This window comes from Pseudomonas sp. Pseusp15 (genome assembly GCF_059492165.1).
Window position 1 is genome coordinate 682110 of sequence record NZ_CP168523.1, and the last position, 57671, is coordinate 739780.

The 57671-nt window shown below is 59.8% G+C and carries 51 protein-coding genes (2 of these 51 cut by a window edge); 50 read left to right on the forward strand and 1 reads right to left on the reverse strand.

The features are described from left to right. The 46 genes from flgK to flhB all read left to right on the forward strand — a co-directional run. Nucleotides 1-1648, forward strand: the 3' portion of a protein-coding gene (flgK, locus tag ACEN8R_RS03240; protein WP_495624574.1) for a flagellar hook-associated protein FlgK. 413 nt of this gene lie to the left of the window's left edge; the window shows 1648 of its 2061 coding nt (coding positions 414-2061); its start codon lies beyond the left edge, outside the window; it ends in the stop codon at nucleotides 1646-1648. Between the two features lie 13 nt (nucleotides 1649-1661). Next, nucleotides 1662-3230 (forward strand): flagellar hook-associated protein 3, encoded by a 1569-nt coding sequence (locus tag ACEN8R_RS03245; protein ID WP_018929951.1) that lies wholly within the window; start codon nucleotides 1662-1664, stop codon nucleotides 3228-3230. A gap of 125 nt (nucleotides 3231-3355) precedes the next feature. Further along, entirely contained in the window at nucleotides 3356-6928 is a 3573-nt protein-coding gene (locus tag ACEN8R_RS03250) for a glycosyltransferase (RefSeq protein WP_258612538.1), read from the forward strand. A gap of 215 nt (nucleotides 6929-7143) precedes the next feature. Then, on the forward strand, nucleotides 7144-10824 hold the full coding sequence (locus ACEN8R_RS03255) for a beta strand repeat-containing protein (protein WP_495624575.1): 3681 nt from the start codon (nucleotides 7144-7146) through the stop codon (nucleotides 10822-10824). Nucleotides 10825-11103: 279 nt separating this feature from the next. Beyond that, nucleotides 11104-11877, forward strand: coding sequence for a glucose-1-phosphate cytidylyltransferase (rfbF, locus tag ACEN8R_RS03260; protein ID WP_019648083.1), 774 nt, complete (start codon nucleotides 11104-11106; stop codon nucleotides 11875-11877). Continuing rightward, nucleotides 11859-12941: a CDP-glucose 4,6-dehydratase gene (gene rfbG / locus ACEN8R_RS03265; protein ID WP_495624576.1), complete on the forward strand. Its 1083-nt coding sequence runs from the start codon at nucleotides 11859-11861 to the stop codon at nucleotides 12939-12941. Before rfbF ends, rfbG begins: the two co-directional genes overlap by 19 nt. Next, nucleotides 12938-13498 carry a dTDP-4-dehydrorhamnose 3,5-epimerase family protein gene (locus ACEN8R_RS03270; protein WP_018925020.1) on the forward strand — a complete coding sequence of 187 codons (561 nt, stop codon included), beginning with the start codon at nucleotides 12938-12940 and terminating at the stop codon, nucleotides 13496-13498. The genes rfbG and ACEN8R_RS03270 overlap by 4 nt, the downstream gene beginning before the upstream one ends. Beyond that, nucleotides 13495-14721, forward strand: a complete 1227-nt coding sequence (locus ACEN8R_RS03275; RefSeq protein WP_018925021.1) for a class I SAM-dependent methyltransferase — start codon at nucleotides 13495-13497, stop codon at nucleotides 14719-14721. The genes ACEN8R_RS03270 and ACEN8R_RS03275 overlap by 4 nt, the downstream gene beginning before the upstream one ends. Then, nucleotides 14718-15839, forward strand: a complete 1122-nt coding sequence (locus tag ACEN8R_RS03280) for a DegT/DnrJ/EryC1/StrS family aminotransferase (protein ID WP_018925022.1) — start codon at nucleotides 14718-14720, stop codon at nucleotides 15837-15839. The genes ACEN8R_RS03275 and ACEN8R_RS03280 overlap by 4 nt, the downstream gene beginning before the upstream one ends. Continuing rightward, nucleotides 15836-16501, forward strand: coding sequence for an acetyltransferase (locus tag ACEN8R_RS03285; RefSeq protein WP_018925023.1), 666 nt, complete (start codon nucleotides 15836-15838; stop codon nucleotides 16499-16501). The genes ACEN8R_RS03280 and ACEN8R_RS03285 overlap by 4 nt, the downstream gene beginning before the upstream one ends. Nucleotides 16502-16531: 30 nt before the next feature. Beyond that, on the forward strand, nucleotides 16532-17260 hold the full coding sequence (locus ACEN8R_RS03290; protein ID WP_018925024.1) for a cephalosporin hydroxylase family protein: 729 nt from the start codon (nucleotides 16532-16534) through the stop codon (nucleotides 17258-17260). Between the two features lie 54 nt (nucleotides 17261-17314). Further along, nucleotides 17315-20248, forward strand: coding sequence for a TIGR00180 family glycosyltransferase (locus ACEN8R_RS03295; protein ID WP_111454404.1), 2934 nt, complete (start codon nucleotides 17315-17317; stop codon nucleotides 20246-20248). 30 nt (nucleotides 20249-20278) lie between these two features. Continuing rightward, nucleotides 20279-21280: a UDP-N-acetylglucosamine 4,6-dehydratase (inverting) gene (pseB, locus tag ACEN8R_RS03300; RefSeq protein WP_019579558.1), complete on the forward strand. Its 1002-nt coding sequence runs from the start codon at nucleotides 20279-20281 to the stop codon at nucleotides 21278-21280. Then, entirely contained in the window at nucleotides 21277-22440 is a 1164-nt protein-coding gene (gene pseC, locus ACEN8R_RS03305; RefSeq protein WP_111454403.1) for a UDP-4-amino-4,6-dideoxy-N-acetyl-beta-L-altrosamine transaminase, read from the forward strand. Before pseB ends, pseC begins: the two co-directional genes overlap by 4 nt. 6 nt (nucleotides 22441-22446) lie before the next feature. Further along, nucleotides 22447-23142, forward strand: a complete 696-nt coding sequence (gene pseF / locus ACEN8R_RS03310) for a pseudaminic acid cytidylyltransferase (RefSeq protein ID WP_495624577.1) — start codon at nucleotides 22447-22449, stop codon at nucleotides 23140-23142. After that, nucleotides 23139-24641, forward strand: a complete 1503-nt coding sequence (gene pseG, locus ACEN8R_RS03315) for a UDP-2,4-diacetamido-2,4,6-trideoxy-beta-L-altropyranose hydrolase (protein ID WP_495624578.1) — start codon at nucleotides 23139-23141, stop codon at nucleotides 24639-24641. Before pseF ends, pseG begins: the two co-directional genes overlap by 4 nt. Continuing rightward, nucleotides 24638-25690 (forward strand): pseudaminic acid synthase, encoded by a 1053-nt coding sequence (gene pseI / locus ACEN8R_RS03320; RefSeq protein ID WP_018925030.1) that lies wholly within the window; start codon nucleotides 24638-24640, stop codon nucleotides 25688-25690. The genes pseG and pseI overlap by 4 nt, the downstream gene beginning before the upstream one ends. Nucleotides 25691-25919: 229 nt before the next feature. Beyond that, nucleotides 25920-26846, forward strand: a complete 927-nt coding sequence (locus ACEN8R_RS03325; protein WP_018925031.1) for a ketoacyl-ACP synthase III — start codon at nucleotides 25920-25922, stop codon at nucleotides 26844-26846. Nucleotides 26847-26928: 82 nt separating this feature from the next. Further along, nucleotides 26929-28221: a motility associated factor glycosyltransferase family protein gene (locus tag ACEN8R_RS03330; RefSeq protein WP_018925032.1), complete on the forward strand. Its 1293-nt coding sequence runs from the start codon at nucleotides 26929-26931 to the stop codon at nucleotides 28219-28221. After that, nucleotides 28218-28484 (forward strand): hypothetical protein, encoded by a 267-nt coding sequence (locus ACEN8R_RS03335; RefSeq protein WP_018925033.1) that lies wholly within the window; start codon nucleotides 28218-28220, stop codon nucleotides 28482-28484. The genes ACEN8R_RS03330 and ACEN8R_RS03335 overlap by 4 nt, the downstream gene beginning before the upstream one ends. A gap of 248 nt (nucleotides 28485-28732) precedes the next feature. Then, a complete protein-coding gene (locus ACEN8R_RS03340; protein WP_018925034.1) occupies nucleotides 28733-29578 on the forward strand; it encodes a flagellin domain-containing protein in 846 nt (281 codons plus the stop codon). Nucleotides 29579-29649: 71 nt separating this feature from the next. Continuing rightward, nucleotides 29650-30015 (forward strand): flagellar protein FlaG, encoded by a 366-nt coding sequence (locus ACEN8R_RS03345; RefSeq protein WP_026286326.1) that lies wholly within the window; start codon nucleotides 29650-29652, stop codon nucleotides 30013-30015. 82 nt (nucleotides 30016-30097) lie between these two features. Then, on the forward strand, nucleotides 30098-31534 hold the full coding sequence (gene fliD / locus ACEN8R_RS03350; RefSeq protein ID WP_018925036.1) for a flagellar filament capping protein FliD: 1437 nt from the start codon (nucleotides 30098-30100) through the stop codon (nucleotides 31532-31534). A 126-nt stretch (nucleotides 31535-31660) separates the two neighbouring features. Beyond that, nucleotides 31661-32056 carry a flagellar export chaperone FliS gene (gene fliS, locus ACEN8R_RS03355; RefSeq protein ID WP_018925037.1) on the forward strand — a complete coding sequence of 132 codons (396 nt, stop codon included), beginning with the start codon at nucleotides 31661-31663 and terminating at the stop codon, nucleotides 32054-32056. Between the two features lie 10 nt (nucleotides 32057-32066). Beyond that, a complete protein-coding gene (fliT, locus tag ACEN8R_RS03360) occupies nucleotides 32067-32363 on the forward strand; it encodes a flagellar protein FliT (protein WP_018925038.1) in 297 nt (98 codons plus the stop codon). Between the two features lie 172 nt (nucleotides 32364-32535). Beyond that, nucleotides 32536-34011, forward strand: coding sequence for a sigma-54 dependent transcriptional regulator (locus ACEN8R_RS03365; protein WP_026286327.1), 1476 nt, complete (start codon nucleotides 32536-32538; stop codon nucleotides 34009-34011). Nucleotides 34012-34138: 127 nt separating this feature from the next. Further along, complete coding sequence (locus tag ACEN8R_RS03370; protein WP_167331170.1) at nucleotides 34139-35344, forward strand: sensor histidine kinase; 1206 nt, start codon at nucleotides 34139-34141, stop codon at nucleotides 35342-35344. A gap of 5 nt (nucleotides 35345-35349) precedes the next feature. Continuing rightward, nucleotides 35350-36735, forward strand: a complete 1386-nt coding sequence (fleR, locus tag ACEN8R_RS03375) for a sigma-54-dependent response regulator transcription factor FleR (protein WP_026286328.1) — start codon at nucleotides 35350-35352, stop codon at nucleotides 36733-36735. A 129-nt stretch (nucleotides 36736-36864) separates the two neighbouring features. Then, nucleotides 36865-37194: a flagellar hook-basal body complex protein FliE gene (gene fliE / locus ACEN8R_RS03380; RefSeq protein ID WP_018925042.1), complete on the forward strand. Its 330-nt coding sequence runs from the start codon at nucleotides 36865-36867 to the stop codon at nucleotides 37192-37194. A gap of 15 nt (nucleotides 37195-37209) precedes the next feature. Next, entirely contained in the window at nucleotides 37210-38997 is a 1788-nt protein-coding gene (gene fliF / locus ACEN8R_RS03385) for a flagellar basal-body MS-ring/collar protein FliF (protein ID WP_018925043.1), read from the forward strand. Further along, a complete protein-coding gene (gene fliG / locus ACEN8R_RS03390; RefSeq protein ID WP_003184041.1) occupies nucleotides 38990-40009 on the forward strand; it encodes a flagellar motor switch protein FliG in 1020 nt (339 codons plus the stop codon). The genes fliF and fliG overlap by 8 nt, the downstream gene beginning before the upstream one ends. Nucleotides 40010-40016: 7 nt before the next feature. Further along, on the forward strand, nucleotides 40017-40826 hold the full coding sequence (gene fliH, locus ACEN8R_RS03395; RefSeq protein WP_018925044.1) for a flagellar assembly protein FliH: 810 nt from the start codon (nucleotides 40017-40019) through the stop codon (nucleotides 40824-40826). Then, nucleotides 40816-42174, forward strand: a complete 1359-nt coding sequence (gene fliI / locus ACEN8R_RS03400) for a flagellar protein export ATPase FliI (protein ID WP_018925045.1) — start codon at nucleotides 40816-40818, stop codon at nucleotides 42172-42174. The genes fliH and fliI overlap by 11 nt, the downstream gene beginning before the upstream one ends. A gap of 6 nt (nucleotides 42175-42180) precedes the next feature. After that, complete coding sequence (gene fliJ / locus ACEN8R_RS03405) at nucleotides 42181-42630, forward strand: flagellar export protein FliJ (protein ID WP_018925046.1); 450 nt, start codon at nucleotides 42181-42183, stop codon at nucleotides 42628-42630. A gap of 165 nt (nucleotides 42631-42795) precedes the next feature. Next, a complete protein-coding gene (locus ACEN8R_RS03410; RefSeq protein ID WP_018925047.1) occupies nucleotides 42796-43101 on the forward strand; it encodes an STAS domain-containing protein in 306 nt (101 codons plus the stop codon). Between the two features lie 5 nt (nucleotides 43102-43106). Then, a complete protein-coding gene (locus ACEN8R_RS03415) occupies nucleotides 43107-44810 on the forward strand; it encodes an ATP-binding SpoIIE family protein phosphatase (protein WP_018925048.1) in 1704 nt (567 codons plus the stop codon). A gap of 32 nt (nucleotides 44811-44842) precedes the next feature. Then, complete coding sequence (locus tag ACEN8R_RS03420) at nucleotides 44843-45190, forward strand: Hpt domain-containing protein (RefSeq protein WP_018925049.1); 348 nt, start codon at nucleotides 44843-44845, stop codon at nucleotides 45188-45190. Nucleotides 45191-45295: 105 nt separating this feature from the next. Next, the gene (locus tag ACEN8R_RS03425; protein ID WP_018925050.1) at nucleotides 45296-46669 is read left to right on the forward strand and encodes a flagellar hook-length control protein FliK; all 1374 of its coding nucleotides are present in this window, start codon (nucleotides 45296-45298) and stop codon (nucleotides 46667-46669) included. 215 nt (nucleotides 46670-46884) lie between these two features. Beyond that, on the forward strand, nucleotides 46885-47385 hold the full coding sequence (gene fliL / locus ACEN8R_RS03430; protein ID WP_018925052.1) for a flagellar basal body-associated protein FliL: 501 nt from the start codon (nucleotides 46885-46887) through the stop codon (nucleotides 47383-47385). Nucleotides 47386-47394: 9 nt separating this feature from the next. Continuing rightward, nucleotides 47395-48363, forward strand: a complete 969-nt coding sequence (gene fliM / locus ACEN8R_RS03435) for a flagellar motor switch protein FliM (RefSeq protein ID WP_007938639.1) — start codon at nucleotides 47395-47397, stop codon at nucleotides 48361-48363. Between the two features lie 58 nt (nucleotides 48364-48421). After that, on the forward strand, nucleotides 48422-48880 hold the full coding sequence (gene fliN / locus ACEN8R_RS03440) for a flagellar motor switch protein FliN (RefSeq protein ID WP_007938642.1): 459 nt from the start codon (nucleotides 48422-48424) through the stop codon (nucleotides 48878-48880). Continuing rightward, the gene (gene fliO / locus ACEN8R_RS03445; protein WP_018925053.1) at nucleotides 48881-49330 is read left to right on the forward strand and encodes a flagellar biosynthetic protein FliO; all 450 of its coding nucleotides are present in this window, start codon (nucleotides 48881-48883) and stop codon (nucleotides 49328-49330) included. Continuing rightward, the gene (gene fliP, locus ACEN8R_RS03450) at nucleotides 49330-50088 is read left to right on the forward strand and encodes a flagellar type III secretion system pore protein FliP (protein WP_007938646.1); all 759 of its coding nucleotides are present in this window, start codon (nucleotides 49330-49332) and stop codon (nucleotides 50086-50088) included. Before fliO ends, fliP begins: the two co-directional genes overlap by 1 nt. After that, nucleotides 50085-50354 carry a flagellar biosynthesis protein FliQ gene (gene fliQ, locus ACEN8R_RS03455; RefSeq protein ID WP_007938648.1) on the forward strand — a complete coding sequence of 90 codons (270 nt, stop codon included), beginning with the start codon at nucleotides 50085-50087 and terminating at the stop codon, nucleotides 50352-50354. Before fliP ends, fliQ begins: the two co-directional genes overlap by 4 nt. A gap of 3 nt (nucleotides 50355-50357) precedes the next feature. Beyond that, nucleotides 50358-51140, forward strand: a complete 783-nt coding sequence (gene fliR, locus ACEN8R_RS03460; RefSeq protein WP_018925054.1) for a flagellar biosynthetic protein FliR — start codon at nucleotides 50358-50360, stop codon at nucleotides 51138-51140. Between the two features lie 3 nt (nucleotides 51141-51143). Then, nucleotides 51144-52283 (forward strand): flagellar biosynthesis protein FlhB, encoded by a 1140-nt coding sequence (flhB, locus tag ACEN8R_RS03465; RefSeq protein ID WP_018925055.1) that lies wholly within the window; start codon nucleotides 51144-51146, stop codon nucleotides 52281-52283. A 48-nt stretch (nucleotides 52284-52331) separates the two neighbouring features. On the opposite strand, the gene ACEN8R_RS03470 is transcribed toward flhB, so the two are convergent. Continuing rightward, on the reverse strand, nucleotides 52332-52481 hold the full coding sequence (locus ACEN8R_RS03470; protein WP_018925056.1) for a hypothetical protein: 150 nt from the start codon (nucleotides 52479-52481) through the stop codon (nucleotides 52332-52334). A gap of 383 nt (nucleotides 52482-52864) precedes the next feature. Here ACEN8R_RS03470 and flhA point away from each other — a divergent pair, with 383 nt between their 5' ends. The 4 genes from flhA to fliA all read left to right on the forward strand — a co-directional run. After that, complete coding sequence (gene flhA / locus ACEN8R_RS03475; protein ID WP_007938653.1) at nucleotides 52865-54994, forward strand: flagellar biosynthesis protein FlhA; 2130 nt, start codon at nucleotides 52865-52867, stop codon at nucleotides 54992-54994. An 11-nt stretch (nucleotides 54995-55005) separates the two neighbouring features. Further along, nucleotides 55006-56331, forward strand: a complete 1326-nt coding sequence (gene flhF / locus ACEN8R_RS03480) for a flagellar biosynthesis GTPase FlhF (protein WP_018925058.1) — start codon at nucleotides 55006-55008, stop codon at nucleotides 56329-56331. Nucleotides 56332-56447: 116 nt separating this feature from the next. Further along, nucleotides 56448-57278 (forward strand): flagellar synthesis regulator FleN, encoded by an 831-nt coding sequence (gene fleN, locus ACEN8R_RS03485; RefSeq protein WP_003222917.1) that lies wholly within the window; start codon nucleotides 56448-56450, stop codon nucleotides 57276-57278. After that, nucleotides 57275-57671, forward strand: the 5' portion of a protein-coding gene (fliA, locus tag ACEN8R_RS03490) for an RNA polymerase sigma factor FliA (RefSeq protein ID WP_018925059.1). The gene runs 344 nt beyond the window's last position; 397 of the gene's 741 nt are visible here — the first part of the coding sequence; it begins with the start codon at nucleotides 57275-57277; the stop codon falls past the right edge of the window. Before fleN ends, fliA begins: the two co-directional genes overlap by 4 nt.

A 57671-nucleotide genomic window follows, 5' to 3' on the forward strand; every position in this document is an offset into this window, starting at 1 on the left:
GGTGAGCAACCGTTTCAACTCGATCTCCAGCCAGTTGACCGCGCAGAACGCGGACATCAACGGCAACCTGGCGGACATGGCCGATCAGGTCAACAAACTGGCGGCCACCGTGGCCCAGTTGAACCAGAAGATCTCCGAAGTTTCCAACGCCGGCGGCCAGCCTAACGACTTGCTCGACGCGCGCAACGAGACCGTGCGCCAGTTGTCCACCTTCACCGGGGCGCAGGTGATCGAGCGTGACGGCAACCTCGACATTTACCTGGGCAGCGGTCAACCGCTGGTCATGGGCAGCACTGCCAGCAAGCTGGAAGTGGTGCCGAGCAAAGACGATCCGTCGCGTTCGGCCATTCAACTCAATCGCGGTTCGAGCACCATCGATATCACCTCGGTGATGACCGGTGGCGAGATGGGCGGCTTGCTGCGTTATCGCAGCACCGTGCTGGACCCGGCCATGAATGAACTGGGGCGTGTGGCGCTGGTCGTCGCCGATCAGATGAACACCGTCCAGGCCCAGGGCATCGACAAGAACGGTGACTTCGGTTCGAACCTGTTCAATAGCATCAACACCGCAGCGCAAATGGCTCAGCGCAGCGTTGCCACGGTCGGTAACAGCGCTGGCTCAGGCAACTTCGATGTGAGCATCGAGGACAGCGGCAAGCTGACCATCAACGATTACAAGGTCACCTTCACCAGCGCCACCAACTACACCGTGCAGCGTCTGCCAGAAGGCACCGCCATGGGCGCGTTCAGCACGCTGACCACGCCACCGCCGGTGATCGATGGTTTCTCCATGACACTTTCCGGTGGCACCGCAGCCGCCGGCGACACGTTCAAGATCACCCCGACCCGCAACGCGGCGACCAACATCAAGACCGAGATGACCGACTCCAAGCGTCTGGCCATCGCGGCACCGTTGGGCGCGGCCATTGCTGCGGGCGGCAGCGGCACACTGACGATTCCGGCCAGCGGTCAACCGACCCTGACCACCAAGTTCGATATCTACGACACGGCGACCACCACCACGCTCCAGAACGGCCTGAAGACGTCGACGCCGGTCAAGATCGTATTTGGTGCGGCCGGTGGTTCGACTCAGACTTACCAAATGCTCGATGCCCAAGGCAACGCGCTCAGCAGCGGCACCATCGTGCCGGGCCAGAACAATACGCTGAGCCTGACCATTCCGCTGGTCGACGGCACCGGCGCCGCGATCAATGATCCGGGACCGCCCATCGTGCAGCGCACTGTGTCGTTCGACATGACCGTGGCCGGTTCGCCAGGTAACGGCACTGCGATCAACGTATCGCTCAGCCAGCCGGGTTCGCTGGATAACCGTAACGGCACCACGCTGGCTGCCTTGCAGACCAAGCAGACCGTGGACACCGGTTCGGCCAGCAACGGTATTTCCCTGAACGATGCCTACGGCAAGCTGGTCTCGGGCGTCGGCGCCAAGGCCGCGCAAGGCAAGCTCGACAGTGCTGCGACCACCGCGATTTTGGCCAACGCCAAGGGCGCTCGCGACTCGTTGTCCGGTGTCGACCTCGATGAGGAAACCGGCAACCTGGTCAAGTACCAGCAGTACTACACCGCGTCTTCGCAGATCATCAAGGCTGCGCAGGAAATCTTCAGCACACTGATCAACAGTCTTTAAGGAGTCGTAGCCCATGCGCATTTCTACCGCCCAGTTTTACGAGTCCTCTGCTGCCAACTATCAGAAGAACTTTTCCAACGTGGTCAAGAGCAGCGAAGAGGCCAGCAGCCTGGTTCGCGTGAATACCGCGGCCGACGATCCGGTCGGCGCTTCGCGTTTGCTGCAATTGGGTCAGCAGGCTTCGATGCTTGACCAGTACTCGGCCAACATGACCACCATCAAAGGCACCCTAGGCCAGACCGAGTCGGTGATGACCAGTATTGGCAACGTGCTGCAGCGCGCCAAAGAGCTGGCGCTCGGCGCAGGCAACGCAGGCTATACCGATGCCGACCGTCAGGCGAACGCTTCCGAACTGGGGCAGATTGAAGAGCAACTGCTCAGCCTGATGAACACCAAGGATGAAAACGGCAAGTACATCTTCTCCGGGTCCAAGGGCGATGTGGTGCCGTTCACCCGCAACACCGATGGCAGCTACGCCTACAACGGTGATCAGGTCACGCTGGATCTGCCGATTGGCGATACCCAGTCGATGGCCACCAACAGCACCGGTTGGGATGTGTTCCAGCAGGCGATCAACACCAGCCGTACTCAGACCACGCTCACCGCGCCTGCGGTCGATGACGGTCGTGTGGTGTTGTCCAACGGTCAGGTCGGCTCCGATGTCACCTACAACGCCAAGTTCCGCAGCGGTGAGCCTTACACCGTGGATTTCGTCAGCGGCACGCAGTTGAAAATTACCGATTCCCTAGGTAACGACGTCACCGCCGAGGCCAGTCAGAATGGTGTGTTCAGCTCCACCAACGGTGCGGCCACACAGACTGTCAATTTCCGTGGCGTTGATCTGAAGTTGAACATCAACCTGCAAGCGGGTGACGTCCCGGGTACAGTGATCACCGGGCACAGTTTCACCCTGGCGGCCAAGCCGGACAGCTTCACTACGTCTCGCAGCCCGGGGAATCCTTCGGCGGCACTGGTCACCGGTACCGCGGTCACCAACAGCGCCAACTACCACGCCAGTTTCCCGAACGGTAGTGCGATCCTCAAGTTCACCAGCGCCACGAACTACGATTTGTACGCCGCGCCACTGACCGCCAGCAGCAAACCGGTGTCCAGCGGCACCATGGCCGGTGCCACGGCAACCGCGTCCGGCGTTACCTTTACGTTGGCCGGTACACCGGCTGCGGGTGACCAGTTCTCCGTTGCAGTCAACACACACCAGACACAGAACGTTCTGGATACCGTCAGCCAACTGAAGACCGCACTGGCGACACCGACCAACAACAACCCGATCGCCATCCAGCAATTAAACGCGGCGATCGGTTCAGGCATTGGCAATCTGTCCAGTGGCATCGACCAGTTGGCGGCCGGCATCAGTTCCGTGGGGGGGCGCGGTTCGTCATTGACCACTCAGACTGAGATCAACCAGAGTCTGGCGCTGGCCAATACCCAGACCCAGTCGTCGATTCGCGATTCCGATCCGGCCGAAGTGATGACCCGCCTGACCCTGCAGCAAACCATGTTGCAGGCCTCGCAATTGGCGTTCAGCAAGATCGCTCAGTTGGGGCTGTTCAACAAAGTCTGAATCCAGGCCTTCGCGATTTATCGCGAGGGTTGCAGATTGCCGAGTGCAAACCGTCTTTTTTCAGCGGTTCCGGGAGGCTCCACTCTTTTTAGAGTGAGCTTCCGCCGCTCGAGAGTTCCCCTGCCGTGAAACCAGTCCCTCTTGTCAGCATCGCCATCCCCGCCTTCAATCCGCTGTTCTTTCAGGCGGCGTTGCAAAGCGCGCTGAATCAAACCTACAGCAACCTCGAAGTGATTGTCTGCGACGACAGTGTCGGCGACGAAATCCGCCGGATCGTCGAGGATTGTGAGGTGCCGCAGTCGATCCGGTTACGTTATGTACGCAATGATCGACGCTTGGGATTTCAGGGTAACCTCATGGCTTGCGCACAAGAGGCCAGCGGCGATTATCTGAAGCTGCTGTGCGACGACGATCAACTGTTGCCTGAGTGCATCAAGCAGCAGATCGAAGGTTTTATCGATCGTGATGACGTGAATCTGGTCATCGCCCAGCGACAGTTTTGCGACGGCGATTACATCCTGTTGTCCGAGCGGCTGGAAAACTGCTGTTTTTCTACTGGCATCACGCTGTTCAAGGGTGAGGATCTGTTGGGGATTCTGGAAAGCACCCTGGTCAACTTCCTCAGCGGTTTGAGCGGGGCGCTGCTGCGTACCCGTCATGCGCTGGAGTATTTGCCGGCGTTGACCCAGGTCGGTGAAGGTTTCGTGGCTCGCCTGGACTTCGCCTTGTTTGCCTGTTTGTTGCGTCGCGGCAATCTGGTTGTCGTCAGTCAGGTTCTGAGTCTCGAGCGCCTGCACCCGGCGCGATTGAGTAATCAACCACACGTCAGGAATGCGCTGGCGACAGAGCTCGACTGGCTCAAACAGATGCTTGCATTGCGCAGTGGCGAGCCGGCACCTGCACCAGGCTGGGTGCGCTATATGGCTCTGGCCGATGCAGTCGATGGTCAGCCCTATGCCTGGGAAGAGTCGGGGTTGGGCCGATCCCTGAGTTTCATACACACCCTGGTGCTTTCCCGGGTGGGTGACGACTGCGACAGTTTTGTCGACCTGTATCGTGAATGGTTGTCTTGCCGCACATTGAACCCCGCTCAACAGCGTCTTTTGCCTGCCCGCCTGCAGGGGTGGGCCTGGCGTCCGCGGATTGTGCCGATCGTCATTGATAGCGAAGGTAATAGCGTAGCGCTGGAAGATACGCTCAAGAGTATTCGTCAGCAGGTTTATGCCGCCGAGCAGGTGGTGGTGATTTCCCGTTCGGAGCATGCGCCCTGCGAAGGTGTGCGTCATGTACGTTTGCATGAAGAACCGGTCGCTCAGTTCAATCGACTGCTGAGGCAACTGGATGAGGCAGACTGGATCTATCTGGTCCGGGCGGGCGATCGTTTGAACGAGCTGGCCTTGTTGCTGCTGGCCGAGCGCATGGTCGAAATGCCGGACGTGCGCTGTCTCTATAGCGATGAGGGAGGGCTGCGCGATGAGGTGTCGATCGAGCCCGTGTTCAAGCCGGACTTCAATCTTGACTTGATGCGTAGTTACCCTTACATCGGCCGGGTCCTCGCTTTACAGCGTCAGCGGGTTCTCGAGCTTGGCGGCATTGTTGCGGGCTACGATGAGCTCGGTGTTCACGATCTGGTCTGGCGTCTGGTGGAGAGCAATGGCCCGCACGCCATCGGCCATGTGAGCGAAGTGCTCGTGGAGTCTGCCTTGCGCCTGTCTCAGTGGCTCTCGCAACCCCAGGTCATCGAGCAGAATCCTCGGGTACTTGCCGCGCATCTACAGCGTATTGAGGCGCCACACCGCGTCCGTAGCGGCAGTCTGGCGCTGATCAATCGTGTTGACTACCTCCATGACCAGCAGCCTCTTGTATCGATCATCATCTCCACCAGGGACCAGATCGGTTCTTTGCAGCGCTGTGTTGAAAGTCTGTTGGAAAAAACGGCCTATTCGCGTTACGAGATTTTGATTGCCGATAACGCCAGCATTGCCGCAGATGCCTGTAGCTGGCTGGCGGCCATGGAGCAAATGGGCAGCGACAAACTGCGAGTGCTGCGCTGTGACTATGGCGACAACCAGGCAGCGGTGCATAACTTCGCCGCGGCCCAGGCGCGGGGCGACTATCTGCTGTTGCTCAGCCCCCATAACATCATCGTCAATGCCGATTGGCTGGACGAGTTGCTGAATCACGGCCTGCGCCCTGAGGTCGGTGTAGTTGGCGGGCGGATGCTGAGTCCGCAGGGCCGGATCGAGGGTTCGGCACTGGTTCTGGGGTTGCGGGGGGCCATTGGTGTCCCCAATCGCGGAGAGTTGCTCAACGCCCCTGGCTACATGCAGCGTCAGCAAACTGTACAGAACTTCAGTGCGGTCGGCGTCGATTGTCTCCTGGTACGCAAGCAGGTTTTCGACGAGTTGCAGGGGTTGGACGAACAACATTTGGCCCAGGCGCTTAATGGTCCTGATTTTTGTCTGCGTGTGCGGCAGGCCGGCTACCTGGTGGTATGGACGCCATACGCCGAGCTGGTGCAGGCGATCCCGGCTTCCACTGTCGGGCCCGCACCCAAAGTGCTGCAGGCTGAGCAGAAACACTTCTACCGGAACTGGTTGCCCCTGGTTGCCAGGGATCCGGCGTATAACCGGAACCTGAGTCTGGGCACCAGCAATTTCAGTCTGGAGCCTGGGTTCAAGGACGGGTGGGATCCCTTCACCCGTCAGCCCCTGCCCAAGATCCTGGCGATTCCGATCAACGCCACGGCGGTGGGGCATTATCGGGTCAGCCAGCCGTTCCTCGAGCTGGAGGCGGCGGGGCGAGTGGTAGGGCATATGACCTACCATACGCCGACGGACATTGAACTTGAGCGGTGCTCGCCCGACGTGATCATCCTGCAGGGGCGCTACAGCCAAGGGGCTGTCGATGAGGTCGAGCGAATCAAAAACTGTTCGCAAGCCTTCCGGATTTTTGAGCTCGACGATTACGTGATCGATGTGCCGAAAAAGAACGCACACATCCGCAAGGCCGAAGTGGGTGTCGACAAACTGGTGCGGCGTGGTGTCGGATTGTGTGATCGGGTCGTGGTATCGACTCAGCCGCTGGCGGATGCATTGCGTGACATGCATCACGATATTCGGGTGGTGCCGAACATGCTTGCACCGCATCTGTGGACGGGGCTCACCAGTCATCGTCGTACTTCGCGCAAACCCCGCGTAGGCTGGGGCGGTGGCACCAGTCATGATGGTGACCTGGCAATTATTGCGGATGTGGTGCGCCTGCTTGCCGATGAAGTCGAATGGGTATTTTTCGGAATGTGCCCCGAGGCTCTACGGCCATTTGTGCATGAGTTTCACACGGGCGTCGCTCTTGAGGCTTACCCCGCCAAACTGGCCAGCCTGAACCTCGACCTGGCACTGGCTCCTCTGGAGTTCCACATCTTCAACGACTGTAAGAGCAACTTGCGTCTGCTGGAGTACGGCGCCTGCGGTTACCCGGTGATTTGCACCGACACAGAAGCCTATCGCGGCTATCTGCCCTGCACCAAGGTCGTGAGCAACAGCACCGAGGAATGGCTCGAGGCAATCCGCATGCACCTGTCCGAGCCTGATGCGAGCTATCGCATGGGCGATGCGCTGCGTGAGGAAGTGCTGCGCGATTACATGCTCAAGGGCAACAACCTCAACTACTGGGCCGAGGGTTGGCTGCCAAACTGATCTAGCATGGATGTACACCTGCAGGCGGCCTTGGGCCGCCTGTTTTGTTTGTGCCGGGTGCGCTACAAATTTGCGGCGGCGGCTCAAGCTTTGTGTCGTTTATGTCGATAAATCGCCACAGCTTTGTTTATTGAAAGACTCGTCAGCGACCTGCGTTTGCAGGTCGTCGTGGCGGCAGGTATCTGGTTCAACAATATGGCAAGGAAGAAGTCGCAATGGCAGTGATAAACGGGACAAATGGCGTGGATACGCTGACAGGTACCAGTGGGGATGATGAGATCTATGCCTTGGGTGGCAATGATGTGATCAAAGGGAGTGCCGGTGCGGACAAGCTGGATGGCGGCACCGGTACTGATACCGTGGACTATTCGACGTCGGCCGCTGCGGTGAACGTTGATATTCGTCTGGGTACGGGGCTGGCCGGCACCGGCGGCGACGCCGAGGGTGACACCTTGGTCAACGTTGAAAAGGTCATCGGTTCGGCGTTCAACGACAGCTTCACCGTTGCACTGGGCGGGATAGCGTTCGAAGGCGGTGCCGGGGACGATATCTACTACATCAACACCAGTGCCACGCCGAGCATCGTCGAGCTGGCCGATGGCGGCAACGATGAAATGCGCGTGTCGGTGGTCAACCCCAGCCACACCTTCATGGCCGCTAACATCGAGCGCCTGACCTTCACCGGCAGTGGCGCGTACACCGGTTGGGGCAATGCCAGCGACAACATCATCACCGGCGGTTCGGGTGCCGACACGCTGTACGGTGGCGCGGGCGCCGACCAGTTCATCGGTGGTGCCGGTTTTGACACTGTCGGCTATACCGACAGCACCGTGGCGATGAACATCAATCTGAAGACCGGTGTGCATTCCGGAATCGGAGCGGGCGATACCTTCACCGACATCGAAGCGATCAAGGGTTCGAACTACAACGACACCTTTGTCGGCGACGGTCGAGGCACGGACTTCGACGGCGGAGTCGGTACCGATACGGTCGATTACTCGACGTCGGCCGCTGCGGTGAACGTTGATATTCGTCTGGGTACGGGCCTGGCGGGCACCGGCGGCGACGCCGAGGGCAGCACCCTGACCAACATCGAAAGAGTCATCGGTTCGGCGTTCAACGACAGCTTCACCGTTGCACTGGGCGGGATAGCGTTCGAGGGCGGTGCCGGGGACGATATCTACTACATCAACACCAGTGCCACGCCGAGCATCGTCGAGCTGGCCGATGGCGGCAACGATGAAATGCGCGTGTCGGTGGTCAACCCCAGCCACACCTTCATGGCCGCTAACATCGAGCGCCTGACCTTCACCGGCAGTGGTGCGTACACCGGTTGGGGCAATGCCAGCGACAACATCATCACCGGCGGTTCGGGTGCCGACACGCTGTACGGTGGCGCGGGCGCCGACCAGTTCATCGGCGGTGCCGGTTATGACACGGCAGGCTATACCGACAGCACCGTGGCGATGAACATCAATCTGAAGACCGGTGTGCATTCCGGAATCGGAGCGGGCGATACCTTCACCGACATCGAAGCGATCAAGGGTTCGAACTACAACGACACCTTTGTCGGCGACGGTCGAGGCACGGACTTCGACGGCGGAGTCGGTACCGATACGGTCGATTACTCGACGTCGGCCGCTGCGGTGAACGTTGATATTCGTCTGGGTACGGGCCTGGCGGGCACCGGCGGCGACGCCGAGGGCAGCACCCTGACCAACATCGAAAGAGTCATCGGTTCGGCGTTCAACGACAGCTTCACCGTTGCACTGGGCGGGATAGCGTTCGAAGGCGGTGCCGGGGACGATATCTACTACATCAACACCAGTGCCACGCCGAGCATCGTCGAGCTGGCCGATGGCGGCAACGATGAAATGCGCGTGTCGGTGGTCAACCCCAGCCACACCTTCATGGCCGCTAACATCGAGCGCCTGACCTTCACCGGCAGTGGCGCGTACACCGGTTGGGGCAATGCCAGCGACAACATCATCACCGGCGGTTCGGGTGCCGACACGCTGTACGGTGGCGCGGGCGCCGACCAGTTCATCGGTGGTGCCGGTTATGACACGGCAGGCTATAGCGACAGCACCGTGGCGATGATCATCAACCTGAAGGCCGGTGTGTACTCCGGGATCGGGGCAGGCGATACCTTCACCGACATCGAAGCGATCAAGGGTTCGAACTACAACGACACCTTTGTCGGCGACGGTCGAGGCACGGACTTCGACGGCGGAGTCGGTACCGATACGGTCGATTACTCGACGTCGACCGCTGCGGTGAACGTTGATATTCGTCTGGGTACGGGCCTGGCGGGCACCGGCGGCGACGCCGAGGGCAGCACCCTGACCAACATCGAAAGAGTCATCGGTTCGGCGTTCAACGACAGCTTCACCGTTGCACTGGGCGGGATAGCGTTCGAAGGCGGTGCCGGGGACGATATCTACTACATCAACACCAGTGCCACGCCGAGCATCGTCGAGCTGGCCGATGGCGGCAACGATGAAATGCGCGTGTCGGTGGTCAACCCCAGCCACACCTTCATGGCCGCTAACATCGAGCGCCTGACCTTCACCGGCAGTGGCGCGTACACCGGTTGGGGCAATGCCAGCGACAACATCATCACCGGCGGTTCGGGTGCCGACACGCTGTACGGTGGCGCGGGCGCCGACCAGTTCATCGGTGGTGCCGGTTATGACACGGCAGGCTATAGCGACAGCACCGTGGCGATGATCATCAACCTGAAGGCCGGTGTGTACTCCGGGATCGGGGCAGGCGATACCTTCACCGGCATCGAAGCGATCAAGGGGTCGAGCTACAACGACATTTTCTATGGCGGTACCACTGCCATGGGCCTGGACGGTGCCGTTGGGCAGGACCTGGTCAGTTACGAGCTTTCGGACTCTGCGGTGACCATCGACCTGACCACCAATGCCAACGCCGGAGATGCCGCGGGTGACACCTACACCAACATTGAGTTCTTCCAGGGCAGCAACTTTGATGACACGTTGTCGGGTTCGCGGTTCGGTGACGTCTTTATCGGTGGTGCAGGTGCGGATGTGATTGACGGCCGCGAGGGGCAGGACAGCGTCTTGTACATCACCAATACCACCGCTGTGGACATCAACTTGCAGACCAACGTCAACCAGGGCGGGGATGCCCAGGGCGATGTGCTGCGCAACATCGAGCGCGTAGTGGGCAGCCACTTCAATGACACCCTGACCGGTGATGCCAACGTCAACTACCTTGAAGGCGGGTTGGGTAATGACGTCGTCTACGGTGGCGACGGCAACGATTACCTCTACGGCGGGCTGGTGTCCCAGATCGGGCCATTCACCCTTGATGGTGTGATCAATGGGCCGCAGGCTGACACCTTGTATGGCGGCAATGGCAACGACACCATCGTCACCGCTGCCAGCGATGAGGGTAGCCGGGCCTATGGTGAAGCGGGGGGCGACGTCATCACGGTGACTCATGGCATGGCCGATGGTGGGGGCGGTGGCGACCTGCTGACCGGCACGGGCTTCGGTTTCTCGCTGTTTGGCGGTGCTGGAGATGACAATCTGGTGCTGCAAGCCAGCGGGTCGGCCTTTGGTGGCGAGGATGACGATACCTACAACGTCAACACCTCGGCATTGGTGACGATCCAGGATGACGGTACCAGCCGCTCCGACAAAATAGTGCTGTCGTACATCAGCAGTGCCGAGCTGCTGGTTGATCGTGTCGGTGATGACCTCTACCTGCACCGATCGAGTGTTAGTCCAGGACAGGTTCCGCAGGAAGGTGTACAGCTCAAGGACTGGTTCGCTGGCTCCGATACCATCGAGCAAATCCAGACGGCGGACGGACAGCTCTTCAACATGCCGGCCAATAGTGATGCGTTTGCCATGTTTGGCTGAGACCTGAATCAGGCGCCTTCTCTCCTGCAACGGGATGAAGGTGCCCGCTTTACACTTGGGGACGAACCCTGTCTGCATGATCCGGATTCGTCCCTTTTTTGTGCCTTCTATCTGGATTCATGAGCTGGCGCGTTTCCTGCAAGTCCTCCTCATATCGCCATAAAACGAGCGCTTGCGGCCGGTACGCCAGCGCCTGACACGGCAGAGCGTTTTAGCCAGACAGCCCGAAAAAGCTTGAAACAGCTTGGCCGAGCTCTGTGAAGAACAAGAGGGGAGACGATGAAGGCAGTAATTCTGGCGGGTGGCCTGGGCACGCGCATCAGCGAAGAATCGCACCTGAAGCCCAAGCCGATGATCGAGATCGGTGGCAAGCCAATTCTTTGGCACATCATGAAACAGTACTCCGCCCACGGGATTCATGACTTCGTGATCTGCCTTGGCTACAAGGGCTATGCGATCAAGGACTTCTTCGCCAACTACTTTCTGCACACCTCCGACGTCACTTTCGACATGTGCAACAACCGTATGGACGTTCACCAGAATTACAGTGAGCCGTGGCGCGTCACGCTGATCGACACCGGTGAGGAAACCATGACTGGTGGCCGTTTGCGACGGGCCGGCCGCTATCTGGAAAACGAAGAAGCGTTCTGCTTTACCTACGGCGACGGCGTGTCTGACTTGAACATCAGCGCCCTGGTGGACTTTCACCTTTCCCACGGCAAGCTTGCCACGGTCACGGCGGTCCAGCCGCCCGGTCGTTATGGCGCCCTGGAGCGCGAAGGTTATCTGGTTCGCGGTTTCACTGAAAAACCTCGTGGGGACGGTGGCTGGATCAATGGTGGTTTCTTTGTGCTGTCGCCTAAGGTGCTGCCGCTGATTACCGCGGATGAGACGGTTTGGGAGTCCGAACCTTTGACCGGCCTGGCCAGCGATGGCCAGCTTGCTGCTTTCCAGCACGACGGCTTTTGGCATCCGATGGACACCCTGCGCGACAAGAATCACCTTGAGGCGCTGTGGCAGAGCGGGGAGGCCCCATGGAAGCAATGGGACTGAGTCCGCAATTCTGGCGTGGCAAACGGGTGCTGCTGACCGGCCACACCGGTTTCAAGGGCAGCTGGTTGACGTTGTGGCTGCAAAGCCTCGGGGCCGAGGTCAGCGGGTTTTCGCTCGATCCGTCCACCGAGCCGAGCCTGTTCGAACTGGCGCGGGTACACGAGGGCATCAACGATCAGCGTGGTGATCTGCGTGATCTGGGCGCCTTGCTGGAACTGATCGTCGAAACCCAGCCGCAAATCGTCCTGCACCTGGCGGCCCAACCGCTGGTGCGCGAAGGCTATCGCGATCCGCTCGGCACCTATTCCAGTAACGTCATGGGCACGCTCAATCTGCTCGAAGCGATCCGCCAGGTCGGCGGCGTGCGTGCCTGTGTGTTAGTGACCACCGACAAGGTCTACGCCAACAAGGAATGGCTGTGGCCGTACCGCGAAGACGAAGCCCTGGGCGGTCACGATCCTTACAGCAGCAGCAAGGCTTGCTGCGAATTGTTGGCGCAGTCTTATGCCGCATCGTTTTTCCCGGCCGACAAGTACGCCGAGCATGGCTTGGCGTTGGCCACCGCCCGTGCTGGCAATGTGCTGGGCGGCGGTGACTTTGCGCCGGAACGCCTGATTCCCGATGTGCTCAAGGCCTGGTCGGCCGACCAGCCAGTGACCCTGCGCTACCCGCAGGCCGTGCGCCCATGGCAGCACGCTCTTGAGCCTTTGGCAGGTTACCTGCAATTGGCTGCCGGTCTCTACGAACAAGGCCCACAGTTTGCCGGCGCGTGGAACTTCGGTCCGAGCGAAGCGGACATGTGCAGCGTCGGCGAAGTGGTCGAGTTGCTTGCCAGCCGCTGGCCGCAAGCACGCGGATTGCGCATCGAGCCGAGTGATTTGCACGAAGCCGGCCTGTTGCGCCTGGACAGCAGTCGCGCCCGTCAACGGTTGGCCTGGCAACCGCGCTGGTCGTTGCAGCAGTGCCTGACCCAGACCCTCGATTGGCATCTGGCGTGGCAGAACGGTGATGACATGCGTGAAGTCACCCTGAACCAGTTGAACCTGTACCGAGGCGCGTTGTGAGCGAGTTTCTGTTGAAAGCCTTGCCGCTGGCCGGTCTGTTCAGCGTGCAGCACAAACGCTTCGAAGATGATCGTGGGCATTTCGCCCGGCTGTTTTGCGAAGGCAGCCTGAGCGCTTTCGGCCAGCCGTTTCATATCCGCCAGATCAACCACTCCTGCACCCGTGCGCGGGGCAGTGTGCGCGGTCTGCATTATCAAAATTCCAATGCGCCGGAAGCCAAGTTGATTACCTGCCTGCGCGGCGAAGTCTGGGATGTGGCGGTGGACTTGCGCCCCGATTCCGAAACCTTTCTGCACTGGCACGCCGAGCACCTGAAGGCCGGTGACGGTCGCAGCTTGCTGATCCCGTCCGGGTTCGCCCACGGCTTCCAGACGCTGACCGATGACGCCGAATTGCTCTACCTGCACAGCGCTGATTACACGCCTGCGTACGAGGGCGGGTTGTCGGTGAACGATCCACGGCTGGCGATTGCCTGGCCGTTGCCTGTCAATAATCTGTCGGCCAGGGATTCCAGCCATCCCTTGCTCGATGAACACTTCGCTGGAGTGCGTCTATGAACTGCCGTGGTTGCGGTACTCCTCTGGCCTTGCCGCTGATCGATCTCGGCACCTCGCCGCCATCCAACGCCTATGTGCACGCCGATCGCCTGGAACAAGCCGAGCAATGGGTGCCATTGAAGGTCGCGGTGTGTCAGCAGTGCTGGCTGGTGCAGACCGAGGATTACACCAGCGCCGACAGTCTGTTCGACGCCGAGTATGCGTATTTCAGTTCGTTCTCCAGCACCTGGCTGGCCCATGCCGAGCGCTATGTCGCCGAGATGGTCGAACGCTTCGGCCTGACTGCCGACAGTCGCGTGGTGGAAATCGCCGCCAACGACGGTTACCTGTTGCAGTACGTTGCCGGGCGCGGCATCCCCTGCCTGGGCGTTGAACCAACCCGCAGCACCGCGCAAGCGGCGCGGGAAAAAGGCCTGGAGATTCGCGAACTGTTCTTCGGTCGCGACACCGCCGCGCAGCTGAAAAGCGAAGGCTGGGCCGCCGACCTGATGGCCGCCAACAACGTGTTGGCGCATGTGCCGGACATTAATGATTTTCTCGGTGGGTTCTCCACCTTGCTCAAGCCGACCGGTGTGGCGACGTTCGAATTTCCGCAACTGCTGACGCTGATGGCCGGGCAGCAATTCGACACGCTGTATCACGAGCACTATTCCTACCTGTCCCTGACCGCCGTGCAGACCTTGTGCGAGCGCAATGGCCTGGAAGTGTTCGATGTCAGCCAGTTGTCGACCCATGGCGGTTCGTTGCGGGTGTTCGTCCAGCGGGCCGACGGTGTTCGCCGTGAGGTGCAGCCAGCCGTTCAACAGCAGTTGCAGGCCGAGCTGGCAGCGGGAGTGAAAACCCCCGAGTACTACGCGACCCTGGCGCCAGCGGCCGAGGGCATCAAGCACGAACTGCTGCGTTTCCTGCTGCAAGCCAAGGCCGACGGCAAGCGCGTGGTCGGTTATGGTGCGGCAGCCAAGGGCAACACCTTGCTCAACTACGCCGGGGTCAAACCGGACCTGTTGGCCTGGGTGGCCGATGCCAACCCGCACAAGCAGGGCAAGTACTTGCCGGGCAGTCGAATCCCGGTGGTTTCGCCCGACCGCATCGATCTTGAAAAACCCGACTACATCCTGGTTTTGCCCTGGAACCTGTTGACTGAGATCACCCAACAATTCGCCTCGGTCAAAGTGTGGGGCGCGCGGTTTGTTGTCGCCGTTCCGGAGTTGAGCATTCAATGAGCAGAATTCATTACACCAAGCCGAGCGTGGGCGAGTTGGAAGCCCGGTATGCCCTGGACGCCGTTCAGAACGGTTGGGGCGCACGTTGCTACGAATATCTGACGCGTTTCGAGCATGGTTTTGCCGAGCATCTTGGCGCCACCTACGCCATCGCGACCTCCAGCTGTACTGGCGCCTTGCACATGGGGATGGCGGCGTTGGACATTGGTGCTGGCGATGAGGTGATCCTGGGCAACACTAACTGGATCGCGTCGGCGGCGCCCATTACCTACCTGGGTGCCACGCCGGTATTCGTCGATGTTCTGGCGGATAGCTGGTGCCTGGACCCGGAGCAGGTCAGGCGTGCAATTACCCCGCGAACCAAAGCCATTCTCGCAGTGCACCTCTACGGTAACCTGTGTGATATGGACGCCTTGCTGGCGATCGGTCGGGAACACAATATTCCGGTGATCGAAGACGCCGCTGAGGCCATCGGCTCGCAATGGCGTGGTCGGGCGGCCGGTTCTCTAGGCGCATTCGGTGCGTTCTCGTTTCATGGCACCAAGACCATGACCACCGGCGAGGGCGGGATTTTCGTCACCTCGGACAAAGCCTTGTACGAGCGCGTCCTGACCTTATCCAACCATGGCCGGGTCGCTGGCAGCACCAAACAGTTCTGGCCGGAGTTCATCGGCTTCAAATACAAGATGAGCAACCTGCAGGCCGCCGTCGGTTGCGCTCAGGTCGAGCGTATCGATGAGCTGATCAGTCGCAAGCGTGAGATTTTCGCCAATTACGCCCGCGCCCTGACATTACTGCCGGGTGTTTCCCTGAACCCTGAGCCTGAGCACTCGCGTAACGGCTACTGGATGCCGACAGTGGTGTTCGATGCGGAGACCGGGATTCGCCGGGATGAGTTGATCGCCGCTTTCCAGGCTGCCGATATCGATGCCAGGGTGTTCTTCTGGCCGTTGTCGTCGTTGCCGATGTTCAGCGAACACTCTGTCGACACACCGGTGGCTTTCGCCTTGCCGGAGCGCGCATTCAACCTGCCGAGTTATCACGATATGACCGACGCCGATCAGCAACGAGTGGTGGATGTCGTGCGTGCCCTGCTCGCAAAAAGGCAGCTGTCGTGAAGATTTATTTGCTGGGCGCGGCCAACCCCGAAGCGGTGCGCATGCTTCACGCGGTGAAGCGCAGCACCCCCAACGTCGAATTCGCCTTTCTGGATAACGACCCGAGTAAGCAGGGCACGCTGTTTTATGGGGTACCGGTGATCGGCGGCTCGGATCGGGTGAGCGAACTCAAAGGGCCTCAGGCGCGCTTCGTGAACCTGATCACCGGCAGTACCCGGCTGCGCTACGAGACCACCCGCCAACTGGTCGAGGCCGGCGCCACCCTGGGCCAATTCGTTCACCCGGGTATCGACCTGACCATGATTCGCATGGGGCAGGGCAGTTATCTACAGGAAGGCGTGCTCATGCAGGCCGAAGTAACGCTGGGCGACAACACCAGTATCAGTGCCGGCAGCGTGGTGGGGCATGAAGGACGGATCGGCCACTCGGTTTTCATGGCACCAGGGGTGTGTATCGCCGGTTGCGTGGAAATCGGCGACGGGACATTTATCGGTACCAACGCCACCATCCTGCCGCGCCTGCGCATCGGTCGCTGGGTCACCATCGGCGCCGGCGCCGTTGTCACCAAAGATGTTCCGGATTATTCGGTCGTGGCGGGCAATCCCGCCAGGATCATCAAGACCAACGCGGTGCCTTACCCCGACGGTAAGGTATTCAAGTAAGCCGTTTCCCTTTTTTTTTGGAGAGTTGCGATGAATCCCCATGAGCAGTTTCGTGAAGAAGTAAAAGGCAACATCGAAGGTTTGAAGAAAGACAAAGCGCTGCAGGCCGAGTCCCTGGACTGGGTCGGCACCACGGCCAAACACAAGTACACCTACAACTTCAGCTGGATGGGCCGCCCGATCATTCAGTTCCCCCAGGACATGGTGGCCATGCAGGAAATCATCTGGAACTTGCGCCCGGATGTGATCGTGGAAACCGGGATCGCCCACGGCGGGTCGTTGGTGTTTTACGCCTCGATGCTGGAGCTGATCGGCCATGGTGAAGTACTGGGTGTCGACATCGATATTCGCCAGCACAACCGCGAAGCGATCGAAGCCCATCCGATGAGCAAACGAATCCAGATGATTCAGGGTTCGAGCATCGACACCGCGATCGTCGATCAGGTGCGCGAGCGCATTCAGGGCAAGAAAGTGCTGGTGGTGCTGGACTCCAATCACACCCATCAACACGTGCTGGAAGAGTTGCGCCTGTATGCACCGATGGTCTCGGTCGGCAGCTACTGCGTGGTCATGGACACGGTCGTCGAAGACATGCCGGAAGACGCCTTTCCGGACCGTCCATGGGGCAAGGGTGATAACCCTAAAACCGCCGTTTGGGCGTACCTGGAAGAAAACCGGGATTTCGAGATAGATCAGGCGATTCACAGCAAACTGCTGATCACCGTCGCGCCGGATGGCTACCTGCGCCGGGTGCGTTAAACGACAACTTCATTCAAGTGTTCATCAGGCAATAGGTCTGTGGCGGGGAAGGATATGCAAGGCATTTACGGTTCTGAAAACACGTTGCCCCTGAGTGAGCTGTTCACTCTGGTGCTGATTACGCACAATCGTCCGGCGTTTTTGCGCAGGGCGTTGCAGTTCTACAGCACGCTGCCTTGCAGGATTCTGGTCCTTGATTCGTCAGCCGTTGCTCTGGATGGCGCGGCGACGGTTGCAGACACCATCGACTATCGGCATTTGCCGCAGTTCGGCTATTGGGGCATCCAGGCCAAGCTGGTATACGGTGTCGAACAGGTCACCACGCCGTACATGGTGTTCGCCTCCGACGATGATTTCCTGTTGCACGGTGCTCTCACCGAATCGGTGAACTTCCTCGAAGCCAACCCCGACTACGGTTTGTGCCACGGCTATTGCCTGATGTACCTGACCCACGCCAATTATGTGCAGTACTACCGTCGCGACAAGAAGGTGCAGGAGGATTACAACGCCGAACAAGGCCAGGACCGTGTACTCGATTACATGGGGCAGTACATTCCGCCGTTCTATGCCGTGCATCGGACCTCGTTGTTGCGTGACTGGTACGAAGCGATGCCGGAAGGCACGATCTTCCAGTGGCAGGAAATCGGCCACGTGTACTACATGCTGGCACGGGCCAAGGCGCGAATTCTCCCGGCACCCTATGTGGTACGTGAAGTCAATTACGGGCGTTCGGATCACAACACTGAAATCATGACGACCTTGAGTTTCAAGGACGCCCGCTCTGTCGCCGAGCGCGAGCGCTTTGCCGGGTTCCTGTCATCGCTGCCGACGGGTATCACCGGTCTCGACCAACAGCAGACCGCCCAGTTGGCCCTGCAAAGCTTCGCCGCTTTGGCCGACAGCCTGACTGCCCGCAACGCGCTGACCATCGAACCGATATTCGAGTCTTACTGGACCGATCCGACGGTCGGCCCGAAGCGTGTCTTCGGCCCGGAGCAATACGTCGAGATGCCGTTCTACAACAGCGCCTTCTTCGAGCAACTGGCGGAGTGCGAGTTTCTGCTCCATGCAATGCCGGCCGGCCGTTTGCAACTTGAGGAAATGGAAGGGACATTGCTCAAGCAGCAGACACTGCAGCGTACTTACTCCAATGACAGTCCGGCGACGATCCAGACGCGCCTGCTTCAAGCCGTGGAACTCGGCGCCTTCAACCGTCGAGTCGTGCAAAAGCTCGCTCAGCAACTGGTGGACATGGGGGAAACGGCTGATGCCCAAGTGTTGGCCGATTGGGTGCAGCGCCTGGACAGTGTGCCGACCCACGATAGTCGTCAGTTGCTCGACACGATGCCGTCGGGACGTCTGCTCAACTGGTTGCAGGCACGGGAGCCAAATGAGACTGCGGTGAGGAAAATCAACCAGCATCTGGCAGCCAATGACGGTGGACCCCAGTTCGGCATTTTGTTGCTGGACCTGGACGCAGACATGGACAAGCTTCAGGCCAGCTTCGATAGTCTGATGGAGAGCGCGTTCCGGGCCTTCAAAGTGGTGGTCTTCACCACCGGCGATCTGCCGGCAGTCACCACCGAACAAAACACCCTGCATTTCGTCAAGGTCACCACGAGCAACTATGTCGATAAGCTGAACCAGATTGCTCGCCAGTCGACCTCGGACTGGTTGCTGCTGGCCGAGGCGGGCGACGAGTTCACCGCGGCGGGTCTGTTGCGTGCCAGCCTGGAGTTGCAGAACGCCGAGGGTTGCCGTGCGGTGGCGGTGGACGAGATTCATCGTCAGGCCAATGGCACGCTGGTCGATGTCTTCCGTCCCGCCTTCAACCTCGATTTGTTGCAGAGCCTGCCGGCGCTGACTGCGCGGCATTGGCTGATCCGGCGTGAGGTGTTGGTGGAGGTCGGCGGTTTTGCTCGTGAGTTCACTTCGGCGCTCGAGTTCGACCTGTTGCTGCGCCTGATCGAAGCCGGCGGCCTGGCCGGGCTCGCGCATCTGGCAGAGCCTTTGCTGATCACCCAGGCACCGCTGCCGGGGCCTATTGAACACGAACGCCAGACTCTGGTTCGTCATCTGGCGACCCGCGGATATCAGGCCCAGGTCAGTGCCGAAGCGTCGGGAGGCTACCGTATCGACTACCGTCACGCCGATCGTCCGAAGGTTTCGATCATCGTTCACAGCCAGGACAACCTGGAGTGTTTGCAGCGCTGCCTGGTCAGCGTGTTGCAACGCACGCGCTATCAGAACAATGAGATCGTGATCGTCGACAATCACAGCCAGTCCGCCGAACTGCTCGCCTGGCTGGAAAGCCTGGAGCAGAACGGTCGTGGCCGGGTTCGTCTGGTCAGGGCAGAGCAGCGTCTGAGCACTTCGGCACTACTTAACCTGGCTGTAGAACAGGCTCAGGGCGAATACCTGGTGCTGCTGGCGGCGGACGCCGAGGTCGTTAACGCCAACTGGATCGAGGCACTGCTTAACCAGGCGCAGCGTCCTGAGGTAGGAGTGGTCGGGGCCAAACTGGTGGATGCCAATGGCAATGTGACGGGGGCCGGTTTGATTCTGGGCCTCAATGGCGGGGTCGCTTCACCTTTCGCAGGCGAGAAAAAAGATGCCCAGGGCTACATGCGTCGCTTGGTCGTCGAACAGAACTATCAGGCTGTCTCTGGTGCTTGTCTGATGATTCGCAAGCAAGTGTTTGATGACGTCGGTGGATTGGACCAAGAGCATTTCGACGAGGCTTACGCCGATGTCGATCTGTGCCTGAAAGTTGCCGACGCAGGTTTGCTGACGGTCTGGACACCACAAGTGCAGATTACGCACCCCGGGACTTTGCCGGACAATCCGCAGGCGGCAGCTGCCCTGCGTGACAAGTGGCCCGCCCGTTTCGAGCAGGACTCAGCCTACAACCAGAACCTGGCCTTGACTGGCAAGGGCTTTACCCTCGGCGAACCGACCAGCATTGACTGGGCGCAGTTGCTCGCATAAGCCTGGCTGACAGGTAAAAGGACTCAAGGCATGTTCAACGGTAAATCGATTTTCATCTCTGGCGGCACCGGTTCGTTCGGACGCAACTTCATCCGCCGCTTGCTGGAGCAATACCAGCCCAAGCGTGTGGTGGTGTTTTCCCGCGATGAGCTTAAGCAGTACGAGATGCAGCAGACGTTCAACGCGCCGTGCATGCGTTACTTCATCGGTGATGTGCGCGACGCCGACCGTTTGCGTCAGGCCATGCGCGGTATCGATTATGTGGTGCACGCCGCGGCGCTGAAGCAAGTGCCAGCGGCGGAATACAACCCCACCGAATGCATCCGCACCAACGTCAACGGCGCGGAAAACATCATTGCCGCGGCCATCGACAACGGCGTGAAAAAAGTTGTCGCGCTGTCAACCGACAAGGCTGCCAGCCCGATCAACTTGTACGGCGCGACCAAGCTGCTGTCGGATAAATTGTTCGTGGCTGCCAACAACATTGCCGGCGAGCAACAAACCCGGTTTGCCGTGGTGCGCTATGGCAACGTCGCCGGCTCGCGGGGTTCGGTGGTGCCGTTCTTCAGCAAGCTGATTGCCGAGGGCGCCAAAGAGCTGCCGATCACCGATGAGCGCATGACGCGGTTCTGGATCACCCTCGATCACGGCGTGAAGTTTGTGCTCGACAGCTTCGCCCGCATGCACGGTGGTGAAGTGTTTGTGCCGAAGATCCCGTCGATTCGCATCGTCGATCTGGCGCAGGGCATGGCTGAACATTTGCCGCATAAACACGTCGGCATTCGTCCGGGGGAAAAACTCCATGAGCTGATGGTACCGCTGGACGACGCGCGCATGACCCTGGAGTTCGACGATCACTACACCATTCAGCCGTCGATCCGTTTCACCAGCGTCGACGTGGATTTTGCCGTCGACAAACTGGGCGAGCAGGGCCGGCCGGTGGGCGAAGATTTCGAGTACCGTTCCGATACCAACCCGCACTTCCTGTCAGTCGGCCAGATCGCCGACCTGCACGCGGAACTGTCGGCATGATTCCCTACGGTCGGCAAAGCCTCGATCAGGCGGATATCGATGCGGTGGTCGCCGTGTTGCAGTCCGACTGGCTGACCCAAGGGCCGACCATCGAGCGTTTCGAACAGGCGATGGCCGAGCGTTGCCAGGCCGATTTCGCGGTGGCGGTGTGCAATGCCACGGCGGCGTTGCACATTGCCTGCCTCGCGGCGGGCCTAGGGCCGGGCGATCGGTTATGGACCTCGCCGAACACCTTTCTGGCCTCGGCCAACTGCGGTCGCTACTGCGGCGCCGATGTCGATTTTGTCGACATTGACCCGCTGACCTGGAACCTCGATGCCTACGCCTTGGCGTCGAAGTTGGAAATCGCCGAGCGCGACGGCAAGCTGCCGAAAGTGCTGGTGGCGGTAGCGTTCTCCGGGCAGAGCTGCGATATGCGCATGATCGCCGAACTGGCTGAACGTTACGGTTTCACGGTGATCGAGGATGCCTCCCACGCGGTCGGCGCGTCCTATGCCGGGCGCCCGGTGGGTTGCGGTGAATTCGCGGCAATGACCGTGTTCAGTTTCCATCCAGTGAAGATTATCACCAGTGCCGAAGGCGGCATGGTGCTGACCAATCGCCCGGAACTGGCCGAGCGCTTGCAACGCCTGCGCAGCCACGGCATGACCCGTGACCCCGAACAGATGACCGAACCCAGCCACGGCCCCTGGTACTACCAGCAAGTGGAGCTGGGCTTCAATTACCGGATCACCGACCTGCAAGCGGCCCTCGGTCTGTCACAGCTGAACAAGCTCGATGGCTTTATTGAGCGTCGACGCGAACTGGCGGCGCGTTACGACCGGTTGCTGGCGTACTTGCCGCTGACCTTGCCCAGCACGCAGCCTGAAGCCGAATCGGCGTGGCATCTGTACGTGGTGCGCTTGCAGACGGAGCGGATCAACCTCAGTCATCGACAGGTGTTCGAAGGCTTGCGAGCGGCCGGTGTCGGGGTGAATCTGCACTATATTCCCGTGCACTTGCAGCCGTACTATCGCGACCTGGGTTTTGCCGAGGGTGATTTCCCCCAGGCCGAACGTTATTACGCCGAGGCCATCAGCCTGCCGCTGTTTCCTCTGCTGAGCGATGAACAACAGGACTATGTGGTCGAGCAATTGCGACGACTGATCCTTGAGGAGTAGTGACTCTTGAGCTGTGTTGCGATCATTCCGGCCCGTGGTGGCAGCAAGCGAATCCCGCGCAAGAACCTCAAGCCGTTCGACGGCGTGCCGATGATCGTCCGTTCGATTCGCACCGCGTTGGAGTCGCGCCTGTTCGACCAGGTGATCGTCAGTACCGACGATGAGGAAATCGCCGACGTCGCACGAGCCAATGGCGCTCAGGTGCCGTTCATGCGGCCAGGGGCACTGGCTGACGATTTCACCGGGACTGCGGCAGTGATTGTGCATGCCTTGAATCAATTGCCACCGTTCGACCATGCCTGCTGCATCTATGCGACGGCGCCGTTGTTGCAAGCGCGTTATCTGCGTCAGGGGCATGAGTTGCTGGTGCAGCACCCGGACAAGTCTTTCGCGTTTTCAGTCACCGGTTTTGGTTTTCCGGTGCAGCGGGCCTTGACCCTAGACGCGCAGGGCGCCCTGACCTCGCTCTATCCGGAGTTTCGTGACACCCGCTCCCAGGACTTGCCCGAAGCCTTTCAAGACGCCGGCCAGTTCTACTGGGGACGCAGCGAGGCCTGGTTGCGTGGTGATGCACTGTTCTCGCCAGCGAGCCTGCCGGTGATTTTGCCGCGCTACCTGGTACAGGACATCGACACCCTTGAAGACTGGAAACGCGCCGAATACCTTTACGCCGCATTGAAGGCTGGTGGTGAGTTGCAATGAGGATACTGATCCGCGCTGACGCGTCGCCAACGATTGGCAGCGGCCATATCGCCCGCTGCCTGACCCTGGCCAGGGTGTTGCGCAAGCAGGGCACGCACGTTGCCTTCGCCTGTCGCCTGCTGCCGGGGCATCGACTGGACAGCCTGGCCAGCGAGGGCTTCGAGACCTTCGCGCTGCCGGCGCGCTACCCCGATGAAGATCCGCAACAGGCCATCGAGTCGATGCTGCCGTGGCAGGCGGACATCGCCGCGCTGGCGCAAGCCCTGGAAAGCCATCCGGCTTTCGACTGGATCATCGTCGACCACTATGGCCTCGATCATCACTGGCAGACCGCGGCCCGTCGCTGGGCACCGAGGATCGCGGCGGTGGATGACCTGGCCACTCGGCAGTACCGCGTCGATCTGCTGCTCAATCAAAATCTGTCGGGCACCCCAGAGGCTTATGCCTCGCTGCTGACGCCCGACTGCCAGACCTTGCTCGGTCCACGTTTTGCGATGTTGCGCGATGAGTTCTGCTGCCCGGCGGTCGAGATCAAGCCTCGGGCCAGGCGAGTATTGGTGAACTTCGGCGGCTTCGATGTGGCCATGCAGACCCACCACGCGATGTTGGCGCTGGCGGACCTTCATGAGCTGGAGGTCGATTTCGTGGCGGGTGCCGACAACCCAGCCTGGGAGCAGATGCAGGCGCTGGCGGCGTATCGTCCGAACTGGCGCCTGCACAGTTTTGTCAGCGACTTCTACCGGCTGATGACCGAGGCTGACCTGTTTATCGGTGCCGGTGGCGGCACCAGTTGGGAGCGGGCGGCCATGGGGCTGCCGACGATTTGCATTGCGGTCTCGAATAATCAGCAGGCCAACGGTGAGGTGATGGCAACCTCGGGGGCTCATGTGTTCCTGGGCAACCGCGAGCATGTCAGCGTCGAACAATTGCGTCAGGCCATTGGTTTTGTCGTAGGCAATCAAGGTTTTCGTCAAAGTATGGCCGAACGCTCACGGCAGTTGGTCGATGGCCGTGGCGCGCAGCGGGTGGCGGCAGCACTGGCGGGAGCGGTACTGCAGGTGCGTCGAGCCGATCCGGACGATGCGCAATTGTTGTTCGAGGGACGTAATGCCGAGGCGGTACGGCGCTGGTCGCTGGACACCCACGCCATCGATTGGCAGCGGCATCAGGTCTGGTTGGCCGCGAGCCTGAACAACCCTCAGCGACTGCTGTTGATTGCCGAGGCGGATGACGGCCCGGTCGGTATGCTGCGCTATGACCTTGACGGTACTCGGGCCGAAGTCTCGATCTATCTGTTCGAAGGCCGATTCGGCCTGGGCTGGGGCAGGGCGCTGCTGGCGCGGGGCGAAGCGTTCGTCACGGTGCATTGGCCACAACTTGAGGCCATCACCGCTCAGGTGCTGCCGGCCAATCAGCCATCGCTGAAGGTTTTCCGCGAGGGTGGTTTTACTCAGAGTGCTTGCGCGTTCACGCGCGTGTTGAAGGATCCAGAACAATGACCAGTTTCAAGATCGGTAATCGCTCGATCGGTGCCGATGCGCCACCGTTCATCATTGCCGAGATGAGCGGCAACCATAACCAGTCGCTGGACATGGCGATAAAAATCGTCGAAGCCGCAGCCAAGGCCGGCGCCCATGCCTTGAAGCTGCAAACCTACACCGCCGAGACCATGACTCTGGACTTGTCCGAAGGCGAGTTCTTCATCAAGGACCCCAACAGCTTGTGGGCCGGTTCTTCGCTGTATGCGCTGTACGAAAAGGCCCACACGCCGTGGGAATGGCACGCGCCGATTTTCGCCCGGGCCAAAGAGCTGGGCATGCTGGCGTTCTCCACACCGTTCGATGACACCGCGGTGGACTTCCTTGAAAGCCTCGATGTGCCGGCCTACAAGATCGCCAGCTTCGAGAACACTGATCTGCCGTTGATTCGTCGGGTTGCGGCCACCGGCAAGCCGCTGATCATTTCCACCGGCATGGCCAGCATCGCCGAGCTCGATGAAACCGTGCGTGCCGCCCGTGAGGCCGGTTGCAAGGATCTGGTGTTGCTCAAGTGCACCAGCACTTACCCGGCGACGCCCGCCAACAGCAACGTGCGCACGATTCCTCATCTGCGTGAGTTGTTTGGCTGTGAAGTCGGTTTGTCCGACCATTCGATGGGTGTCGGGGTGTCTGTCGCCGCCGTAGCGCTGGGGGCGACGGTGGTGGAAAAACACTTCACCCTCGACCGTGCCGCCGGAGGCGTGGATGCCAGTTTCTCCCTGGAACCGGCCGAACTCGCCAGCCTGGTGGTCGAAACCGAGCGCGCCTGGCAGGCCATGGGCCAGGTGCATTACGGCGTGACTGACGCCGAGCGCAAGTCCCTGGTGTACCGCCGGTCGCTGTATGTCACCCAGGACATGATCGCCGGAGAGCCATTTACCGCCGCCAATCTGCGGGCCATCCGTCCGGGCCTGGGGCTGCCCCCGAAACACGCTGAAACCCTTCTGGGCCACCGTGCCCGCCAGGCCATCAAGCGCGGAACGCCGCTGGACTGGTCGCTGGTCGAATAACCGCTTGTGGGGCTGATTCGGCAAAATAGCGTGACCTGCGAGTCATTACGCGCATCTTCACTGTATTGTATAAATAGGGAAGAGGGCGCCTGGCCTGCTTTTGGCTCAGTGATGGCCTTTTACTCTTCCCGCTGTCACCTCGTTGAGGGCGACGTTATTCGTTGTTTGTCGGCGCCCCTCGATTCCTTGCGAGCGGTGGTATTGGGCTGTTTATTATTGGGAAGCCGTAATGATTGGCATAAAGAGCATTGCGAGCTACGTTCCTGTAGCCGGCGTGGACAATTACGCACAAGGTGCAAAATTCGAAAAGGATGAAGAGTTCATCCTGGGCAAGATCGGTTCGGCTTTCCTGCCGCGCAAAGACGCTGGGCAAGAAACCTCGGACCTGTGTGTCGAAGCAGTCAATGCGCTGTTCGCCAACAACCCTGAATTGAAGCGCGAAGCCATCGACGTGCTGATCGTCGTGACCCAGAACGGCGACGAAGAAGGCCTGCCGCACACCGCCGCCATCGTTCAGGACAAGCTGGGCCTGCCGACGACCGTGGCCGCGTTCGATATCTCCCTGGGCTGCTCCGGTTACGTCTACGGCATCTACGCCATCAAGGGCTTCATGGAAGCCGCAGGCCTGAAGAATGGCTTGCTGGTGACCGCCGATCCGTATTCGAAGATCGTCGACCCGGAAGATCGCAACACCACCATGCTGTTCGGCGATGCCGCCACCGCCACCTGGATGGGCGAAGACGCTCCATGGCAGTTGGGCAAGGCCAAGTTCGGCACCGACGGTTCCGGCGCGCCGCACCTGAAGGTCACCGATGGCGTGTTCTTCATGAATGGCCGTCAGGTCTTCAACTTCGCGCTGCTCAAAGTCCCTGCGCATTTGCACGAGCTGCTGGGCGACTCGGGCCTGACGGCCGACGATATCGATGCTTTCTGCATTCACCAGGGCAGCGCGGCGATTGTCGATGCCGTGGCGCGACGCTTCGAGGGCGAGCCCGAGAAGTTCCTCAAGGACATGGTCGAGACCGGTAACACCGTGTCGTCGAGCATTCCATTGCTGCTGGAAAAGCACGTGCTCGACTCCAAGTGGAAGCGTGTGGCACTCAGCGGTTTTGGTGTTGGTTTGTCCTGGGGTTCGGCGATCATCTATCGCCCTTGATCTTCTAAAAGCCGGACACAAAAAAAGCGCTCAAGGTGTAACCTTGAGCGCTATTTTTTTGCCCGAATCACAGCGAGGCGCCATGAGCGAGTTTTTTCAACCCAACGCCGAAATCATCCAGCGTCGCTGGCCGGCCGTGGCTGAGCGTCTGCTGTCTGAAGATCCGGGCCCGTTGCAGGCCGATCTGGTGGAAGGGCTCGGCTCGACCCTGAGCATCAACGGCATTCAGCTGACCAGTCGCCATGACCGTACCCGCGAAGCGCAGCTTCAAGCCGCAAGCCTGCCGGTCGACAGTCCGGTGTTGCACGTTTATGGCACAGGGCTGGGTGATCTGCAGCTGGAGCTGCTGCAGCGTTCGGGGCTGATTCAGTTACACGTACATATCCTTAACGGCGCAGTGTTTGCGCTGGTGTTGCAATTACTCGATCAGCAGCCGTGGCTCAGCGATTCGCGGGTCGAGCTGCACTACGCCGGTGATTTGGCTGAGATTTGTTTGCCGTTCTTTGCCCTGCCTTCGGAGCTGGTGCTGGCCGATGACTTCAACGCGAAGATTCGCGACCGCTTGGTCAGCGAAACCCATCTGACGTTCAACAACTGTGAGTTTGATCCGGACAATCCGGAAATCGCCGCGCGCTTGCTGGAAAGTGTCGAACAGATCCGCGTCGATAGCGACGCCGCACAATTGTTCGCCACACACGCTGGCCAGCCGATGTTCGTCATCGCCACCGGGCCGAGCCTGGAACAGCATTTCGTAACCTTGCGATCAATTCGCGGCCAGACCCAGCGACCGCTGTTCGTTTGTGTCGATACCGCTTACCGGCCGCTCATCGAGAACGGTATCAAACCGGATGTCGTCGTCACGATCGACCAGCGTATCTCGCAGCGCCATCTGCCGCCCGAGGACAGCGCAGACATTACGCTGGTCTACATGCCGCTGGTGGCTCCTGCGGTCTTGCAGGCCTGGCAAGGCAAACGCTATGTCGCCTACTCGGCAAGCCCGGTCTTTCGCGATCTGCGCAAGCAGCTCCCACGGGCAGGGTTGTTTGCAGGCGGCAGCGTGATTCATCCGGCGGTGGACCTGGCGGTGAAAATGGGTGCCAGTCAGATCACGCTGTTCGGGGCGGACTTCGCGTTCCCCAACAACAAAACCCATGCCGGTTGGGATGACGGCGACCTTGGCCCGCAATTGGTCGCGGCTCGTCATTGGGTGTTGGATGGGCATGGGCAGCGGGTCAAGACCCAGCTCAATTTCCGTAGTTACCTGTGTGAGCTGGAGCGCTATATCGCTGCGCATCCACACGTCGTCTTCTACAACAGCAGTCGAGCTGGGGCCATGATTGTCGGCACGACATTTCATCCGGAGTTCAGTCGATGAGCGAAGAGCTACTCGTTGATCAGGTCCGGCAATGTTCAGCGTTGTTTCGTCTGGGAAGGGATGTCGAGGCGGCGCTGGTCATGGTCGAGGTAGCGGAGCAGGTGCAGTCGCGGGTCGGCGGAGCAGACAGCCAGATCGCGGCCCGGTGGATGGCATTGCTGACAGGTATGCTGGATAGCCAGGAGCGACAGGACTGGCTGGCGCTCGCGGATTACCTTGAATACGAACTGGTTGATTTACTGATGGCTGTCAATTCCGCGTAATGCCGTGGCAGGTCAACGCAAGCGGGGCGTAAGGAAGGGTTGTGGCAGTTCTCTGGCGTCATTTTTTGGTGGCTGGATCGTCGCTATGGCTTGGTTTTACAGGGGGTGGCAGTGTGATGGCAAAAAATTTCAAAAATCCCCTCAAGCAACCTGCATTCGCGACGATAACTATTACGAAGGTTCTCTAGGCCATACCGGGCGGTTGCCAGGGCCGGAAGCCGTAGTACCCAACCAACGAGGAATTCGTCATGGCTTTAACAGTAAACACCAACACTACATCTCTGGGTGTTCAGAAGAACCTGAACCGTGCTTCCGACGCACTGTCGACTTCGATGACTCGCTTGTCTTCCGGCCTGAAAATCAACAGCGCCAAAGACGACGCCGCCGGCCTGCAGATCGCTACCCGTATGACCTCGCAGATCCGTGGTCAGACCATGGCTATCAAAAACGCCAACGACGGTGTTTCGATCGCTCAGACCGCTGAAGGCGCTCTGCAAGAATCGACCAACATCCTGCAGCGTATGCGTGAAATCGCAGTTCAGTCGCGTAACGACTCCAACGGCACTGCTGACCGTACCGCTCTGGACAAAGAATACCAACAGTCGGTTGCTGAACTGACTCGTATCGCTCAGTCGACTAACCTGAACGGCAAGGCGCTGCTGGACGGTACCGCTGGTGCGATGGAGTTCCAGGTTGGTTCCAACACCACCTCCGACAACCAGATCACTCTGACCCTGGCTTCGAGCTTCGACTCCAGCGCCCTGGGCATGACCGGTACTACCATTTCCGGTACCTCCAACGCAGCCAACCACTCTGCTGTAGCGTCGGCTATCTCGGCTATCGACGCCGCTCTGTCGCGAATCAACAGCACTCGTGCTGACCTGGGTGCTGCACAAAACCGTTTCTCCAGCACCATCTCCAACCTGCAAAACATCAACGAAAACGCCAGTGCTGCATTGAGCCGCGTACAAGATACCGACTTCGCTGCTGAAACTGCACAGCTGACCAAGCAACAAACTCTGCAACAAGCTTCCACCGCAGTTCTGGCTCAGGCCAACCAACTGCCATCCGCTGTACTGAAACTGCTTCAGTAATAGCTGATGAGTTTTAGCGGGGGAGCGCGCTTGTCGCGCTCTCTCGCTTTTTACTTTAAGAGGTGATGGACATGGATATGAGCGTCAAGCTGAACTTGTCTTATCCTGCGGCCCAGCAGGCGACGACTGTTGCCGATAAGCCTGCGGAAAAGCCTCGAGCGGAAACTGCGCCAGTGGTTGCCGTCAAGGAAGAAGGTAAAAAAGACCAGACCGAGCAGGAAAAACTGAAGATGGCCGTTCAGGAAATCGAAAAGTTCGTTCAGTCGGTCAAGCGTAACCTGGAGTTCTCGATTGACGAGCCTTCAGGCAAAGTTGTGGTCAAAGTGATTGCCAGTGACTCCGGTGAGGTGATTCGTCAAATCCCCAACGAAGAAGTCCTTAAGCTGGCGAACAGTTTGAATGATGCAAGCAGTCTGTTGTTCAGCGCAAAAGTCTGACAACTGGCACGAATTTTGTTGCTATGTTCTTTTGGGCGTTGTAGTGGTCAAAAGGCCGGCGACACACTGAAGGGAGTTCCACATGGCAAGTCCAATTCTACCGGGCACGGGCTTAGGCTCCGGTATTAATACCGGTGATATCGTCAAGGCTCTGGTCAACGCCGACAAGGCGGCCAAGCAGAATCAGATCGATCGTCAGACGACCACCAATACTGCGCAGATTTCCGGTATTGGTACTCTCAAAAGTGTCCTGGCGAACTTCCAGGCTGCAATCAAGAAGCTGCAAGATACGCAAGCTCCGCAGTTCCTGGGTTACAACGCCACGTCCGCCGACGCGAAAGTATTGACCGCTGTGGCGAGCAACACGGCTGTCAACGGTTCCTACGTGGTCAAGGTCAATAACCTTGCGACCTCGTCCAAAGTGGCCACCGCGGCCTTTGCCGGCGGTGCCAGCAGCGCCGTTGCGAGCGGCACGCTCAATATCACGCAAAATGGCGTATCCAGTTCTGTCACCATTCCGGCCGGCGCGACGTTGCAGTCGGTTCGCGATGCGATCAACACCCAGCAGGGCGCGAACGGTTTCAGCGCCAACATCGTGACCGACTCGTTTGGCTCACGTCTGGTGATGGGGTCCACGGCGACCGGTGCGGGCTCCGACATCACCCTCAGCGGTATCGCGGGTCTGGAGATCAATGCCGGCCAGCAAATGGGTGCAGCACCGACAGCGACTTCGGCGGGTGCCATCGGCGATTTCGCGGTGGACGCCAGTTTCACCGTGGACGGGCTCGCGCTGACTAGCAAAAGCAACAAGGTTGACTCGGCTATTTCCGGCTTGACCCTGAATTTGGTCGCCGGTGGTACCACGACGGTGACGGTTGGCCCGAACAGTGATGGCCTGAAAAAATCCATCCAAGCTTTCGTTGATGCTTATAACCAGGTTGTGACCAATGTCAATACGCTGACCAAGCCTTCCCTGGATAGCAATGGCAAGCCGACCGTTGCTGCAGCACTGACCGGTGACCCGTTGGCGCGCAGCGTTCTGGCATCGATTCGTACGCCGTTGGTCACAACGGGGGCGGGTGACAAACTCACTGTTCTGTCGCAATTGGGTATCACCACCAATCAGAAAACCGGTGCGCTGGATTTCGATAGCACCAAGTTCTCGACCGCGATGGATACCCAGAAGCTCGGTGGTGAAGTTCAGAAGCTGTTCCTGGGCGATCCGACGGCGACTGGCGATGCCTCCATGGGGCTGTTGACGCGCATGAACGATGCAATCACGCCTTACACGGTCACTGGCAGTGATGGGATCCTGGACACCCGTTCGACCAACCTGGCCAAGGCCAAGACGAATCTGGCCAGCCAGCAGGCAGCCCTGGATCGTCGGGTCGAGACGCTGACGGCGGTGTTGACCAAGAAGTACAACGATATGGATTCCCTTGTCGGCAAGCTGAAGGCAACGGCGAGCAATATTACTTCGATGTTCGATGCGATGAACGCACAGAAGAACGCTTCATAGCGCCTAAACGCCAAAAGCCCGGCAGCGGATTCCGCTTGTCGGGCTTTTTTAGTTTCGGATTAAAGATTTTTGACGCTATGTCGATAGCTTGATTATACGAATCACAGAGTTTTGGATGAGGTAAACATGAACCCGATGTTAGCCCTTCGGCAGTACCAGAAGATTGGCGCGCAAGCCCAGACTTCCGAGGCCAGTCCTCATCGTCTGGTGCAAATGCTCATGGAAGGCGGTCTGGATCGCATCGCTCAGGCCAAAGGTGCCATGGAGCGCAAGGATGTCGCCAATAAGGGTGTTTTTATCGGCAAGGCCATCGGCATTATCGGTGGTTTGCGAGAGGGGCTGGACCTGGAGAAACAGGCGGAGTCCGTCAGTGAGCTGGATAGTCTCTACGCTTACATGATGAAGCGTCTGGCGGAAGCCAACCTCAGGACCGATCCAAAAATCCTCGACGAAGTCGCCGACCTGCTTCGTACGGTCAAAGACGGTTGGGATGCCATTGGCGCACCTGCTCCCCAGTTTTAAGGAGATCACCATGAGTCTTGTATTGCAGCGAATCGAGCATACCCGGGACGCCCTGGTCGAGGCATTGGCCGAGCGTAACTGGGAAGCCATCGGTGAATTGGACCTGGCTTGCCGTTCCTGCATGGAAGACGTCTTGAGTGAAGCTACGGTGGACGAGACCGCGTTGCGCGAAAACCTGGAGGAGTTGCTGGGGGTGTATAAACAGCTCCTGGAAGCGGCGACGGGGGAGCGACAAGCGATAGTCGACGAGATGTCGCAGATCCACCAAGCACAGAACGCGGCAAAGGTTTACCATCTGTTTGGTTAATTAACCCTCAGTTAATCCAAACATAGTGCGCCATAAATTTGACTGTGCACGGTTTTTTGACTTAACTAGTGGCTGGTTCCAGATTTCAGGCGTCTACAGGCACAACGTGTCTGCAAGCGTCTAGCTTGCCCCTCATTTTGGGCATTGAGTTGACTAGGGAAGTTGCTATTGCATGTGGCGTGAAACCAAAATTCTGCTGATTGATGACGATAGCGTCCGCCGCCGCGATTTGGCGGTGATTTTAAATTTTCTCGGCGAAGAAAATTTACCCTGTGGCAGCCATGACTGGCAGCAGGCGGTCGGCTCTCTGTCATCAAGTCGTGAAGTAATCTGTGTCCTAATCGGGACGGTAAATGCTCCTGGTGCACTTTTGGGCCTGTTAAAGACACTCTCAACCTGGGATGAGTTCCTTCCAGTTTTGTTAATGGGCGATAATTCTTTCATTGACTTGCCGGAAGACCAGCGTCGCCGAGTGCTTTCGACGCTCGAAATGCCGCCCAGCTACAGCAAACTGCTCGATTCGTTGCACCGTGCCCAGGTCTATCGCGAGATGTATGACCAGGCCCGTGAGCGCGGTCGTCACCGTGAACCGAATCTTTTCCGCAGCCTTGTCGGCACCAGCCGGGCGATTCAACACGTCCGTCAGATGATGCAGCAAGTCGCCGACACCGACGCCAGCGTGCTGATCCTCGGTGAGTCCGGCACTGGCAAGGAAGTGGTCGCGCGCAATCTGCACTACCACTCCAAGCGTCGTGAAGCGCCGTTCGTTCCGGTCAACTGCGGGGCGATTCCGGCCGAGTTGCTGGAAAGCGAATTGTTCGGTCACGAGAAGGGTGCCTTCACCGGGGCGATCACCAGCCGTGCCGGGCGTTTCGAGCTGGCCAACGGCGGTACGCTGTTCCTCGACGAAATTGGCGACATGCCGTTGCCGATGCAGGTCAAGCTGTTGCGCGTCTTGCAGGAGCGCACGTTCGAGCGCGTGGGCAGCAACAAGACCCAAAGCGTCGATGTGCGGATCATCGCGGCAACCCACAAGAATCTCGAAAGCATGATCGAGATCGGCACGTTCCGCGAAGACCTCTACTATCGCCTGAACGTGTTCCCGATCGAGATGGCGCCACTGCGCGAGCGCGTCGAAGACATCCCGTTGCTGATGAACGAGTTGATCTCGCGCATGGAACACGAGAAGCGCGGCTCGATCCGGTTCAACTCGGCGGCGATCATGTCGCTGTGCCGTCACGGCTGGCCGGGCAACGTTCGCGAGCTGGCCAACCTGGTGGAGCGCATGGCGATCATGCACCCGTACGGGGTGATCGGCGTGGTCGAGTTGCCGAAGAAATTTCGCTACGTCGATGACGAAGACGAGCAGTTGGTCGACAGCCTGCGCAGTGATCTCGAAGAGCGGGTGGCCATCAACGGTCATACCCCGGACTTCACCGCCAATGCGCTGCTCCCGCCGGAGGGCCTGGACCTGAAAGACTACCTCGGCGGTCTGGAGCAAGGGTTGATTCAGCAGGCGCTGGATGACGCCAACGGCATTGTGGCGCGGGCGGCTGAACGGCTGCGTATTCGTCGCACGACCCTGGTGGAAAAGATGCGCAAGTACGGCATGAGTCGTCGAGATGGTGATGAACAGGCGGATGATTGACGCCTGTTTTTCAACCCCTTCATTTATAGGCAATTTTTTTTAGGCACGGGTATTGCTACGTCCCTCGCAACGTTCCGTTTAACTGACGGTCACCACGCGAGAGAGCACAATGCCCCAAGCCGCCCAGATGTCTCCTGTCCCTGATGTTTCGGGGCAACCGTCGTCCGTAGAGCAGGCAAGCCGGCTTGGCCTTGAGCAGGCGTTTGCGCTGTTCAACCAGATGTCGAGCCAATTGACCGATTCCTACAGCATGCTCGAAGCCCGGGTCACCGAGCTCAAGGGTGAGCTGGCGGTGGTCAGCGCCCAGCGCATGCAGGAGCTGGCGGAAAAAGAGCGTCTGGCCAACCGGCTGCAAAACCTCCTCGATCTATTGCCCGGCGGCGTCATCGTCATCGACGCCCAAGGCATCGTGCGTGAAGCCAATCCTGCTGCGTGTGAGCTGCTCGGCTTACCCCTCGAAGGTGAGCTGTGGCGCCACGTCATTGCGCGATGCTTTGCGCCGCGTGAAGACGACGGTCACGAAATCTCCCTCAAGGACGGTCGGCGCCTGTCGATCGCTACCCGCTCGCTGGATGCCGAACCCGGTCAGTTGGTGTTGCTCAACGACCTGACTGAAACCCGTCATCTGCAAGATCAACTCGCCCGCCACGAACGCCTGTCGTCTCTGGGGCGGATGGTCGCCTCGTTGGCCCATCAGATTCGTACGCCGTTGTCCGCCGCGTTGCTCTATGCCAGTCATTTGACTGAGCAGGAACTACCGGTCGCCACGCAGCAGCGTTTTGCCGGCCGCCTGAAAGAGCGACTGCATGAGCTGGAACACCAAGTGCGCGACATGCTGGTGTTCGCTCGCGGTGAGCTGCCGTTGACCGATCGTATCACTCCAAAAATGCTGATGCAGTCGCTGCAAGCGGCGGCGCTGACTCTTGTTCAGGATCTGCCGGTGCGCTGGCAATGCGACAGTCATGCCGGTGAGTTGCTGTGCAATCGCGATACGCTGGTCGGAGCGATCCTCAATCTAATCGAAAACGCCATTCAGGCCAGCGCCGGCGACGTCCGTTTGAAGGTTCACCTGTATACCCGCGACAACAACCTGCGCGTATCGGTCAGCGACAGCGGCAGTGGTATCGACACGAAGGTGTTGGCACGTTTGGGCGAGCCGTTTTTTACCACCAAAACTACCGGCACCGGTCTGGGTCTGACCGTGGTCAAGGCAGTGGCCCGTGCTCATCAGGGAGAATTGCAGTTACGTTCGCGGCCGGGGCGCGGTACTTGCGCGCAGGTGATCCTGCCGCTTTTTGCGGGTGAGCAGCCCTGCGCTCAGGGAGTGAAGTGAAGGACATGGCCATCAAGGTTTTACTGGTCGAGGACGATCGCGCGCTACGGGAAGCACTGGCCGATACGCTGGTGCTTGCCGGACACGCTTACAAGGCGGTCGGTTCGGCGGAAGAGGCGCTGGCTGCAGTGGGCGCCGAGGCATTTAGCCTGGTGGTCAGTGACGTCAACATGCCGGGCATGGACGGTCATCAGCTGCTTGGATTGCTGCGGGCTCGTCAGCCGCAACTGCCGGTGTTGTTGATGACCGCTCACGGTGCGGTCGAACGTGCGGTCGACGCCATGCGTCAGGGTGCGGCGGATTACCTGGTCAAGCCGTTCGAGCCCAAAGCCTTGCTCGACCTGGTGGCGCGTCACGCCTTGGGCAATCTCGGCGCGACCGAGAGCGAGGGGCCTGTGGCGTTCGAGCCGGCCAGTGCGCAATTGCTGGAATTGGCCGCGCGCGTGGCGCGCAGTGATTCCACGGTGTTGATCTCCGGTGAGTCCGGGACCGGCAAGGAAGTGCTGGCGCGTTACATCCATCAGCACTCCCATCGCGCCAGTCAGCCATTCATTGCGATCAACTGCGCAGCGATTCCGGACAACATGCTTGAAGCCACTTTGTTCGGTCACGAAAAAGGTTCGTTCACCGGCGCCATCGCGGCGCAGGCCGGCAAGTTCGAGCAGGCCGATGGTGGGACGATCCTGCTCGATGAAATTTCTGAAATGCCCCTCGGCCTGCAGGCTAAGTTACTGCGCGTATTGCAGGAGCGCGAAGTCGAACGAGTCGGCGCACGCAAGCCGATCACGCTGGATATTCGAGTGGTCGCTACCACTAACCGTGACCTGGCCGGTGAAGTGGCGGCGGGGCGTTTCCGCGAAGATCTTTACTATCGCCTGTCGGTGTTCCCGTTGGCCTGGCGTCCGCTGCGTGAGCGCACCGCCGACATCCTGCCGCTGGCCGAGCGCCTGCTGGCCAAACACGTCAATAAAATGAAGCATGCCGCGGCAAAGCTTTCGCCCGAGGCGCAGGCCTGCCTGATCGGCTATCCATGGCCGGGCAACGTGCGTGAGCTGGATAACGCGATCCAGCGGGCCTTGATTCTGCAGCAGGGCGGTTTGATCCAGCCGCAGGATTTTTGTCTGGCCGGGCCCGTGGCGTGTGCGCCATTGCCAGCATTGGCGCCGGCGCCTGCACGAGCAGTGGAAGTCGAAGCCGAATCGGCGGGCGCCCTCGGCGATGACCTGCGGCGCCGTGAGTTCCAAATGATCATCGACACCTTGCGCGCCGAGCGCGGCCGCCGCAAAGAAGCCGCCGAGCGACTGGGCATCAGCCCGCGCACCTTGCGCTACAAGCTGGCGCAGATGCGCGATGCCGGAATGGATGTGGAAGCGTATTTGTTCGCCACGTAACGGTCGGCATACAAAAGCACAGGAGAGCTTTTGTTTAGAGCGGCCACGGAGCTGGCACCCTTGTTGCTAACACCTCACTACTCGCCGAGTGAGTGTCAAAAAATTGCGAGTAGCCAAAGAGAGCAGACCATGAGCCAAGGTATTGAATTCAACCGGTTGATGCTGGATATGCGCGCCATGCAAATGGATGCCATGTCTGCGCCGAAATCGACTGCCGCAGTCCCTGAAGTGGGTGGCAGCAGCTTTGCCGACATGCTCGGTCAGGCCGTCAATAAAGTGAACGACACCCAGCAGGCGTCCAATCAGTTGGCCAGTGCCTTCGAGATCGGTAAAAGCGGCGTCGACCTGACGGACGTGATGATTTCCTCACAGAAGGCCAGCGTGTCTTTTCAGGCACTGACCCAAGTGCGTAACAAGCTGGTTCAGGCTTACCAAGACATCATGCAGATGCCGGTTTAAGGACGAGATTGAGTCATGGCAGAAGCAATCGCCGATAATGTTCCGGCCAAGGCCACTCCAATAGACGGTAAACCGCCGCTGTTCGGGTTGTCTTTCCTGGAAAACCTCTCCGAGATGACCATGTTGCGTCAGGTGGGCCTGTTGGTCGGCCTGGCTGCGAGCGTGGCGATTGGTTTTGCCGTGGTGTTGTGGTCCCAGCAGCCGGACTACCGGCCTCTATACGGCAGCCTTGCCGGCATGGACGCCAAACAGGTCATGGAAACCCTGGCCGCCGCCGACATTCCCTATACCGTCGAACCGAATTCCGGTGCCTTGCTGGTCAAGGCCGATGACCTGTCCCGTGCGCGGCTCAAGCTCGCGGCCGCTGGTGTCACTCCCAGCGACGGCAATATCGGTTTCGAGATTCTCGACAAGGAGCAGGGGCTGGGTACCAGTCAGTTCATGGAGGCGACCCGCTATCGTCGCGGCCTCGAAGGCGAACTGGCCCGGACCATCTCCAGCCTGAACAACGTCAAGGGTGCCCGCGTGCACCTGGCGATTCCGAAAAGTTCGGTGTTCGTGCGTGACGAGCGCAAGCCAAGCGCTTCGGTTCTGGTTGAACTGTATTCCGGTCGCTCGCTGGAGCCGGGCCAGGTCGTCGCCATCATCAATCTGGTGGCGACCAGCGTTCCCGAACTGAGCAAATCGCAGATCACTGTTGTCGACCAGAAGGGCAACCTGCTGTCGGATCAGGCGGAAAACTCCGAGCTGACCATGGCCGGCAAGCAGTTCGATTACAGCCGTCGCATGGAAAGCATGCTGACTCAGCGCGTGCATAACATCCTGCAACCGGTGCTGGGCAACGACCGCTATAAAGCCGAAGTCTCGGCCGATGTGGATTTCAGCGCCGTCGAATCGACTTCCGAGCAGTTCAACCCGGATCAACCGGCGTTGCGCAGCGAGCAGTCGGTCAACGAACAACGTACCGCCAGCAATGGCCCGCAAGGTGTGCCGGGTGCCTTGAGCAACCAGCCGCCGTCGCCTGCCTCGGCGCCGCAAACCACTGGTGGCGCCACTGCGTCGGCCGGCATGGTGCAGCCAGGCCAGCCACTGCTTGATGCCAACGGTCAGCAGATCATGGACCCGGCCACTGGTCAGCCGATGCTGGCGCCGTACCCGGCCGACAAGCGTCAACAATCCACCAAGAACTTCGAACTCGACCGTTCCATCAGTCACACCAAACAACAGCAGGGCCGTTTGAATCGCCTGTCGGTGTCGGTGGTGGTGGACGATCAGGTCAAGGTCAACGCAGCCAATGGCGAAACTACGCGGGCGCCGTGGAGCGCCGATGAATTGGCGCGCTTCACTCGCCTGGTGCAGGACGCGGTCGGTTTCGACGCCAGCCGTGGCGACAGCGTCAGCGTGATCAACATGCCGTTCTCCGCCGAGCGCGGTGAAGTGATCGCCGATATTCCGTTCTATTCCCAGCCGTGGTTCTGGGACATCGTCAAGCAAGTGCTGGGTGTGTTGTTCATCCTGGTGCTGGTGTTCGGTGTGCTGCGTCCGGTGCTCAACAACATCACCGGTGGCGGCAAAGGCAAGCAACTCGCGGCCTTTGGCAGCGACGTGGAACTCGGTGGCATGGGTGGCCTGGACGGCGAACTGGCCAACGACCGCGTCAGCCTCGGTGGCCCGACCAGCATCCTGCTGCCGAGCCCGAGCGAAGGCTATGACGCACAGTTGAACGCAATCAAGAGTCTGGTGGCAGAAGATCCGGGTCGCGTGGCCCAGGTCGTGAAAGAGTGGATTAACGCAGATGAGTGATAACCGAGCCGCTGTCGCCAAACTGTCCCGGGTTGATAAAGCCGCGATTCTGCTGCTGTCCCTGGGTTCTACGGATGCCGCACAAGTGCTGCGCCACATGGGGCCCAAAGAGGTCCAGCGTGTGGGCGTGGCCATGGCCCAGATGGGTAACGTGCACCGCGAGCAGGTCGAACAGGTCATGAGCGAGTTCGTCGACATCGTCGGCGACCAGACCAGCCTGGGCGTCGGCTCCGATGACTACGTGCGCAAAATGCTCACCCAGGCCCTGGGCGAAGACAAGGCCAACGGCCTGATCGACCGGATCCTGCTGGGCGGCAACACCAGTGGCCTCGACAGTCTGAAGTGGATGGAACCGCGCGCCGTCGCCGACGTGATCCGTTACGAGCACCCGCAGATCCAGGCGATCGTGGTGGCGTACCTTGATCCGGACCAGGCCGGTGAAGTGCTGGGCAACTTCGACCATAAGGTGCGGCTGGACATCATCCTGCGGGTGTCTTCGCTGAACACCGTGCAGCCGGCGGCCCTGAAAGAGCTCAACCAGATTCTCGAGAAGCAGTTCTCCGGCAACTCGAATGCCTCGCGCACCACCCTGGGTGGCATCAAGCGCGCGGCAGACATCATGAACTTCCTCGACAGCTCGATCGAAGGTCAGCTGATGGACTCGATCCGCGAAGTCGACGAAGACCTTTCCGGTCAGATCGAAGATCTCATGTTCGTGTTCAACAACCTGTCCGATGTCGACGACCGCGGTATTCAGGCGCTGTTGCGCGAAGTGTCCTCGGACGTCCTGGTGCTGGCCCTCAAAGGCTCGGACGAAGGCGTCAAGGAAAAGATCTTCAAGAACATGTCCAAACGAGCGGCCGAACTGTTGCGCGACGACCTCGAGGCCAAAGGCCCGGTGCGTGTCAGCGACGTGGAAACGGCGCAGAAAGAAATCCTCACCATTGCCCGCCGTATGGCCGAAGCCGGAGAAATCGTTCTCGGCGGGAAGGGCGGCGAAGAGATGATCTAAGGTCACTATGTCGTCCAAACATGATGAGTCCCAGACCGACCTGATCCGTGGCAAGGCCGTCGCAGGTTTCGATGTCTGGGCGCTGCCCAGCTTCGACCCGTTTGTGCCGGAACCCGAGCCGGAGCCTGAACCCGAACCGCCGGAAATGGAAGAAGTGCCGCTGGAAGAAGTCCAGCCACTGACCCTCGAAGAGCTCGAAAGCATTCGCCAGGAGGCTTACAACGAAGGCTTTGCGGTTGGCGAGAAAGAAGGTTTCCATAGCACCACGCTCAAGGTCCGTCAGGAAGCCGAAGTGGCCCTGACGGCCAAGATCGCGCACCTGGAACAGTTGATGGCCAACCTGTTCGAGCCCATTGCCGAGCAGGACACCCAGATCGAAAAGTCGCTGGTCGACCTTGTACAGCACATCACCAAACAGGTTATTCAGCGCGAGCTGGCCATCGACTCGACGCAGATCGAACACGTCATGCGTGAGGCGCTCAAGCTCTTGCCGCTGGGCGTGGGCAACGTGCGGCTGTACGTCAATCCGCAGGATTTCGAACAGGTCAAAGCCCTGCGCGAGCGCCATGAAGAAACCTGGCGCATCGTCGAGGACGAGTCCTTGTTGCCGGGCGGTTGCCGGGTCGAGACCGAACACAGCCGTATCGATGCGACCATCGAAACCCGTGTGACCCAGGTCATGGCCAAGCTGTTCGACCAATTGCACGATCAGGCGTTGCACCCGGCCGAGCCGGACCTCAGCCTGGAATTGCCGATCGACAAGAAGCCTGCCGTCATCCCGGTCGAACCGGAACTGGACCATCCCGATGCGCCTTGATCGCACCAGCTTCGCCAAACGCCTCGGCAGCTACGCCGAGGCCACGGAGCTGGCTGGCGCGCCGATCCTCGAAGGTCGCCTGTTGCGCATGGTCGGCCTGACCCTCGAAGCCGAAGGTTTGCGCGCCGCCATGGGCAGCCGCTGCATGGTCATCAACGATGACAGCTATCACCCGGTGCAGGTCGAAGCCGAAGTCATGGGCTTCTCCGGCAGCAAAGTCTTTCTGATGCCGGTCGGCAGCGTCGCCGGCATTGCGCCAGGCGCACGCGTGGTTCCCCTGGCGGACAACGGTCGCTTGCCGATGGGCATGAGCATGCTCGGGCGGGTGCTCGATGGCGCCGGTCGTGCGCTGGATGGCAAGGGCGGGATGAAGGCTGAAGACTGGGTGCCAATGGACGGCCCGACCATCAACCCGCTCAAGCGTGACCCGATCAGCCAGCCGCTTGACGTGGGCATTCGCTGCATCAACGGTTTGTTGACGGTCGGTCGCGGTCAGCGCCTCGGGCTGTTCGCCGGTACCGGCGTCGGCAAGAGTGTGCTGTTGGGCATGATGACCCGTTTCACCGAGGCCGACATTATCGTGGTCGGGCTGATCGGTGAGCGGGGTCGAGAAGTTAAAGAGTTCATCGAGCACATCCTCGGTGAAGAAGGGCTCAAGCGTTCGGTGGTGGTGGCTTCGCCGGCGGACGATGCGCCGCTGATGCGTTTGCGCGCGGCCATGTACTGCACGCGGATCGCCGAGTATTTCCGCGACAAGGGCAAGAATGTCCTGTTGCTGATGGATTCCCTGACCCGTTTCGCTCAGGCCCAGCGGGAAATCGCCCTGGCCATCGGCGAACCGCCGGCGACCAAGGGCTATCCGCCGTCGGTGTTTGCCAAGTTGCCGAAACTGGTGGAGCGGGCCGGTAACGCCGAAAAGGGCGGCGGCTCGATCACCGCGTTCTACACGGTATTGTCTGAAGGCGATGACCAACAGGACCCGATCGCCGACTCGGCGCGGGGCGTGCTTGACGGGCACATCGTGCTGTCCCGGCGTCTGGCCGAGGAAGGGCATTACCCGGCCATCGACATCGAAGCGTCCATCAGTCGGGTCATGCCGTCGGTGGTCGGTATCAAACACCTGAACCACGCGCAGATGTTCAAGCAATACTGGTCGCGCTACCAGCAGAGCCGCGACCTGATCAGTGTCGGCGCCTACGTGCCCGGCGGTGACCGGGAAACCGACACAGCGATCAATCTGCAACCGGCCATGTCCCTGTACCTGCGCCAGGGCTTGAACGACAACATCAGCATGGGCGCCAGCGAAAACCATCTTGCTTCGGTCTTCGCGCCAGCGCCAGGCGGTTAACCGGTCATGGCCTCGAGTCGCGCGGCACGCCTGGCGCCTGTGGTGGACATGGCTGAAAAGGCCGAGAAAACCGCCGTCCAGCGCCTGGGGCACTTCCAGGGCCAGGTTCGTTTGGCGGAAAGCAAACTCGCCGACCTCGAAGCCTTCCGTCTCGACTACCAGGAACAATGGATCGTGCGCGGCAGTGGCGGCGTTTCGGGTCAGTGGCTGCTGGGCTATCAGGGTTTTCTCGCGCAATTGGGCACGGCCATCGACCAGCAGCGCCAGAGCTTGAACTGGCATCAAAACAACCTGAACAAGGCCCGAGAAGCCTGGCAACAGGCATTTGCCAGGGTCGAAGGCTTGCGCAAACTGGTTCAGCGCTACATGGATGAGGCACGGCAACTGGAAGACAAGCGCGAGCAGAAGTTGCTGGATGAATTGTCCCAGCGGTTGCCGCGTCAGGATTCGTATTGAGTGTTGGTTTCAAAGGATTGCAGCCTACGGCAGCACCTGCACGGGTGCATGCAAACCTGATTCCGGAGACGCTGTCGAAGGCTGCGATCTTTTGACCTTGCCCCAGCCCCCGGCAAGTGCTAAACCTTGTACACGTACGTTCGCCAATGACAAGGAAGCCGTGAAATGTCAGTCGTTACAGAAGTATCCCCGGATGGGCAAAAGTTGACGATTTCGGTTAAGGGGCGATTCGATTTCGGTCGTCATCAGGAGTTTCGTGAGTCCTACGAGCGACTCAACCAGAAACCCGAGTCCATCGTCGTAGATCTGAAGGACGCCACGTATCTCGACAGTTCGGCGCTGGGCATGTTGCTTTTGCTGCGCGATCACGCCGGTGGCGACAACTCCGATATTCGTGTCGTCAACAGCAGTAGCGATGTGAAGAAAATCCTCGCCATCTCCAACTTCGACAAGCTGTTCGACATCAGTTGACTGTCATGCAGCCGCTCGAGCCGCTGACGATTCTGATCGCCGAAGACAGTGCGGCCGATCGTATGCTGCTGTCGACTATCGTCCGTCGTCAGGGTCATGAAGTGCTGACAGCCAGTAATGGCGCCGAGGCGGTCGAGGCGTTTCGCTCACAGCGGCCGCACCTGGTGCTGATGGACGCCATGATGCCGGTGATGGATGGCTTCGAGGCCGCGCAGCAGATCAAGGCGCTGGCCGGCGAAACCCTGGTGCCGATCATCTTTCTGACGTCGCTGACCGAAAGCGAAGCCCTGGCTCGTTGTCTGGAGGCCGGGGGCGACGACTTTCTGGCAAAGCCTTACAACCAGGTGATCCTCGCGGCCAAGATCAAGGCAATGGACCGCCTGCGGCGTTTGCAGGCCACGGTGCTGGAGCAGCGCGACCTGATCGCCAGGCACCATGATTACCTGCTCAACGAGCAGCGAGTGGCCAAAGCCGTGTTCGACAAGGTGGCCCACTCCGGTTGCCTGAATGCGCCGAACATCCGTTATCTGCAATCGCCCTATGCGCTGTTCAACGGCGATCTGTTGCTGGCCGCGTTTACCCCGGTCGGCGACATGCATGTGTTACTCGGTGATTTCACCGGCCATGGTTTGCCGGCCGCTGTCGGTGCCATGCCGTTGGCCGAAGTTTTCTATGGCATGACCGCCAAGGGTTATGGCTTGTCCGAAACCCTGCGCGAGATGAACGCCAAACTCAAACGTATCCTGCCGGTCGACATGTTCTGCTGCGCGACCCTGCTGCGCCTGAGCTTTCAGCGAGGGTCGGTGGAGGTCTGGAACGGCGGGATGCCGGACGGCTATTTGCACAACGCCACCAGCGGCGAGCGTACAGCGCTCACGGCACGGCACTTGCCGCTGGGTGTGCTGAGCCCGCAAACCTTCGATGACCGCACCGAGGTGTTCCCGATGGCTGTCGGGGATCGGGTGTTCCTGTTGTCTGATGGAGTGATCGATACTTGCGATGCCAATGAGCAGTTATTTGGCGTAGAGCGATTGGAGCAGGTGTTTGCAGCCAATCGTCAGCCCGATACGCTGTTCGAAGAAATCGAGCAGGCTCTGCGGGACTTTCGCGGCGAGGCTCGCGATGACGTGAGCATGGTTGAGGTCAGCCTGTTGGATGCGGCGCAACTGAGCCCGCCAGCACCGGTATATTCCGACAGCGGTCAGTCCTGCCCGCTGGACTGGTCGGTGAGTTTCGAATTTCGCGCCGCCACCCTCAAACGCTTCAACCCGCTGCCGTACCTGTTGCAATTGCTGTTTGAGGTGCACGGCCTGCGCGCTCAAAGTGGTGCGCTCTACAGTGTGCTGGCAGAGCTTTACTCCAACGCCCTGGAGCATGGCGTGCTAGGTCTGGATTCGAGTCTCAAGCGCGATGCTTCGGGTTTTGCGCGTTATTATCAGCAGCGCAGTGCGCGCCTGGACGAATTGCAGGACGGCTATGTGCGGGTACATTTGCAGGTGACGCCCAAAGGCGAAGGCGGTTGCCTGACTGTTCGAGTCGAAGACAGTGGCAAGGGCTTCGATGTGGTGCGGGTGATGGAGCGTCCCGTCGATGATGTCCGTTTGTCGGGACGTGGAGTCAGTTTGATCCGACAGTTGAGTCATCATGCGAGCTGGTCCGATAATGGGCGCAGTGCTCGCGTGGAGTTTTTCTGGGAGGCTCAGGCATAATCCCGGGCATTCTTGATCAAAGGAGTGAACAAGTGGACAACACACATCTGGATCGTGACGTGCTGAGCGCGTTGCAAGAAGTTATGGAGGATGGGTATCCAGAATTGCTCGATACCTTTCTCAGCGATTCCGAAGAGCGATTGAGCTTGCTGCGCAAGGCTGACGATGCCGATCGGTTAGGTGCCACGGCGCACAGTTTCAAGGGCAGCAGCAGCAACATGGGCGCGACTCGGTTGGCTGAGCTGTGCCATGAGCTGGAGCAGCGAGCCAAAGAGAAAAAACTCGAAGGCATAGAAGCGCTGGTTGGAGAGATCGACGGCGAATTCGCGATTGTTCGACCGCTTTTTGAGGCAGAGCGCCAACGTTCCCTGGCTGAATAAGACAACCATCCAGCGCTTTTGGCGGCCAGCGAACAAAGCTGGCTCGACCCTTGCAGTCAACTCACTCAACTGTACCTACGATCCCAGTGCAGCGGAGACCGTTCCATGCCCGTTACCCCCAACATTCTTATTCAGGCCGCTGCTGCGGCCAAGACTCAAGCCGCGTCCGCCAATACACCGGCGTCGACGGTTGAGCCCGGGGACAAGGCGTCCAGCTTCGCTGAGGTCTACGCCAATCAAGCCCAGAACAAGCCTTCGGCTACGGCGGACGGATCGGCTAAACCTGTACGTGACAAAGCCTCGGACAACACTGGCAAAAAGGACGTGGGCAACGACTCGTCTGCCGCCCAGGAACCGACGGTTGCCGATAGCGGCAAATCCTTGCCCGCCGATAAACCGGCGCAGGCCGATGCCAAGACCGCCAGCGATGACGCGCCGGATACCGCTGAGCCGACGACGCCGGTAGTCGATACCGCGACTGTCGATCCAGCCCTCGATCCGGCGTTGATGCAAGTGGTGCAGCCGGTGCTGCCAGCCCCTGTACCGGAAACCCCACCGGTTGTCGCCGCTGTGCAGTCAACCGTACAAGCACCCGTCGCGGCCGCCGTTACCGCAACAGCGACGCCGGCCGTTGCGACCACCGATCCTGATTTCGATCCCGAAGCCGATCCTCTTGATGCGCTGCCGGCCGTGCGTATGGCGTTGGAGCAGAGCGGGCACGTTTCGGCCGCCAGCCAGGCTCAGCCAAAAGCGGCGCCGACTCAGGCTCACGTCGACGGCGAGCTGACCTCGGCACAGAACTTTGCTGCAGGCATGGCGAGCATGCTCGACGTGCAGGCTGATCAGGACAGCACCAGCCAGGGCGGCGAGAAGGCGTTCAGTGGCCTGATCGATGACGGCCTCAAGGATCTCAAGTCCGCCAGCAGCGACACCCGTGTCGATGACTTCGCCAATCGTCTGGCGGCTCTGACCCAAGCGGCAACACCCAAGACTGCCAATGCATTGCCGGTGAACCAACCGATCGCCATGCATCAGAGCGGTTGGACCGAAGAGGTGGTCAACCGGGTCATGTACCTGTCCAGCGCCAATCTCAAGGCGGCGGATATCCAGTTGCAACCGGCCGAACTGGGACGCCTCGATATTCGGGTGAACATGGTTCCGGATCAGCAGACCCAAGTGACCTTCATGAGCGCTCACCCAAGCGTTCGCGAAGCACTCGACGGGCAAATGCATCGCCTGCGAGACATGTTCGCGCAGCAGGGCATGGGCCAGGTCGACGTCAACGTTTCCGATCAGTCCCGTGGCTGGCAGGGCCAGGGCCAGGGGCAGGAACAGGCTCAACAGGGGCAGGGCGGGCGCACCAATGCCAGTGGCGGTCGCCTCGATTCGATGGATGAAGAGCTTCCTGCGACGGTCGCTGATGTGGCCGCCAACACCACCAGCGTGATCGGCACCAGCGCGGTCGATTATTACGCCTGATAAATCAGGACGCCCCCTCAAAAGATCGCAGCCTTCGCCAGCTCCTTGTATCTACGGGTGTACACCATCCAAATGCAGGAGCTGCCGAAGGCTGCGATCTTTTGATTTTCGTTGCCTGCCTGCCGCCTCCACATAGCCCCAGACACTTCTGGCATAACACTTGCTCTTGCCTTGCCGTGCGACTGTGAAAACCCGAATAGTGACGGATTATTGGCATGGCGAAGAGTGAAGCAGTAGTAAAAGACCCCGCAACCAAAGGCAAAATCAAGCTGATCATTGTGATCGTCGTGGCCCTGCTGCTCGCGATCGGCTTGTCCGTGGGGGCGACCTGGTTCTTCATGCACGGCGCCCAGAGCAAGCCTGCCGCCGCGACTGAAACCGCTGTGGTCGGCAAGCAGCCGGCGATCTTCGAGCCAATGGCTCCAGCCTTCGTGGCCAACTACACCCAGAACGGCCGTCAGCGCTACATGCAGGTGAGCATCACCATGCAGGGGCGTAATCAGGCTGATCTGGAGGCGCTCAAAGTCCACATGCCAGTGATCCGCAATAACCTGGTCATGCTGTTTTCCGGTCAGGATTTCGCCACGCTGGCGACCCCGGTCGGCCAGGAGATGTTGCGTCAGAAAGCCACGGCCAGCGTTCAGGAAGTGGCGCAGAAAGAGCTGGGCAAAGTGGTGGTCGAACAGTTGCTTTTCACTAATTTCGTACTGCAGTAGGAACACGACATGGCCGTGCAGGACCTGCTGTCCCAGGATGAGATCGATGCGCTGTTGCATGGCGTCGACGATGGTCTGGTACAGACCGATAACGCTGCCGAACCCGGCAGTGTCAAAAGCTACGACCTGACCAGCCAGGATCGCATCGTCCGTGGACGCATGCCGACGCTGGAAATGATCAACGAGCGTTTCGCCCGCTACACCCGCATCAGCATGTTCAACATGCTGCGCCGCTCGGCGGACGTTGCCGTCGGTGGCGTGCAGGTGATGAAGTTCGGTGAATACGTGCACTCGCTGTACGTGCCGACCAGCCTCAACCTGGTCAAGATCAAACCGCTGCGCGGCACCGCGCTGTTCATCCTCGACGCCAAACTGGTGTTCAAGCTGGTGGACAACTTCTTCGGCGGCGACGGCCGTCACGCGAAGATCGAAGGGCGTGAATTCACCCCCACCGAACTGCGTGTGGTGCGCATGGTGCTGGAACAGGCTTTCGTCGATTTGAAGGAAGCCTGGCAGGCGATCATGGAAGTGAACTTCGAGTACATCAACTCGGAAGTGAACCCGGCCATGGCCAACATCGTCGGGCCGAGCGAAGCCATTGTGGTGTCGACGTTCCACATCGAACTCGATGGCGGTGGCGGCGACCTGCACGTGACCATGCCTTACTCGATGATCGAGCCGGTGCGCGAGATGCTCGATGCCGGCTTCCAGTCGGACCTCGACGATCAGGACGAGCGCTGGATCAACGCCTTGCGCCAGGACGTGCTGGACGTCGACGTACCGATCGGTGCCACCGTTGCCCGCCGCCAGCTGCGCCTTCGCGACATCCTGCACATGCAGCCCGGCGACGTGATCCCGGTCGAGATGCCGGAAGAAATGATCATGCGCGCCAACGGCGTGCCGGCCTTCAAGGTCAAGATGGGCTCGCACAAAGGCAACCTCGCGTTGCAAGTGATCGAGCCGATCGAGCGCCGCTGACAGGCGCTCGTACCCCCCCTACGCATTTAACTGAATTGTTGCCCGCCGAGGACAAATGATGAACGACGATATGAACGCCCAGGACGACCAGGCACTGGCCGACGAATGGGCTGCGGCCCTGGAAGAGACCGGTGACGCCGGGCAGGCTGACATTGATGCGCTGCTGGCGGCCGATGCCGGTACGTCGGGCTCCAACCGTCTGCCGATGGAAGAGTTCGGCAGCGTGCCGAAGAACAACGATCCAGTGACGCTGGACGGTCCGAACCTGGACGTGATCCTTGATATCCCGGTGTCGATTTCCATGGAAGTCGGCAGCACCGACATCAACATCCGCAACCTGCTGCAACTCAACCAGGGTTCGGTGATCGAGCTCGATCGCCTGGCCGGCGAGCCGCTGGACGTGCTGGTCAACGGCACGCTCATCGCCCACGGCGAAGTGGTAGTGGTCAACGAAAAGTTCGGCATCCGCCTGACCGACGTGATCAGCCCAAGCGAACGCATCAAGAAGCTGCGCTGAGTGAACAAGGTTCTTGCGGTTCTGTTGGCCTTGCCATCCAGCGTGCTGGCGGCCGAGTCGGTGACGACTGCTGCGACAGCGGCCGCCGCGCCAGCTGTCAGCAGTGGTGTGGCCGGGCAATTGACGCAATTGGTGTTCGGCTTGCTGCTGGTGTTGGGGTTGATCTTCTTCCTCGCCTGGCTGCTACGCCGGGTTCAGCAGGCCGGCCCGGCGGGCAAGGGGCAAGTGATCGAGTTGATCGGTTCCCGAGCCCTCGGCCCCCGTGACCGCTTGATGCTGGTACAGGTCGGCAACGAACAGATTCTGCTCGGCCTGAGCCCCGGCACCATCACCGCGTTGCATGTGCTCAAGGAGCCGGTACAAGTGCCGGGCGCAACCGAGAAAGCGACTCCGGAGTTTGCCCAGCGTCTGTTGGAGATGCTTGGCAAGGATCAGAAGGATAAGAAGTAATGGGTGCGTTACGCATCGTCTTGACGCTGGCCCTGATGCTGGCTGCGCCACTGGCGTTCGCCGCCGATCCGTTGTCGATCCCGGCGATCACCCTGGGCACCAATGCCAATGGCGCCCAGGAATACTCGGTCAGCCTGCAAATCCTGCTGATCATGACGGCGCTGAGTTTCATCCCGGCGTTCGTCATGCTGATGACCAGTTTTACCCGGATCATCATCGTGTTCTCGATCCTGCGTCAGGCTCTGGGCTTGCAGCAGACACCGTCGAACCAGATCCTCACCGGCATGGCGCTGTTCCTCACCATGTTTATCATGGCGCCGGTGTTCGATCGGGTGAATCAGGATGCCTTGCAGCCGTATCTGGCGGAGAAACTCACCGCTCAGGATGCTGTCGCCAAGGCTCAGGTGCCGATCAAGGACTTCATGCTGGCCCAGACTCGCAGCAGCGATCTGGAGCTGTTCATGCGCCTGTCCAAGCGCACTGATATTGCTACGCCGGATCAGGCGCCGCTGACGATTCTGGTGCCGGCGTTCGTGACCTCGGAACTGAAAACCGCGTTCCAGATTGGCTTCATGATCTTCATTCCGTTCCTGATCATCGACCTGGTGGTGGCCAGTGTGCTGATGGCGATGGGTATGATGATGCTCTCGCCACTGATCATTTCCCTGCCGTTCAAAATCATGCTGTTCGTGCTGGTGGATGGCTGGGCGTTGATCATCGGCACGTTGGCCAGCAGCTTCGGCGGTGTTTCACCATGACGCCCGAAGTTGCCGTGGACATCTTTCGCGAAGCGCTGTGGCTGACCACCATGATGGTCGCCGTGCTGGTGATTCCGAGCTTGCTGGTGGGGCTGTTGGTGGCGATGTTCCAGGCGGCCACGCAGATCAACGAACAGACCCTGAGCTTCCTGCCGCGTCTGCTGGTGATGCTGGTGACGCTGATCGTTGCCGGCCCGTGGCTGGTGCAGACTTTCATGGAATACATTCTTCAGCTGTACCACAGCATTCCTCAGGTCATCGGTTAAGCCATGTCGCTGCTGCAACTGACCGATACCCAGATCAGCACCTGGGTGGCGACGTTCATGTTGCCGCTGTTTCGCATCGGCTCGTTGCTGATGGTCATGCCGATTTTCGGCACGACGCTGGTGCCCAAACGCGTGCGTTTGTACTTCGCGCTGGCGATCACTGTGGTCATCGCACCGGGTCTGCCGCCCATGCCCGCGGTCAACGCGCTGGACTTGAGTGCGATGCTGCTGATTGCCGAGCAGATCATCATCGGTGCGGTTCTCGGTTTCTCCTTGCAACTGTTCTTCCAGGCGTTCGTGGTCGCCGGGCAAATTGTCGCGATCCAGATGGGCATGGGCTTCGCTTCGATGGTCGACCCTACGAACGGCGTGTCAGTGGCGGTGATCGGGCAGTTTTTCACCATGCTGGTGACGCTGTTGTTTCTGTCGATGAACGGCCACTTGGTGGTGTTCGAAGTCCTCACTGAAAGCTTCACCACGCTGCCGGTCGGTGGCGGGTTGATGGTCAATCATTTCTGGGAACTGGCCGGCAAGCTCGGCTGGGTGCTTGGTGCGGCGCTGTTGCTGGTGCTGCCGGCGATCACCGCGTTGCTGGTGGTCAACATTGCGTTTGGCGTGATGACCCGGGCGGCGCCGCAGCTGAACATCTTCTCGATCGGTTTCCCGCTGACCCTGGTACTTGGACTGTTCATCGTCTGGGTCGGCCTGGCGGACATTCTCAATCAGTATCAACCGCTGGCCGCCGAGGCCTTGCAGTTGTTACGCGAACTGGCACAGGCGCGCTGAGTCATGGCTGAGAGCGAAAGCGGTCAGGACAAAACAGAAGACCCCACGGAGAAACGCAAAAAGGACTCCCGTGAGAAGGGTGAGATTGCGCGCTCCAAGGAGCTCAACACCCTGGCGGTCATGCTCGCCGGCGCCGGTGGGCTGCTGATTTTTGGTGGCGCCCTGGCCCAGGATTTGATGGAGCTGATGCGCATGAACTTCTCGCTCTCGCGAGAGGTGATTCTGGATCAGCGCTCCATGGCGACTTATCTGCTGCATTCGGGACAGATCGCCTTGTTCGCGATTCAGCCGGTGATGATCACCTTGCTGCTGGCCGCGCTGATCGGCCCGATTTCCCTGGGGGGCTGGCTGTTTGCGGCTGGCTCCATGGCGCCCAAGTTCAGTCGCATGAATCCTGCCGCAGGGCTGAAACGAATGTTCTCGGCCAAGGCGCTGGTGGAGCTGCTCAAGGCTCTGGCGAAGTTTTTCATCGTGTTGTTCGTGGCGTTGGCGGTCTTGTCGTCGGACATCGACGATCTGCTGCGCATCGCTCATGAGCCGTTGGACATGGCGATCATTCACAGCCTGCAAGTGGTCGGCTGGAGCACCTTGTGGATGGCTTGCGGGCTGATCATCATCGCGGCGGTCGACGTGCCGGTGCAGCTCTGGGAAAGCCACAATAAGCTGCTGATGACCAAGCAGGAAGTGCGTGACGAGCACAAGGATCAGGAGGGGCGGCCGGAGGTCAAACAGCGCATTCGCCAGTTGCAGCGCGAGATGTCGCAGCGGCGAATGATGGCCGCGATCCCCGACGCCGACGTGGTCATCACCAACCCGACCCACTACGCCGTGGCGCTCAAGTACGATCCGGAGAAGGGTGGTGCGCCGATGCTGATCGCCAAGGGTAGCGACTTCCTGGCCTTGAAGATCCGCGAAATCGCCGTGGCCAACCAAGTGCAGTTACTCGAATCGCCCGCCCTGGCGCGTTCGATTTACTACTCCACGGAACTGGATCAGGAAATTCCAGGTGGGCTGTATCTGGCGGTGGCTCAGGTATTGGCGTACGTCTACCAGATCCGCCAGTACCGCGCGGGCAAGGGCAAACGTCCGGATCCGCTGAAAGATGATTTGCCGATTCCGCCGGATCTGCGGCGCGATTCCTGATCGGGTCTACGGTTCTGAAATCAAAAAGATCGCCGCCTTCGACAGCGCCTACGGGCGCTGATGCCGCCTCTTGGCTTTTTCATTGCCGGGCTCTTTCGCGATACTGTTTTCCTGTTTCTTCCTGTCGTCCTGTTGCTTGGGCGCAACCAGATCGAAGCCTTTGGCATCGTTGAATGACTTGACCGCTTTCTTGGGCATGATCGCTGCTCCGGCGCTTGGTATTACCAACGCTGATGATCACCATCCAATACCCATAAGGCCGTTTTGGCTACTATCAAAACTTACGGCTGTGCAGGTCTTTGGACGAATGGTGGGGCAGTGAACTTGAGCGATGTCATGTCCCGCCTCTGATCCACCTTGTTCGTAGCAGCTGCCGAGCTTGCGAGGCTGCGTTCGAGGACGCAGTCCTCGCACAGGATTTGCGACTGCTGCGCAGCCTCGCGCAGCTCGGCAGCTGCTACCCCGGGCTCAACAAATCTATCTATTTCCCTCCTTGGCAAAAGTTGGAAGGCTTCTTGCAATAGCCGCCCTGCGCCTGCTTCAGGCGTCAAAAGTTTGCTTTAAAGGAACGGGGAAAACCGGTGGATCGCTCTCAGTTAATCAACAGTGCCCGCACAAACGTCGCCGACCTCAGTCGGGGCAATCTGGGCGTGCCGCTGTTGCTGCTGGTCATGCTGGCCATGATGATGTTGCCGGTGCCGCCGTTCCTGCTGGACGTGTTTTTCACCTTCAACATTGCCTTGTCCATCGTCGTGTTGCTGGTCTGCGTGTACGCCTTGCGGCCGCTGGATTTTGCGGTGTTCCCGACCATTCTGCTGGTGGCGACATTGCTGCGACTGGCGCTGAACGTGGCCTCCACGCGGGTGGTGATGCTCCACGGTCAGGACGGCCATGCCGCCGCCGGTAAGGTGATCCAGGCCTTCGGTGAAGTGGTGATCGGCGGTAACTACGTGGTCGGTATCGTGGTCTTCGCGATTTTGATGATCATCAACTTCGTCGTGGTAACCAAGGGCGCCGGGCGGATTTCCGAGGTGAGCGCGCGTTTCACCCTCGACGCGATGCCCGGTAAACAGATGGCGATCGACGCCGACTTGAACGCCGGCCTGATCGATCAGAACCAGGCGAAACTGCGCCGGATGGAAGTCGCCCAGGAGGCCGAGTTCTACGGTTCCATGGACGGTGCCAGCAAATTCGTGCGCGGTGATGCCATCGCCGGTCTGCTGATTCTGTTCATCAACCTGATCGGCGGCATGGCGGTGGGTATCTTCCAGCACGGCATGAGCTTTGGTGATGCCGGCAAGGTTTATGCGCTGTTGACCATCGGTGACGGTTTGGTGGCGCAATTGCCATCACTGCTGTTGTCGACCGCCGCCGCGATCATGGTGACCCGTGCTTCCGGCTCGGAAGACATGGGTAAACAAATCAATCGTCAGATGTTCGCCTCGCCGAAAGCCTTGGCGGTGGCCGCAGGCTTGATGGCGGTGATGGGCCTGGTGCCCGGCATGCCACACGTCTCCTTTCTGTCCATGGCAGCCCTGGCGGCCGGTGGCGCTTACCTGTTCTGGAAGAAGCAGAACGCGGTCAAGGTTCAGGCCCTGCAAGAGGTCAAGCGTCAGCAGGAGTTGCTGCCGTCACCGGCCCGGGCTCAGGAAACCAAGGAGCTTGGCTGGGATGACGTGACGCCGATCGACATGATTGGCCTGGAAGTGGGCTACCGCCTGATTCCGCTGGTGGATCGCAACCAGGGTGGGCAGTTGCTGGCGCGGATCAAGGGGGTGCGTAAAAAGCTCTCCCAGGACCTGGGCTTCCTGATGCCGACTGTGCATATCCGTGACAACCTCGACCTGGCGCCTAGCGCCTATCGCCTGACCCTGATGGGCGTGATCCTGGCTGAAGCGGAGATTTACCCGGAGCGCGAACTGGCGATCAACCCGGGTCAGGTCTACGGCACGCTCAATGGCATCACCGCCAAAGATCCGGCTTTTGGCCTGGAAGCGGTGTGGATCGAAATCAGCCAGCGTGCCCAGGCGCAATCCCTCGGTTACACCGTGGTCGATGCCAGTACGGTGGTGGCGACCCACTTGAACCAGATTCTGTACAAGCACTCCAGCGAGCTGATCGGCCACGAAGAAGTCCAGCAACTCATGCAATTGCTGGCCAAAAGCTCACCGAAACTGGCCGAAGAGCTGGTGCCGGGGGTGGTTTCGCTGTCGCAACTGCTCAAAGTCTTGCAGGCGTTGCTGGCCGAACAGGTGCCGGTGCGGGACATCCGCAGCATCGCCGAAGCCATCGCGAACAACGCCGCCAAGAGTCAAGATACCGCCGCTTTGGTGGCCGCAGTGCGCGTCGGCGTATCCCGTGCAATCGTGCAAAGCATTGTAGGCACTGAGTCGGAGCTGCCTGTGATCACCTTGGAACCAAGGTTGGAACAAATATTGCTCAATAGTCTTCAGAAGGCAGGACAAGGCTCGGAAGAGGGTGTTCTGCTGGAGCCAAGCATGGCGGAAAAACTGCAACGCTCGTTGATCGATGCGGCGCAGCGTCAGGAAATGCAAGGTCAGCCGGTGATTCTGCTGGTGGCCGGTCCGGTTCGCGCGATGCTCTCGCGATTCGGTCGGCTGGCAGTGCCGGGTTTGCACGTGTTGGCTTACCAGGAAATTCCTGACAACAAGCAAGTGACCATCGTTGCGACAGTAGGGCCCAACGGCTGAGGTAGTGGTTTATGCAAGTTAAGCGTTTTTTCGCCGCCGATATGCGTCAGGCCATGAAACTGGTTCGTGATGAGCTGGGCGCTGATGCCGCCATCATTGGCAATCGCCGGATCGCCGGCGGTGTCGAGCTGACGGCTGCCCTGGATTACAAATTGTCGGCGCTGGCCCCGCGTGTTCCGAACATGGAACTCGAGGATGAGCTGCGCAAGACCCAGTCGCGGATCGTCACCGCCCAGGCCGAACTGAGCCTGCGCGGCGATGGCGAGAGCGACAAGACCACCAATCGCCAGTTGTTCGCCGGCCTGCCGTTGACCGCCGCCGAACCGCTGATCGAACCGGCGCTCGCCGAACCTCGGCGTCCGGCCCCCGCGCCTGCTGCGGCGACCGGTGTCGATCCGCGCGCATTCGATTCGATGCGTTTCGAGCTCAACAGCCTGCGTGAACTGATGGAAGTGCAGCTTGGCTCGCTGGCCTGGAATCAGCTGCAAGGCAGCCGTCCGGCCCAGGCCAACCTCTGGCGTCGCCTGCAACGCATCGGCCTGTCCGGCCCGTTGTCGCGCGATCTGCTGGCACTGATTACCGACATTGAAGAGCCTCGTCAGGCCTGGCGCATGTTGCTCGCGCACCTGGCGCGGATGATCGCCACCCCGGAAGTCGAGCCACTGGAAGAGGGCGGTGTGATTGCCATGGTCGGTCCGGCCGGCATGGGCAAGACCACCACGCTGGCCAAGCTCGCGGCCCGTTACGTGCTCAAGTACGGCGCGCAGAACATCGCGCTGGTGAGCATGGACAGCTATCGCATTGGTGCCCAGGAACAGCTCAAGACGCTGGGCCGGATCCTTAACGTGTCGGTGACCCACGTCGATCCGGGTCAATCCCTGGTGCAGGCGCTGGAGCCCTTGCTGCGCAAACGCGTGGTGCTGATCGATACCGCCGGCCTTCAGGCCAGCGATCCGGCACTGCGCATGCAGCTCGAAAGCCTGGCCGGGCGCGGCATCAAATCAAAAAATTATCTGGTCCTGGCAACCACCAGCCAGAAACAGGTTCTAACTGCCGCTTATCACAGTTACAAACGCTGCGGCCTCGCCGGCTGCATCCTGACTAAACTGGATGAAACGGCAAGTCTGGGCGAGGTGTTGAGCCTGGCGATCAGTCATGAGTTGCCGGTGGCTTACCTGACCGATGGTCCACGGATTCCGGATGATTTGCATCTGCCACGTCGTCATCAGTTGGTCAGCCGCGCCGTTAGCGTACAAATGCAGGAAGAACCCAGCGAAGAAGCCATGGCTGACATGTTCGCTGATATTTACCACAGCCCGACCAAGCAGGTTGGCTGAGGTGTTAATGAACATTTTTTGTACCTACATCGATGGTCTGCCATGCATTGTTCCGATGGTGAACGCGCAGCCAGTAATGTGGCCTCCGTCTAAGTAAGACAAGGTAAAGAAATAACATGGGCAGCATGCATCCCGTACAGGTGATCGCGGTGACCGGCGGCAAAGGTGGCGTCGGGAAGACTAACGTGTCAGTGAACTTGTCCCTGGCTCTAGCTGAGCTCGGCCGGCGCGTCATGCTGCTGGATGCCGATCTGGGGCTGGCGAACGTCGACGTTCTGTTGGGACTGACACCCAAACGCACGCTGGCCGACGTGATCGAAGGCCGCTGTGAGCTGCGCGACGTGCTGTTGCAAGGGCCTGGCGGTATCCGCATCGTCCCGGCCGCCTCCGGCACCCAGAGCATGGTTCATCTGAGCCCGGCCCAGCATGCCGGCCTGATCCAGGCGTTCAGTGATATCGGCGACAACCTCGACGTATTGGTGATCGACACCGCTGCGGGCATTGGTGACTCGGTAGTCAGCTTCGTGCGCGCCGCGCAGGAAGTCTTGCTGGTGGTGTGCGACGAACCGACCTCGATCACCGACGCCTACGCGCTGATCAAACTGCTTAACCGCGACTACGGCATGAACCGCTTCCGCGTCCTGGCCAACATGGCGCAGAGCCCGCAGGAAGGCCGCAACCTGTTCGCCAAGTTGACCAAGGTCACGGATCGCTTCCTCGACGTCGCCTTACAATACGTCGGCGCAGTGCCTTACGACGAAAGCGTACGCAAGGCCGTGCAGAAGCAACGCGCGGTGTATGAAGCCTTTCCGCGTTCCAAGTGCGCCCTGGCGTTCAAGGCCATTGCGCAGAAAGTCGATACCTGGCCACTGCCGGCCAACCCTCGTGGACATCTGGAGTTTTTCGTCGAGCGCCTCGTGCAACAAACTGCAGGACCCGTGCTATGACAGCCAGCGGTTACAACCTCTACAAGCAGTCGGCACGTGACGCGCAGTACGAGCTGATCGAGCGTTACGCGCCACTGGTCAAACGCATTGCCTACCACTTGCTGGCGCGTCTGCCGGCCAGTGTCCAGGTCGAAGACCTGATCCAGGCCGGGATGATCGGCCTGCTTGAAGTATCAACCAAATACGACGCCAGCAAAGGCGCGAGTTTCGAGACGTACGCGGGCATTCGAATCCGCGGCGCGATGCTCGATGAAGTGCGCAAGGGGGACTGGGCGCCACGTTCGGTCCACCGCAATACCCGCATGGTCAGCGACGCGATTCGCTCGATTGAAGCTAAAACCGGCCGTGACGCTAAAGATCACGAAGTTGCGGCCGAACTCCAATTGAGTCTCG

Excerpts from the sequence above, each read along its gene's own strand:
- fliH (WP_018925044.1), top strand. The coding sequence starts at position 40,017 with ATGTCGTCCAAACATGATGAGTCCCAGACCGACCTGATCCGTGGCAAG.
- ACEN8R_RS03325 (WP_018925031.1), top strand. The coding sequence starts at position 25,920 with ATGATTGGCATAAAGAGCATTGCGAGCTACGTTCCTGTAGCCGGCGTG.
- ACEN8R_RS03470 (WP_018925056.1), bottom strand. The coding sequence starts at position 52,481 with ATGCCCAAGAAAGCGGTCAAGTCATTCAACGATGCCAAAGGCTTCGAT.
- fliQ (WP_007938648.1), top strand. The coding sequence starts at position 50,085 with ATGACGCCCGAAGTTGCCGTGGACATCTTTCGCGAAGCGCTGTGGCTG.
- fliN (WP_007938642.1), top strand. The coding sequence starts at position 48,422 with ATGAACGACGATATGAACGCCCAGGACGACCAGGCACTGGCCGACGAA.
- ACEN8R_RS03335 (WP_018925033.1), top strand. The coding sequence starts at position 28,218 with ATGAGCGAAGAGCTACTCGTTGATCAGGTCCGGCAATGTTCAGCGTTG.
- fliF (WP_018925043.1), top strand. The coding sequence starts at position 37,210 with ATGGCAGAAGCAATCGCCGATAATGTTCCGGCCAAGGCCACTCCAATA.
- rfbF (WP_019648083.1), top strand. The coding sequence starts at position 11,104 with ATGAAGGCAGTAATTCTGGCGGGTGGCCTGGGCACGCGCATCAGCGAA.
- ACEN8R_RS03345 (WP_026286326.1), top strand. The coding sequence starts at position 29,650 with ATGGATATGAGCGTCAAGCTGAACTTGTCTTATCCTGCGGCCCAGCAG.
- ACEN8R_RS03410 (WP_018925047.1), top strand. The coding sequence starts at position 42,796 with ATGTCAGTCGTTACAGAAGTATCCCCGGATGGGCAAAAGTTGACGATT.
- fliJ (WP_018925046.1), top strand. The coding sequence starts at position 42,181 with ATGGCCTCGAGTCGCGCGGCACGCCTGGCGCCTGTGGTGGACATGGCT.
- fliI (WP_018925045.1), top strand. The coding sequence starts at position 40,816 with ATGCGCCTTGATCGCACCAGCTTCGCCAAACGCCTCGGCAGCTACGCC.
- pseC (WP_111454403.1), top strand. The coding sequence starts at position 21,277 with ATGATTCCCTACGGTCGGCAAAGCCTCGATCAGGCGGATATCGATGCG.
- ACEN8R_RS03275 (WP_018925021.1), top strand. The coding sequence starts at position 13,495 with ATGAACTGCCGTGGTTGCGGTACTCCTCTGGCCTTGCCGCTGATCGAT.
- fleR (WP_026286328.1), top strand. The coding sequence starts at position 35,350 with ATGGCCATCAAGGTTTTACTGGTCGAGGACGATCGCGCGCTACGGGAA.
- ACEN8R_RS03255 (WP_495624575.1), top strand. The coding sequence starts at position 7,144 with ATGGCAGTGATAAACGGGACAAATGGCGTGGATACGCTGACAGGTACC.
- fliM (WP_007938639.1), top strand. The coding sequence starts at position 47,395 with ATGGCCGTGCAGGACCTGCTGTCCCAGGATGAGATCGATGCGCTGTTG.
- ACEN8R_RS03290 (WP_018925024.1), top strand. The coding sequence starts at position 16,532 with ATGAATCCCCATGAGCAGTTTCGTGAAGAAGTAAAAGGCAACATCGAA.
- ACEN8R_RS03365 (WP_026286327.1), top strand. The coding sequence starts at position 32,536 with ATGTGGCGTGAAACCAAAATTCTGCTGATTGATGACGATAGCGTCCGC.
- fliR (WP_018925054.1), top strand. The coding sequence starts at position 50,358 with ATGTCGCTGCTGCAACTGACCGATACCCAGATCAGCACCTGGGTGGCG.
- ACEN8R_RS03295 (WP_111454404.1), top strand. The coding sequence starts at position 17,315 with ATGCAAGGCATTTACGGTTCTGAAAACACGTTGCCCCTGAGTGAGCTG.
- flhB (WP_018925055.1), top strand. The coding sequence starts at position 51,144 with ATGGCTGAGAGCGAAAGCGGTCAGGACAAAACAGAAGACCCCACGGAG.
- ACEN8R_RS03245 (WP_018929951.1), top strand. The coding sequence starts at position 1,662 with ATGCGCATTTCTACCGCCCAGTTTTACGAGTCCTCTGCTGCCAACTAT.
- pseB (WP_019579558.1), top strand. The coding sequence starts at position 20,279 with ATGTTCAACGGTAAATCGATTTTCATCTCTGGCGGCACCGGTTCGTTC.
- rfbG (WP_495624576.1), top strand. The coding sequence starts at position 11,859 with ATGGAAGCAATGGGACTGAGTCCGCAATTCTGGCGTGGCAAACGGGTG.
- fliL (WP_018925052.1), top strand. The coding sequence starts at position 46,885 with ATGGCGAAGAGTGAAGCAGTAGTAAAAGACCCCGCAACCAAAGGCAAA.
- ACEN8R_RS03280 (WP_018925022.1), top strand. The coding sequence starts at position 14,718 with ATGAGCAGAATTCATTACACCAAGCCGAGCGTGGGCGAGTTGGAAGCC.
- ACEN8R_RS03370 (WP_167331170.1), top strand. The coding sequence starts at position 34,139 with ATGTCTCCTGTCCCTGATGTTTCGGGGCAACCGTCGTCCGTAGAGCAG.
- fliT (WP_018925038.1), top strand. The coding sequence starts at position 32,067 with ATGAGTCTTGTATTGCAGCGAATCGAGCATACCCGGGACGCCCTGGTC.
- pseG (WP_495624578.1), top strand. The coding sequence starts at position 23,139 with ATGAGGATACTGATCCGCGCTGACGCGTCGCCAACGATTGGCAGCGGC.
- ACEN8R_RS03330 (WP_018925032.1), top strand. The coding sequence starts at position 26,929 with ATGAGCGAGTTTTTTCAACCCAACGCCGAAATCATCCAGCGTCGCTGG.
- fliD (WP_018925036.1), top strand. The coding sequence starts at position 30,098 with ATGGCAAGTCCAATTCTACCGGGCACGGGCTTAGGCTCCGGTATTAAT.
- ACEN8R_RS03415 (WP_018925048.1), top strand. The coding sequence starts at position 43,107 with ATGCAGCCGCTCGAGCCGCTGACGATTCTGATCGCCGAAGACAGTGCG.
- fliP (WP_007938646.1), top strand. The coding sequence starts at position 49,330 with ATGGGTGCGTTACGCATCGTCTTGACGCTGGCCCTGATGCTGGCTGCG.
- fleN (WP_003222917.1), top strand. The coding sequence starts at position 56,448 with ATGGGCAGCATGCATCCCGTACAGGTGATCGCGGTGACCGGCGGCAAA.
- fliE (WP_018925042.1), top strand. The coding sequence starts at position 36,865 with ATGAGCCAAGGTATTGAATTCAACCGGTTGATGCTGGATATGCGCGCC.
- fliG (WP_003184041.1), top strand. The coding sequence starts at position 38,990 with ATGAGTGATAACCGAGCCGCTGTCGCCAAACTGTCCCGGGTTGATAAA.
- ACEN8R_RS03340 (WP_018925034.1), top strand. The coding sequence starts at position 28,733 with ATGGCTTTAACAGTAAACACCAACACTACATCTCTGGGTGTTCAGAAG.
- ACEN8R_RS03425 (WP_018925050.1), top strand. The coding sequence starts at position 45,296 with ATGCCCGTTACCCCCAACATTCTTATTCAGGCCGCTGCTGCGGCCAAG.
- pseI (WP_018925030.1), top strand. The coding sequence starts at position 24,638 with ATGACCAGTTTCAAGATCGGTAATCGCTCGATCGGTGCCGATGCGCCA.
- fliS (WP_018925037.1), top strand. The coding sequence starts at position 31,661 with ATGAACCCGATGTTAGCCCTTCGGCAGTACCAGAAGATTGGCGCGCAA.
- flhF (WP_018925058.1), top strand. The coding sequence starts at position 55,006 with ATGCAAGTTAAGCGTTTTTTCGCCGCCGATATGCGTCAGGCCATGAAA.